This is a genomic window from Streptomyces sp. NPDC087300, from assembly GCF_044744425.1.
Taxonomy (GTDB): domain Bacteria; phylum Actinomycetota; class Actinomycetes; order Streptomycetales; family Streptomycetaceae; genus Streptomyces.
Genome location: NZ_JBIUYI010000001.1, coordinates 1,307,551 through 1,361,905, shown reverse-complemented (window position 1 = coordinate 1,361,905; position 54,355 = coordinate 1,307,551). Strand labels below are relative to the sequence as shown.

The 54,355-nt window shown below is 71.5% G+C and carries 57 protein-coding genes and 1 riboswitch (1 of these 58 cut by a window edge); of the genes, 31 read left to right on the top strand and 26 right to left on the bottom strand.

From position 1 onward, the window contains the following. Both ACIO9J_RS05585 and ACIO9J_RS05580 read left to right on the top strand, forming a co-directional pair. Positions 1-270, top strand: the end of a protein-coding gene (locus ACIO9J_RS05585; RefSeq protein ID WP_401992931.1) for a MerR family transcriptional regulator. It extends 348 nt beyond the left edge of the window; 270 of the gene's 618 nt are visible here — the last part of the coding sequence; its start codon lies beyond the left edge, outside the window; its stop codon occupies positions 268-270. A gap of 138 nt (positions 271-408) precedes the next feature. Further along, positions 409-1,881 (top strand): DNA polymerase IV, encoded by a 1,473-nt coding sequence (locus tag ACIO9J_RS05580; RefSeq protein ID WP_401992928.1) that lies wholly within the window; start codon positions 409-411, stop codon positions 1,879-1,881. An 84-nt stretch (positions 1,882-1,965) separates the two neighbouring features. Here ACIO9J_RS05580 and ACIO9J_RS05575 read toward each other — a convergent pair whose 3' ends face one another. After that, entirely contained in the window at positions 1,966-2,343 is a 378-nt protein-coding gene (locus tag ACIO9J_RS05575) for a PRC-barrel domain-containing protein (RefSeq protein WP_401992925.1), read from the bottom strand. Positions 2,344-2,487: 144 nt separating this feature from the next. Then, a riboswitch (glycine riboswitch) is annotated at positions 2,488-2,586 on the top strand. A 192-nt stretch (positions 2,587-2,778) separates the two neighbouring features. Between ACIO9J_RS05575 and gcvP the strand changes: the two genes are divergently transcribed. Further along, positions 2,779-5,667, top strand: coding sequence for an aminomethyl-transferring glycine dehydrogenase (gene gcvP / locus ACIO9J_RS05570; protein WP_401992922.1), 2,889 nt, complete (start codon positions 2,779-2,781; stop codon positions 5,665-5,667). 103 nt (positions 5,668-5,770) lie between these two features. Here the strand turns inward: gcvP and ACIO9J_RS05565 are convergent, their stop codons facing one another. Then, positions 5,771-5,977 (bottom strand): DUF5999 family protein, encoded by a 207-nt coding sequence (locus ACIO9J_RS05565; RefSeq protein ID WP_030794330.1) that lies wholly within the window; start codon positions 5,975-5,977, stop codon positions 5,771-5,773. A gap of 324 nt (positions 5,978-6,301) precedes the next feature. Continuing rightward, positions 6,302-6,892: a hypothetical protein gene (locus ACIO9J_RS05560; RefSeq protein WP_401992919.1), complete on the bottom strand. Its 591-nt coding sequence runs from the start codon at positions 6,890-6,892 to the stop codon at positions 6,302-6,304. A 483-nt stretch (positions 6,893-7,375) separates the two neighbouring features. Between ACIO9J_RS05560 and ACIO9J_RS05555 the strand changes: the two genes are divergently transcribed. After that, a complete protein-coding gene (locus ACIO9J_RS05555) occupies positions 7,376-8,896 on the top strand; it encodes a glutamate--cysteine ligase (RefSeq protein ID WP_401992916.1) in 1,521 nt (506 codons plus the stop codon). A 7-nt stretch (positions 8,897-8,903) separates the two neighbouring features. Here ACIO9J_RS05555 and ACIO9J_RS05550 read toward each other — a convergent pair whose 3' ends face one another. After that, positions 8,904-10,673, bottom strand: a complete 1,770-nt coding sequence (locus ACIO9J_RS05550; protein ID WP_401992913.1) for a substrate-binding and VWA domain-containing protein — start codon at positions 10,671-10,673, stop codon at positions 8,904-8,906. A gap of 167 nt (positions 10,674-10,840) precedes the next feature. On the opposite strand from ACIO9J_RS05550, the gene ACIO9J_RS05545 reads away from it, so the two are divergent. Further along, complete coding sequence (locus ACIO9J_RS05545) at positions 10,841-11,644, top strand: CPBP family intramembrane glutamic endopeptidase (protein ID WP_401992911.1); 804 nt, start codon at positions 10,841-10,843, stop codon at positions 11,642-11,644. A 41-nt stretch (positions 11,645-11,685) separates the two neighbouring features. Here the strand turns inward: ACIO9J_RS05545 and ACIO9J_RS05540 are convergent, their stop codons facing one another. Beyond that, positions 11,686-12,519, bottom strand: a complete 834-nt coding sequence (locus ACIO9J_RS05540) for a PhzF family phenazine biosynthesis protein (RefSeq protein ID WP_401992908.1) — start codon at positions 12,517-12,519, stop codon at positions 11,686-11,688. Between the two features lie 175 nt (positions 12,520-12,694). Beyond that, positions 12,695-13,168: a carboxymuconolactone decarboxylase family protein gene (locus ACIO9J_RS05535; protein ID WP_401992905.1), complete on the bottom strand. Its 474-nt coding sequence runs from the start codon at positions 13,166-13,168 to the stop codon at positions 12,695-12,697. A gap of 318 nt (positions 13,169-13,486) precedes the next feature. On the opposite strand from ACIO9J_RS05535, the gene ACIO9J_RS05530 reads away from it, so the two are divergent. Continuing rightward, positions 13,487-14,113: a PadR family transcriptional regulator gene (locus tag ACIO9J_RS05530; protein WP_401992902.1), complete on the top strand. Its 627-nt coding sequence runs from the start codon at positions 13,487-13,489 to the stop codon at positions 14,111-14,113. A gap of 127 nt (positions 14,114-14,240) precedes the next feature. Here the strand turns inward: ACIO9J_RS05530 and ACIO9J_RS05525 are convergent, their stop codons facing one another. Further along, on the bottom strand, positions 14,241-14,669 hold the full coding sequence (locus ACIO9J_RS05525) for an SRPBCC family protein (protein ID WP_401992899.1): 429 nt from the start codon (positions 14,667-14,669) through the stop codon (positions 14,241-14,243). A gap of 341 nt (positions 14,670-15,010) precedes the next feature. On the opposite strand from ACIO9J_RS05525, the gene ACIO9J_RS05520 reads away from it, so the two are divergent. Next, positions 15,011-15,826: a putative protein N(5)-glutamine methyltransferase gene (locus ACIO9J_RS05520; protein WP_401992896.1), complete on the top strand. Its 816-nt coding sequence runs from the start codon at positions 15,011-15,013 to the stop codon at positions 15,824-15,826. A 149-nt stretch (positions 15,827-15,975) separates the two neighbouring features. Here the strand turns inward: ACIO9J_RS05520 and ACIO9J_RS05515 are convergent, their stop codons facing one another. After that, positions 15,976-16,164 carry a hypothetical protein gene (locus ACIO9J_RS05515; RefSeq protein WP_401992893.1) on the bottom strand — a complete coding sequence of 63 codons (189 nt, stop codon included), beginning with the start codon at positions 16,162-16,164 and terminating at the stop codon, positions 15,976-15,978. A gap of 195 nt (positions 16,165-16,359) precedes the next feature. On the opposite strand from ACIO9J_RS05515, the gene ACIO9J_RS05510 reads away from it, so the two are divergent. The 3 genes from ACIO9J_RS05510 to ACIO9J_RS05500 all read left to right on the top strand — a co-directional run bounded on the left by ACIO9J_RS05510 (position 16,360) and on the right by ACIO9J_RS05500 (position 19,228). Further along, positions 16,360-16,911 (top strand): Clp protease N-terminal domain-containing protein, encoded by a 552-nt coding sequence (locus ACIO9J_RS05510; protein ID WP_401992890.1) that lies wholly within the window; start codon positions 16,360-16,362, stop codon positions 16,909-16,911. An 87-nt stretch (positions 16,912-16,998) separates the two neighbouring features. After that, positions 16,999-18,111: an EamA family transporter gene (locus ACIO9J_RS05505; protein WP_401992888.1), complete on the top strand. Its 1,113-nt coding sequence runs from the start codon at positions 16,999-17,001 to the stop codon at positions 18,109-18,111. A gap of 151 nt (positions 18,112-18,262) precedes the next feature. After that, positions 18,263-19,228: a DMT family transporter gene (locus tag ACIO9J_RS05500; RefSeq protein WP_401992885.1), complete on the top strand. Its 966-nt coding sequence runs from the start codon at positions 18,263-18,265 to the stop codon at positions 19,226-19,228. Between the two features lie 70 nt (positions 19,229-19,298). Here ACIO9J_RS05500 and ACIO9J_RS05495 read toward each other — a convergent pair whose 3' ends face one another. Beyond that, positions 19,299-20,000 (bottom strand): pyridoxamine 5'-phosphate oxidase family protein, encoded by a 702-nt coding sequence (locus tag ACIO9J_RS05495; RefSeq protein ID WP_401992882.1) that lies wholly within the window; start codon positions 19,998-20,000, stop codon positions 19,299-19,301. 125 nt (positions 20,001-20,125) lie between these two features. Between ACIO9J_RS05495 and ACIO9J_RS05490 the strand changes: the two genes are divergently transcribed. After that, entirely contained in the window at positions 20,126-21,457 is a 1,332-nt protein-coding gene (locus ACIO9J_RS05490; protein WP_401992879.1) for an aminotransferase class I/II-fold pyridoxal phosphate-dependent enzyme, read from the top strand. Positions 21,458-21,502: 45 nt separating this feature from the next. Here the strand turns inward: ACIO9J_RS05490 and ACIO9J_RS05485 are convergent, their stop codons facing one another. Further along, complete coding sequence (locus ACIO9J_RS05485; protein WP_401992876.1) at positions 21,503-22,531, bottom strand: DMT family transporter; 1,029 nt, start codon at positions 22,529-22,531, stop codon at positions 21,503-21,505. A 74-nt stretch (positions 22,532-22,605) separates the two neighbouring features. Between ACIO9J_RS05485 and ACIO9J_RS05480 the strand changes: the two genes are divergently transcribed. Beyond that, on the top strand, positions 22,606-23,508 hold the full coding sequence (locus ACIO9J_RS05480; RefSeq protein WP_401992873.1) for a LysR family transcriptional regulator: 903 nt from the start codon (positions 22,606-22,608) through the stop codon (positions 23,506-23,508). A 256-nt stretch (positions 23,509-23,764) separates the two neighbouring features. Here the strand turns inward: ACIO9J_RS05480 and ACIO9J_RS05475 are convergent, their stop codons facing one another. Next, positions 23,765-24,232, bottom strand: a complete 468-nt coding sequence (locus tag ACIO9J_RS05475) for a pyridoxamine 5'-phosphate oxidase family protein (RefSeq protein ID WP_401992870.1) — start codon at positions 24,230-24,232, stop codon at positions 23,765-23,767. Between the two features lie 190 nt (positions 24,233-24,422). On the opposite strand from ACIO9J_RS05475, the gene ACIO9J_RS05470 reads away from it, so the two are divergent. Then, positions 24,423-25,058: a cysteine hydrolase gene (locus ACIO9J_RS05470; protein ID WP_401992867.1), complete on the top strand. Its 636-nt coding sequence runs from the start codon at positions 24,423-24,425 to the stop codon at positions 25,056-25,058. A 33-nt stretch (positions 25,059-25,091) separates the two neighbouring features. On the opposite strand, the gene ACIO9J_RS05465 is transcribed toward ACIO9J_RS05470, so the two are convergent. Beyond that, a complete protein-coding gene (locus ACIO9J_RS05465; protein ID WP_401992864.1) occupies positions 25,092-25,565 on the bottom strand; it encodes a Rieske (2Fe-2S) protein in 474 nt (157 codons plus the stop codon). 32 nt (positions 25,566-25,597) lie between these two features. Further along, complete coding sequence (locus ACIO9J_RS05460; protein WP_401992861.1) at positions 25,598-27,739, bottom strand: prolyl oligopeptidase family serine peptidase; 2,142 nt, start codon at positions 27,737-27,739, stop codon at positions 25,598-25,600. A 64-nt stretch (positions 27,740-27,803) separates the two neighbouring features. Between ACIO9J_RS05460 and ACIO9J_RS05455 the strand changes: the two genes are divergently transcribed. The 6 genes from ACIO9J_RS05455 (at position 27,804) to ung (ending at position 33,247) form a co-directional block, all read left to right on the top strand. Further along, on the top strand, positions 27,804-28,592 hold the full coding sequence (locus tag ACIO9J_RS05455; protein ID WP_401992858.1) for a HipA family kinase: 789 nt from the start codon (positions 27,804-27,806) through the stop codon (positions 28,590-28,592). Continuing rightward, the gene (locus tag ACIO9J_RS05450) at positions 28,589-28,987 is read left to right on the top strand and encodes a DUF3037 domain-containing protein (protein ID WP_401992855.1); all 399 of its coding nucleotides are present in this window, start codon (positions 28,589-28,591) and stop codon (positions 28,985-28,987) included. The genes ACIO9J_RS05455 and ACIO9J_RS05450 overlap by 4 nt, the downstream gene beginning before the upstream one ends. A 158-nt stretch (positions 28,988-29,145) precedes the next feature. Continuing rightward, positions 29,146-29,907 (top strand): 3-oxoacyl-ACP reductase FabG, encoded by a 762-nt coding sequence (fabG, locus tag ACIO9J_RS05445; RefSeq protein WP_401992852.1) that lies wholly within the window; start codon positions 29,146-29,148, stop codon positions 29,905-29,907. 17 nt (positions 29,908-29,924) lie between these two features. Further along, positions 29,925-30,689: an SDR family oxidoreductase gene (locus ACIO9J_RS05440; protein WP_401992849.1), complete on the top strand. Its 765-nt coding sequence runs from the start codon at positions 29,925-29,927 to the stop codon at positions 30,687-30,689. A gap of 173 nt (positions 30,690-30,862) precedes the next feature. Then, positions 30,863-32,446 carry an ABC transporter substrate-binding protein gene (locus ACIO9J_RS05435; protein WP_401992847.1) on the top strand — a complete coding sequence of 528 codons (1,584 nt, stop codon included), beginning with the start codon at positions 30,863-30,865 and terminating at the stop codon, positions 32,444-32,446. A gap of 117 nt (positions 32,447-32,563) precedes the next feature. Further along, positions 32,564-33,247 (top strand): uracil-DNA glycosylase, encoded by a 684-nt coding sequence (ung, locus tag ACIO9J_RS05430; RefSeq protein ID WP_401992844.1) that lies wholly within the window; start codon positions 32,564-32,566, stop codon positions 33,245-33,247. A gap of 2 nt (positions 33,248-33,249) precedes the next feature. Here the strand turns inward: ung and ACIO9J_RS05425 are convergent, their stop codons facing one another. Further along, positions 33,250-33,660, bottom strand: coding sequence for a DUF3224 domain-containing protein (locus tag ACIO9J_RS05425; protein ID WP_401992841.1), 411 nt, complete (start codon positions 33,658-33,660; stop codon positions 33,250-33,252). 101 nt (positions 33,661-33,761) lie between these two features. On the opposite strand from ACIO9J_RS05425, the gene ACIO9J_RS05420 reads away from it, so the two are divergent. Together ACIO9J_RS05420 and ACIO9J_RS05415 are read left to right on the top strand one after the other, a co-directional pair. Continuing rightward, complete coding sequence (locus tag ACIO9J_RS05420) at positions 33,762-34,733, top strand: helix-turn-helix transcriptional regulator (RefSeq protein WP_401992838.1); 972 nt, start codon at positions 33,762-33,764, stop codon at positions 34,731-34,733. Positions 34,734-34,821: 88 nt separating this feature from the next. Then, a complete protein-coding gene (locus ACIO9J_RS05415; RefSeq protein ID WP_401992835.1) occupies positions 34,822-35,310 on the top strand; it encodes a hypothetical protein in 489 nt (162 codons plus the stop codon). A 110-nt stretch (positions 35,311-35,420) separates the two neighbouring features. Here the strand turns inward: ACIO9J_RS05415 and ACIO9J_RS05410 are convergent, their stop codons facing one another. Together ACIO9J_RS05410 and ACIO9J_RS05405 are read right to left on the bottom strand one after the other, a co-directional pair. Next, positions 35,421-35,909 (bottom strand): hypothetical protein, encoded by a 489-nt coding sequence (locus ACIO9J_RS05410; RefSeq protein ID WP_401992832.1) that lies wholly within the window; start codon positions 35,907-35,909, stop codon positions 35,421-35,423. Positions 35,910-36,053: 144 nt separating this feature from the next. Beyond that, positions 36,054-36,647 (bottom strand): TetR/AcrR family transcriptional regulator, encoded by a 594-nt coding sequence (locus ACIO9J_RS05405; RefSeq protein ID WP_401992829.1) that lies wholly within the window; start codon positions 36,645-36,647, stop codon positions 36,054-36,056. A 134-nt stretch (positions 36,648-36,781) separates the two neighbouring features. Here ACIO9J_RS05405 and ACIO9J_RS05400 point away from each other — a divergent pair, with 134 nt between their 5' ends. Together ACIO9J_RS05400 and ACIO9J_RS05395 are read left to right on the top strand one after the other, a co-directional pair. After that, the gene (locus ACIO9J_RS05400; protein ID WP_401992826.1) at positions 36,782-38,026 is read left to right on the top strand and encodes an FAD-dependent monooxygenase; all 1,245 of its coding nucleotides are present in this window, start codon (positions 36,782-36,784) and stop codon (positions 38,024-38,026) included. A 34-nt stretch (positions 38,027-38,060) separates the two neighbouring features. Continuing rightward, complete coding sequence (locus ACIO9J_RS05395) at positions 38,061-38,966, top strand: Gfo/Idh/MocA family protein (protein ID WP_401992823.1); 906 nt, start codon at positions 38,061-38,063, stop codon at positions 38,964-38,966. Here the strand turns inward: ACIO9J_RS05395 and lnt are convergent. From lnt to ACIO9J_RS05370, 5 genes are all read right to left on the bottom strand, one after another. Beyond that, positions 38,890-40,560: an apolipoprotein N-acyltransferase gene (gene lnt, locus ACIO9J_RS05390; protein ID WP_401992820.1), complete on the bottom strand. Its 1,671-nt coding sequence runs from the start codon at positions 40,558-40,560 to the stop codon at positions 38,890-38,892. The genes ACIO9J_RS05395 and lnt overlap by 77 nt on opposite strands. Before the next feature lie 136 nt (positions 40,561-40,696). Continuing rightward, positions 40,697-41,209 carry a nuclear transport factor 2 family protein gene (locus ACIO9J_RS05385; protein WP_401992817.1) on the bottom strand — a complete coding sequence of 171 codons (513 nt, stop codon included), beginning with the start codon at positions 41,207-41,209 and terminating at the stop codon, positions 40,697-40,699. A gap of 77 nt (positions 41,210-41,286) precedes the next feature. After that, the gene (locus ACIO9J_RS05380; RefSeq protein ID WP_401992814.1) at positions 41,287-41,787 is read right to left on the bottom strand and encodes an NUDIX hydrolase; all 501 of its coding nucleotides are present in this window, start codon (positions 41,785-41,787) and stop codon (positions 41,287-41,289) included. After that, the gene (locus ACIO9J_RS05375; protein WP_401992811.1) at positions 41,788-41,967 is read right to left on the bottom strand and encodes a hypothetical protein; all 180 of its coding nucleotides are present in this window, start codon (positions 41,965-41,967) and stop codon (positions 41,788-41,790) included. It lies immediately after the preceding gene. Between the two features lie 302 nt (positions 41,968-42,269). Next, positions 42,270-42,725, bottom strand: a complete 456-nt coding sequence (locus ACIO9J_RS05370; RefSeq protein WP_401992808.1) for a MarR family winged helix-turn-helix transcriptional regulator — start codon at positions 42,723-42,725, stop codon at positions 42,270-42,272. Positions 42,726-42,988: 263 nt separating this feature from the next. Between ACIO9J_RS05370 and ACIO9J_RS05365 the strand changes: the two genes are divergently transcribed. The 3 genes from ACIO9J_RS05365 to ACIO9J_RS05355 all read left to right on the top strand — a co-directional run bounded on the left by ACIO9J_RS05365 (position 42,989) and on the right by ACIO9J_RS05355 (position 45,901). Beyond that, positions 42,989-44,446: an MFS transporter gene (locus ACIO9J_RS05365; protein ID WP_401992805.1), complete on the top strand. Its 1,458-nt coding sequence runs from the start codon at positions 42,989-42,991 to the stop codon at positions 44,444-44,446. Between the two features lie 159 nt (positions 44,447-44,605). Continuing rightward, a complete protein-coding gene (locus ACIO9J_RS05360; protein ID WP_401992802.1) occupies positions 44,606-45,280 on the top strand; it encodes a DUF4352 domain-containing protein in 675 nt (224 codons plus the stop codon). Positions 45,281-45,349: 69 nt separating this feature from the next. Continuing rightward, positions 45,350-45,901 (top strand): HAD domain-containing protein, encoded by a 552-nt coding sequence (locus ACIO9J_RS05355; protein WP_401992799.1) that lies wholly within the window; start codon positions 45,350-45,352, stop codon positions 45,899-45,901. Between the two features lie 126 nt (positions 45,902-46,027). On the opposite strand, the gene ACIO9J_RS05350 is transcribed toward ACIO9J_RS05355, so the two are convergent. Beyond that, positions 46,028-46,219, bottom strand: coding sequence for a CsbD family protein (locus tag ACIO9J_RS05350; RefSeq protein WP_401992796.1), 192 nt, complete (start codon positions 46,217-46,219; stop codon positions 46,028-46,030). A gap of 196 nt (positions 46,220-46,415) precedes the next feature. Further along, on the bottom strand, positions 46,416-46,583 hold the full coding sequence (locus ACIO9J_RS05345) for a hypothetical protein (protein WP_401992793.1): 168 nt from the start codon (positions 46,581-46,583) through the stop codon (positions 46,416-46,418). 56 nt (positions 46,584-46,639) lie between these two features. Here ACIO9J_RS05345 and ACIO9J_RS05340 point away from each other — a divergent pair, with 56 nt between their 5' ends. Further along, complete coding sequence (locus ACIO9J_RS05340) at positions 46,640-47,236, top strand: hypothetical protein (RefSeq protein WP_401992790.1); 597 nt, start codon at positions 46,640-46,642, stop codon at positions 47,234-47,236. Between the two features lie 477 nt (positions 47,237-47,713). Here ACIO9J_RS05340 and ACIO9J_RS05335 read toward each other — a convergent pair whose 3' ends face one another. Beyond that, on the bottom strand, positions 47,714-48,586 hold the full coding sequence (locus tag ACIO9J_RS05335; protein ID WP_401992787.1) for an undecaprenyl-diphosphate phosphatase: 873 nt from the start codon (positions 48,584-48,586) through the stop codon (positions 47,714-47,716). Positions 48,587-49,067: 481 nt separating this feature from the next. Continuing rightward, positions 49,068-49,772 (bottom strand): TVP38/TMEM64 family protein, encoded by a 705-nt coding sequence (locus ACIO9J_RS05330; RefSeq protein WP_401992784.1) that lies wholly within the window; start codon positions 49,770-49,772, stop codon positions 49,068-49,070. Positions 49,773-49,821: 49 nt separating this feature from the next. Between ACIO9J_RS05330 and ACIO9J_RS05325 the strand changes: the two genes are divergently transcribed. The 4 genes from ACIO9J_RS05325 (at position 49,822) to ACIO9J_RS05310 (ending at position 53,562) form a co-directional block, all read left to right on the top strand. Further along, positions 49,822-50,532, top strand: a complete 711-nt coding sequence (locus ACIO9J_RS05325) for a DNA alkylation repair protein (RefSeq protein WP_401992781.1) — start codon at positions 49,822-49,824, stop codon at positions 50,530-50,532. Between the two features lie 340 nt (positions 50,533-50,872). Then, on the top strand, positions 50,873-52,042 hold the full coding sequence (gene tuf / locus ACIO9J_RS05320) for an elongation factor Tu (RefSeq protein WP_401992778.1): 1,170 nt from the start codon (positions 50,873-50,875) through the stop codon (positions 52,040-52,042). A gap of 231 nt (positions 52,043-52,273) precedes the next feature. Further along, positions 52,274-52,774, top strand: a complete 501-nt coding sequence (locus ACIO9J_RS05315) for a cupin domain-containing protein (RefSeq protein ID WP_401992775.1) — start codon at positions 52,274-52,276, stop codon at positions 52,772-52,774. 143 nt (positions 52,775-52,917) lie between these two features. Further along, on the top strand, positions 52,918-53,562 hold the full coding sequence (locus ACIO9J_RS05310) for a LysE family translocator (RefSeq protein ID WP_401992772.1): 645 nt from the start codon (positions 52,918-52,920) through the stop codon (positions 53,560-53,562). A gap of 6 nt (positions 53,563-53,568) precedes the next feature. Here the strand turns inward: ACIO9J_RS05310 and ACIO9J_RS05305 are convergent, their stop codons facing one another. Continuing rightward, entirely contained in the window at positions 53,569-54,318 is a 750-nt protein-coding gene (locus ACIO9J_RS05305) for a hypothetical protein (protein ID WP_401992770.1), read from the bottom strand. Positions 54,319-54,355 lie beyond the last annotated feature (37 nt).

Here is a 54,355-nt window from a genome sequence, read left to right as displayed (position 1 = left end):
CAGCACCTGCGCGAGCGCGGGTTCCGTGACCTGGAGCGGATGACGCTGATGAGCGACGGGGCGACGGTGTACGAGTGCACGTCGCCCAGTGAGGTCCACGATCTGCTCCAGGGGGGTCAGGGCGTCTTCGGGATCGCCGTGGGTGTCGTCTGGCGCGACGTCGAGTCCGCGCTGTCCCAGTTGCACGGCGAGCGCATCGACACCGGGGAGACGCTGGTCGGGCACAATCCCGCCGACGAGCTCGCCAGACGCCGCAACAGGGCCGTCTGAGGGCTTCGACAGGGCTTCCGTGGTTCTTCCCGGTCCCCTTCGGAGCTTTCCTCGGCCCCGTCGGCATCAACGCCGCTCCAGCGCCGCTTCGCATGGCGCGGGGCGGCGTTGTCAGTGGCGTAGGGCAGCATCGAGGGTGTGAGAAGCGCGCCGACGATTCTGCATCTGGACATGGATGCCTTCTACGCGTCCGCGGAGCAGGCCGCGAAGCCGAGCCTGCGCGGGAAAGCCGTGGTCGTGGGCGGACTCGGGCCGCGTGGCGTGGTGGCCACCGCGTCGTACGAGGCGCGGCGGTTCGGGGTGCACTCGGCGATGCCGATGGGGCAGGCGCGCAGGCTCGCGCCGAACGCGGCGTACCTCGTGCCGCGCTTCGGGCTGTACCGGGAGGTCAGCGAGCAGGTGATGGGGTTGCTGCGGGAGCTGTCGCCGCTGGTGGAGCCGCTCAGCCTGGACGAGGCGTTCGTGGACCTGGAGGCGGGCGGCGTCGCCGATGACGAGGCGTCGGCCAGGGCCGTCGGGGAGCGGCTGCGGTCGGACATCAGGGCGGTGACCGGGCTGACCGGGTCGGTGGGCCTCGCGGTCTCCAAGATGCTCGCGAAGATCGCCTCGGAGGAGGCCAAGCCGGACGGGCTGCGGCTGATAGCACCGGGGACGGAGCGGGCCCTGCTGGGGCCCATGTCGGTGCGTACGTTGCCCGGGGTGGGTCCCGCCACCGGGGACCATCTGCGGCGGGGCGGGATCACGACGGTCGAGGAGATCGCGGAGGCAGGCGAGGACGAGCTCGTACGGCTGCTCGGGAAGGCGCACGGGGGCTCGCTGTACGCGATGGCGCTCGCGCAGGACGAGCGGCCCGTGGTGGCGGAGCGGGACACCAAGTCGGTCAGCGTCGAGGACACCTACGACGTGGACATCCATGACCGGGTGCGGGTCCGTACGGAGGTCGCGCGGCTCGCCGAGCGGTGTGTGCAGCGCCTGCGGGCGGCGGGGCACTCGGGGCGGACCATCGTGCTGAAGGTGCGCAGGTTCGACTTCTCGACGCTGACGCGGTCCGAGACGCTGCGGGGGCCCACGGACGATCCCGGGGTGGTGCGGGAGGCCGCGGCGCGCCTTCTGGAGTCGGTGGACACCACGGGCGGGGTACGGCTGCTGGGTGTGGGGGTCACGGGGCTGGCCGACTACACGCAGGAGGACCTGTTCGCGCAGGCACAGGCGGAAGCGGTGGCGGCCGAGGTCGAAGCCGCGGCTGAGGCGGGAGTGGTGGTCGGCGCGGAGGTCTCGGCGGGGGCGGACGAGAGCGGCGCGGGTGAGCCGGAAGCGGAGGCGGTCGAGGAGGCGGTGGGGCCGGCGCCGGCCGAGCGGCGGTGGGCGGCCGGGCACGATGTGCGGCACGCCGAGTACGGGCACGGCTGGGTGCAGGGGAGCGGCCTGGGGCGGGTGACGGTGCGCTTCGAGACGCCCGGGTCCGAGCCGGGGCGGGTGCGGACGTTCAGGACCGACGACCTGGATCTTGAGCTCGCGGAGCCCTTGCCGTTGGTGGGCGTGGGGGTGCCCAGCGGGTGGGCCGAGCGGGAGGGGGCGCGGGTGGCGCCCGTGGCGCCGGGGCAGGAGTGAGGCGCTGGCGTCGATCGGGGAGGCGGGCAAGCAGGCGGGTGTGTGGCGCGTGTCGGTCGGGACCCAAGGGCGGTGTGCCGTGGGTCAGGACGCTTCTGAGCCGGCGATCTGGCCGAAGTCCTGGTCGGGCGGGGGCGACTGCGGGAGCGTGGTGTCCAGGCCGTAGTGGTGGTAGAGCTGGAGTTCCTGCTCGGGGGAGAGGTGGCGGCCCACGCCGAAGTCGGGGGCGTCCTTGATCAGGGCGCGGTCGAAGGGGATGTGCAGGGTCCCGTCGCCGATCAGCTCGCTCGGTTCCAGGGGGACGAAGGCGTCGCGGCTGAAGAGGCCGGTGCGTATGGCCGCCCACTCCGGGACGCCGGTCGCGTCGTCGAGGTACACCTCGTCGATCGTGCCGATCTTCGCCCCGTTCCGGTCGAACGCCTTGCGGCCGATCAGGTTCCGCGGATCGATGTCGGTCTGCACGGGCCCTCCAGCTGGTCGAGGGGAATCGAATATGGGCGCAACTCATCTTTAATCGTTCGTACTCACTACGAAAGAGCACTTCGGGGCAGGCGGCCACTCGAACGAACGGCCGTGGTCCTCGCTGGTAGGCTGGCGCCTGGCTGCTGACCCCGTGCGGGAGAGCTCTCCGGAGGACGATTCCGGAGGCGCCGAAGGAGCAAATCCTCCCCGGAATCTCTCAGGCACCCGTACCGCACGGACGAGGTCACTCTGGAAAGCAGGGCGGGCGTCGGGCGGGCACGTTCGGGACCCTTCCTCACCGACGGTGAAAGCAGATCTGCCGCTGGACCGGGCGGGCCTGTGAAGCTCTCAGGTTGAGATGACAGAGGGGGAGGCCGTCCGGGTACCCGCGCCGTGGTACCCCTCGCAGGTCGTGCAGACCAGGAGGCCTCCGCCATGACTGCCACCAATCGCATCCCGCTCTCCGAGCTCGAGCAGGGCATCCCCTTCGAGCAGCGGCACATCGGGCCCGATGCGGAAGCGCGGGCCAAGATGCTCGCCCAGGTCGGGTACGGCTCGCTCGACGAGCTGACGGCCGCCGCGGTGCCGGATGTGATCAAGAACGCCGAAGCGCTGAACCTGCCCGGTGCGCGCACCGAGGCCGAGGTGCTCGCCGAACTGCGTTCGCTCGCCGACCGCAACCAGGTCCTCGATTCCATGATCGGGCTCGGCTACTACGGGACCTTCACCCCGCCGGTCATCCTGCGGAACGTGATGGAGAACCCCGCCTGGTACACCGCCTACACGCCGTACCAGCCCGAGATCTCGCAGGGCCGGCTCGAGGCGCTGCTCAACTTCCAGACCATGGTCGCCGAGCTGACGGGGCTGCCCACCTCGGGCGCCTCGCTCCTGGACGAGGGCACGGCCGCCGCCGAGGCGATGGCCCTCTCGCGGCGCATGGGCAAGGTGAAGAACGGCGTGTTCGTCATCGACGCCGACACGCTGCCGCAGACCGTCGCCGTCATCCGGACCCGCGCCGAGCCGACCGGTGTCGAGGTCGTCGTCGCCGATCTGAGCGAGGGCGTACCCGCCGAGGTCGCCGAGCGCGGTGTGGTGGGCGTGCTCGTCCAGTACCCGGGCGCCTCCGGTGTCGTACGGGACATCAAGCCGCTGATCGACCAGGCGCACGAGCTCGGCGCGGTCGTCACGGTCGCCGCCGATCTGCTCGCGCTCACGCTGCTCACCTCGCCCGGTGAGCTCGGCGCCGACATCGCCGTCGGTACGACGCAGCGCTTCGGTGTGCCGATGGGCTTCGGCGGACCGCACGCCGGTTACATGGCGGTGCGCGAGAAGTTCGCGCGCAGCCTGCCGGGCCGGCTCGTCGGCGTCTCCGTCGACGCCGACGGCAACAAGGCGTACCGCCTCGCGCTCCAGACCCGTGAGCAGCACATCCGCCGTGAGAAGGCCACCAGCAACATCTGTACCGCTCAGGTGCTGCTCGCGGTCATGGCCGGAATGTACGCCGTGTACCACGGACCCGAGGGCCTCAAGTCGATCGCGCGGCGCACCCACCGGTACGCGACGCTGCTCGCCGCCGGGCTCACCGCGGGGGGCGTCGAGGTCGTGCACGGCGCGTACTTCGACACGCTGACCGTGCGCGTCGCGGGCAAGGCCGAGGCGCACGTCTCCGCCGCCCGCGAGGGTGGCGTGAACATCCACCAGATCGACGCCGACCACGTCTCCATCGCCTGCGACGAGACGACCACGCGCAAGCAACTGACCGCCGTGTGGGGCGCCTTCGGGGTCGACGCCGACATCGACGCGCTGGACGCCGAGGCCGCGGACACGCTGCCCGAGGCCCTGCTGCGCGGTGACGACTACCTGGCGCACCCGGTCTTCCACCAGCACCGCTCCGAGACGTCGATGCTGCGCTACCTGCGCAAGCTGGCCGACCGTGACTACGCGCTGGACCGCGGCATGATCCCGCTGGGCTCCTGCACCATGAAGCTCAACGCGACCACCGAGATGGAGCCGGTCACCTGGCCCGAGTTCGGGCAGCTGCACCCCTTCGCGCCCGCCCAGCAGGCGCAGGGCTACCTCACGCTCATCCGTGAGCTGGAGGAGCGGCTCGCCGAGGTCACCGGCTACGACAAGGTCTCGCTCCAGCCCAACGCCGGGTCGCAGGGTGAGCTCGCGGGCCTGCTCGCCGTGCGCGGCTACCACCGTGCCAACGGCGACGAGCAGCGCACCGTCTGCCTCATCCCGTCCTCCGCGCACGGCACGAACGCCGCGAGCGCCGTGATGGCGGGGATGAAGGTCGTCGTCGTCAAGACCGCCGACGACGGCGAGATCGACGTCGAGGACCTGCGCGCCAAGATCGAGAAGCACCGCGACGAGCTGTCCGTGCTGATGATCACCTACCCGTCGACGCACGGCGTCTTCGAGGAGCACGTCGCCGACATCTGCGCGTCGGTGCACGAGGCCGGCGGTCAGGTGTACGTCGACGGCGCCAACCTCAACGCGCTGGTGGGCCTCGCCAAGCCGGGCCACTTCGGCGGCGACGTCTCGCACCTGAACCTGCACAAGACCTTCTGCATCCCGCACGGCGGCGGCGGTCCCGGTGTCGGTCCCGTCGGTGTGCGCGAGCACCTGGCGCCGTACCTGCCCAACCACCCGCTGCAGCCCGCCGCCGGTCCCGAGACCGGGGTGGGTCCGATCTCCGCAGCGCCGTGGGGCTCGGCCGGAATCCTGCCGATCTCCTGGTCGTACGTGCGTCTGATGGGCGGCGAGGGACTCAAGCGCGCCACCCAGGTCGCGGTGCTCTCCGCCAACTACATCGCCAAGCGCCTGGAGCCGCACTTCCCGGTGCTCTACACCGGTCCCGGCGGTCTGGTGGCGCACGAGTGCATCATCGATCTGCGGCCGCTGAGCAAGGCGACCGGCGTCAGCGTCGACGACATCGCCAAGCGGCTCATCGACTACGGCTTCCACGCGCCGACCATGTCGTTCCCGGTCGCGGGGACGCTGATGATCGAGCCGACGGAGAGCGAGGACCTGGTCGAGATCGACCGGTTCTGCGAGGCGATGATCGCGATCCGCGCGGAGATCGAGAAGGTCGGTTCGGGCGAGTGGGCCGCGGACGACAACCCGCTGCGGAACGCGCCGCACACCGCGGCCGCCCTGGGCGGTGCGTGGGAGCACGCCTACAGCCGTGAGGAGGCCGTCTTCCCCGCCGGTGTCGTCGCGTCGGACAAGTACTGGCCGCCGGTGCGCCGCATCGACCAGGCGTACGGCGACCGGAACCTGGTCTGCTCCTGCCCGCCGCTGGATGCGTACGAGGACTGATGCGCGCGGCCCGCTCGGTGCGGGCATGCGTCGGGGCCGGTTCGGAGAAGTCTCTCCGGGCCGGCCCCTCGTTCGTTCTTCCGTGCGGATGTGCCGGCGGCGCTCAGGCGGCCGTCATGATCTGGTCGGTGCCCAGCGGTCGGTGCGGGGCGATGATCTGGCCGTCCGGCAGCAGCTCACCGGTGTCCTCGAAGAGCAGGACGCCGTTGCACAGCAGGCTCCAGCCCTGCTCCGGGTGGCTCGCCATGAGGAGCGCGGCTTCCCGGTCGGCGGAGTCGGCTGTCGGGCACGGTGGTTGGTGCTGGCACATGGAAGGGTTCTTTCGCTGCGATGAGATGGCTGTGACGTCTGTCCTGTGGCTCGATGCGGTGTTCATAACCGCCCCCCGTTGTAGTCGGTCCGATCCCAGTGTTGCCCTACGAGCGTCAATCCGCAGGGATTTTGCCGCAGCGGCTCCTACTGCTTAAGGACGTATCACCCGCCCGGACGGTTCAGCTCAACTCCCCTGTCTCTTCGGGTGGTTCGGGGTGGCCCGGCCGGGCTAGTCCACTTGGGTGGGCAGCGCCGTGCCCCGCGGCCGGTGGCGGCGGGGCACGTGCGGCGCGCCGGTCCCCCGGCCGGCTCCGCGGGTCGGTCAGGCGGGCGAGCCGAGCAGCGGCGCGGGCGCCGGTGCCAGTCGGTGGGTGAGCACCGGCAGCAGTTCGGCGACGCGGTGCGGGCGGTGGGCCGCGATGCCGGGCGGCGCGGGCGCGAGGGGGACGAGCAGATCGGTGGCGGCGAGCGTGCCGTCCGCGCCGTCGTCCGTGCAGTCGCGGTGCAGCCAGAGCGTGAGCATATACAGCTCGGGTACCGAGAGCAGGCGGGGCTGGCAGGTCATCGGCATGGCCTCGGCGTGCCGCAGGGCGCGTTCGGTGGCGGCTATGTAAGGGCCTTCGAAGAAATGGGAGAAGGCCCAGCCGTCCGGCGTGAGCATCGTGTCGGCGGCGGCCACCGCGCGCTCGCCGCAGCGGATGAGGAAACGCCAGCCGGCCAGCCGGGTGGGCGAGGTGCCCTCCGGTGTGATGCGGTCCAACACGTGGACGGGCAGCGGGAGTTCGGGGCTCGCCGGGCCTTGGGCCGAGCGCAGCGAGGGGGTGCGGGCCTCACGTACGGCTGTGGGGGAACCGAGTGCCGCGAGGACGCTGCGCAGGGCAGGCGCGGGGGCAGGGGGAACATGCAGCGGCATGGTGGGTCGCCTCTCTCATACGACAGGCACGGTGGAGCGGGGGGACAGATGCGGACGGCGCTGTCAGCTCTGGGCCAGAGGGGCGGGGGCAGTGGACCGCGAGCGCCAACTCTCTGTCTCGGAGCGGAGTTTATACGAGACGTGTTCGGACGGTGTTTCATCTAGACGCCGCAGATATTGCCGACAAGGCGGCAATGAGCCGTCCTTGTGCGGTATTTCTCCCGATATCGCGGGCGGCCCGCTTCCTCGACCTCCCGGTATTTCGCCCGCGCGGTCGGCTGAATTTCGCCGGTATATTTGACCAGGCGCCCGGAAGCGAATCTTCACCATGCCGCATGCCTGGTGAATGTGCCGTACGGCAACTCCGTCGAGCGTAGCGGCCCGCGGTCGTCCATGGGGCGTTATGGATCACATCGACTGGGCATCATCCCCCGTACACAGCGGCCGGATCCTTGGCTGCCCATCCGAGGGAGGGACGCTTCGATGGGGGAGAAGGTCGTGGCGGGCACGTTCGACCTGTCCGATCGGCACGTGTATCGGAAGAAGCTCCGGGAGTGTCTCAGGGGGCTGGAGCGGCTTCTGGAGGAGCAGCGGTTCGACCGCCCCAAGAATCTGATGGGCATGGAGATCGAGCTGAATCTGGCCGGGCCCGACGGGCTGCCGAGAATGTTGAACGCGCAGGTTCTCGAGCGCATCGCGAGCCGGGATTTCCAGACGGAACTCGGAATGTTCAATCTGGAAGTGAATATCGCCCCGCACCGTATGGGAGGGCGTGTTCTCGATCAGCTCGCGGAGGAGCTGCGCACGGGTCTCAACTATGCCCACAGAAAAGCGAACGAACTGAACGCCGGCATCGTGATGATCGGTATTCTCCCGACGCTCGGCCGCGCCGACCTGGTCTCCGCGAACCTCTCCGACGTCGACCGTTACGCGCTGCTCAACGACCAGATCGTGGCGGCCCGCGGCGAGCACTTCGCGCTCGACATCGAGGGCGTCGAGCGGCTGACCTGTACGTCCTCGTCGATAGCGCCCGAGGCGGCGTGTACCTCGGTGCAGCTGCACCTCCAGGTCACCCCCGGCCGGTTCGCCGACGTGTGGAACGCGGCGCAGGCGATCGCCGCGGCGCAGGTCGCCGTCGGCGCCAACGCGCCGTTCCTGTTCGGCCGCGAGCTGTGGCGCGAGTCGCGCCCGCCGCTGTTCCTCCAGTCCACCGACACGCGCCCGCCCGAGTTGCAGGTCCAGGGGGTGCGGCCGCGCACCTGGTTCGGGGAGCGCTGGATCAGCAAGCCGTACGACCTCTTCGAGGAGAACCTGCGCTACTTCCCCGCGCTGCTGCCCCTGATGGACCAGGAGGACCCGCTGGGCGTCATCGACGCGGGCGGGGTGCCGCAGCTCGGTGAACTCGTCCTGCACAACGGGACCGTGTACCGGTGGAACCGCCCGGTGTACGGCATCGCCGACGGCGTCCCGCATCTGCGCGTGGAGAACCGCGTGCTGCCCGCGGGGCCCACCGTCACCGACGTCATCGCCAACGCCGCCTTCTACTACGGGCTCGTGCGGGCGCTCGCCGAAGAGGCACGGCCCGTGTGGTCTCGGCTGCCCTTCGAGGCCGCCGAGCGGAACTTCGACGCGGCGTGTCGGCACGGCATCGAGGCGCGGTTGCAGTGGCCGCGGCGCGGCAGGCTCGGGGGCGTCGCCGAGGTGCCCGCCGTGCAGCTCGTCCGCGACGAACTGCTGCCGCTCGCCGCGGCGGGCCTCGACGCGTGGGGCGTCGAGCCCGCCGACCGCGATCTCTACCTCGGGGTGATCGAGGAGCGGTGCAGGCTGCGGGTGAACGGGGCGTCCTGGCAGACGGCGACGTACCACCGGGCGCTGGAGCGCGGGCTCGACAGGGAGGCCGCGCTCGCCGCGACCACCCGGCGCTACAGCGAGCTGATGCACGCGGGCGAGCCGGTGCACACCTGGCCCGTGGGGCTCAGGGAACCGGCCGTGCCGCTCGGCTGAGTCCGCGTCAGCCCTGCTTGCCGCCCGCCTCCATGATGGCCTTGAGGATCACCGCGTGGATCTGCGCCGGGTCGTCGACCTGGTGGCCCGAGCCGCCCGCGGCCTCGGCGATCTGCTGGACCTCGTCCTTGTCCGCGTCGGGGCCCACGGCGATCGCGATGATCGGCACCGGCTTCTCGGGATCGGAGAGCTCTTCGAGCTGGGAGACGAGGGAGCTGCGGGAGATGCTGCCGGGGTCCTGGTTGGCACCGTCCGTGAGGATCACCAGCGCGTTGAACTTGCCGCGCGCGTAGCCCGCCTGCGCGTCCTTGTAGGCGGCGAGCGTGGTGTCGTACAGGCCGGTGGCACCGCCGGGGACGGGTTGCAGGCCGCTGAACGCGGCGGACAGTCGGTCGCGGTGGGTCGCGCCGCCCTTGCGTTCGCCGAGCCGCTCGGTGGGCTGGAGCTTGCGGTAGTCGCGGGTGCCGTCCAGCTGCGTGGCGAACTCCCAGAGGCCGATCTCGTCCTCGTCCGTGAAGCCCGCGAGGGCCTGGAGCAGCGAGGACTTGGTGACCTCCATACGCGACTGGTCGCGCCCCGGCACCAGTTGGCGCATGGACTCCGACGCGTCGACGACGGTGTTGAGCCGGGCGCTCTGGACTGTGATGGTCCACATGCCCAGGGTCTCCTGGATCTCCTTGTCCGACGGCGGCTCGGTGGCGTCGGCGGCGTAGGGCTGCGGGGTGCGCCCGCCGGCCGCGGTGACCAGCCGGTCCGACGGCTGGTCGGGTTCGGTCCTGAAGCCGTGCTTCGCCAGGATCCGCTGCCCTTCCTCGTCGCTGAACATGGTCATGAAGCGCAGGGCCGCGCGGCTCAGGTCGGTGGACATGCCGGCGTCGTCGACCAGCGCGTACGGGTAGTCGAGGCGGGGTGAGCCGTCCTTGGGGTAGAAGAGGTCGAGGCCGTCCTCCTCGCCCGCCGACGCGTTGTGCGTGAACGCGGCCTGCTCGGAGACGATCAGCGCCTGATTGCTCCGGGCCTTGCCCTTCCCCGCCCCTTTCGCGGCCAGCGTGTCCAGGAGCCGGGCATCGCTCTTCGTGGTGCGGGTGGACAGCGCCTTGGCGAGTGCGGCGGCCTGCGTGTCGCCCTCCTTGCCGCCCTGCTTCTTCGCCGACGCGCCGATCTTGGAGAGGGCCAGCAGGCCGGTCGCGCTGCGGGCCGGGTCGGCGGCGCCCAGGCGCAGCTTGTCGCTCTTCATGGCCGCGGCGGTCAACTCCGGCCACGCGTACGTCTTCTTGGGCCAGCCAAGGGACTCGGCGGCGGACGGCAGCATGCCGATGCCGACGGGCGACGAGGCGATGTTGCCCGCGGGGGAGACCTTGGTCTGCTTGGTGCCGAGGCCGGCGCGCTGCACCCATATGTCGGAGTCCGGTACCCACACGTCGTACGCCGGATCGGCCTTGCCCGACCGGAGTTCCTCGGCGACCTCGTACGAATCGCGGGCGGCCACCCGCACGTCGATGCAGCGCCCGTCGGAGGTGATCTCCTTCTCGCGGGCCTCGTCGGCGGCCTCGCGCAGGGCCGGGGTCACGTCGGGTGCGGCGACCACGTCCAGGCGCACCGCGTCGTCGTCGCAGGAGCCGCCGAAGGAGAGCAGGCCGCTGCGCGCCGCCACCGCCGTGCCCCCCGCCACCACGAGAACGAGAGCCGTGGCGATGGCGACCGTGCGGCCGCGGGTGCGCGGTCGGGGGCCGGGCGTACCGGTCCCGTCCTCATCGGGCAAGCTGTGACGTCCCATGGCGGTGGTGCCCCTCCTTGAGTGATGAAGCAAGGAAAGAGGGGGCGGGACGCCCGCAGTCGGCGTCCGTCCCCCTCGGCCTGTCGCGCACGATCTTCGTAACTTCTTTCGAGACCCTAGCGGGACGAGGATGGGGATGAGGCGGGATTACTCAACTGGAGGCGTAAGTGCAAGCGGAGCCGGGGCCGATGGCCGGTTCTTTTCCCACGGGCGGGCCCTCGCGACGGATCCTCCGGGACGAGACGCTGCTCGTCCTGGCGCTCTCGCTCGGCGCGAGCGGTGTGTCCGCGCTGATCAGCTTTGTCGGATCGGTCACCAAACCGGGCGGTCTCAAGGACCAGGCGGCCACCATGAACGCCTCGGCGGCGCCGGGGCGGCCATGGCTTGATCTAGCGTGGCAACTGTTCGGCATCGCGAGCGCGTTGGTGCCGGTCGCGCTCGTCGCACACTTCCTGCTGCGCGAGGGGAGCGGCTTCCGGGCGATCGGATTCGACCGGACGCGGCCGTGGCCGGACCTGGGACGCGGCACCGCGATCGCCGCCGTGATCGGCAGCTTCGGCATCGCCTTCTACCTGGCGGCCCGGGGGCTCGGCTTCAACCTCACGGTGGTGCCGGAGGCGCTGCCCGACGTGTGGTGGAAGTACCCGGTCCTCGTGCTCTCCGCGGTGCAGAACGCGGTCCTTGAGGAAGTCATCGTGGTCGGCTATCTGCTGCGCAGGTTCGGGCAGTTGGGGTGGACGCCGATGGCCGCGCTGGTGGGCAGCTCGGTGCTGCGCGGCTCGTACCACCTGTATCAGGGCATCGGCGGGTTCATCGGGAACGTGGCGATGGGTGTGGTCTTCGCGCTGCTCTACCGCAGGTGGGGGCGGGTCGGGCCGCTGGTGGTGGCCCACTCCCTGCTCGACATCGGGGCGTTCGTCGGATACGCCCTGCTCGCGGGGAAGGTGGGGTGGCTGCCTACGCCGTCGTAGGCAGCGCCCGGGGAGCGGTGCCTGGTGAGCGGTGCCCGGTGTCAGGCGAAGAGTTCGCCCTCGATGACCGTGACCGCGCGGCCGGTCAGCAGGGTGCGGTCGCCGCGCAGGCGCGTGCGGACCAGACCGGTGCGGGGTGAGGCCTGCAAGCCCGTCAGGTCCGTACGGCCGAGGCGCTCGGACCAGAACGGGGCGAGCGCGGTGTGGGCGCTGCCCGTCACCGGGTCCTCGTCGATGCCGACGCGCGGGAAGAAGCCGCGGGAGACGAAGTCGTAGCCGCGCGAGGGGTCTTCGGCCCGCGCCGTGACGATGATGCCGCGCTCGGAGTGGGCGATGAGGGCCTTGTGGTCGGGGGTGAGCGCCCGGACCGTCTTCTCGTCGGCGACCTCGACCAGCAGATCGCCGATGAGGTGACCGGTGTCGTACGCGGAGAGCGGCTCCGCGCCGAGCGCCTCCGCGACGCCGTCGGGCGCGTCGGTCGCGACGAGCGGCGCGGTCGGGAAGTCGAGGGTGAGGGAGCCGTCCTCGTGGGGCGTCGCCGTGAGCACGCCGCTGCGGGTGGCGAAGCGGACGGGGCCGGTGGCGCCGCCGATGGCACCGGTGGTGTGCAGGACGTGTGCCGTGGCCAAAGTGGCATGGCCGCACATGTTCACCTCGGTGGCGGGCGTGAACCAGCGCAGCGCCCAGTCCGCGTCGCCGCCCTCGGGCAGGCGGTGCGCGAAGGCGGTCTCGGCGTGGTTGACCTCCCTGGCCACGTGCTGAAGCCAGGCGTCGTCGGGGAAGGCGTCGAGGAGGAGCACTCCCGCCGGGTTGCCCGCGAAGGGGCGGTCGGTGAAGGCGTCGACGATGCGGATGCGGTGCGAAGGGGTCGGCATGCTGTCGACGGTAGAGGTCCAATGAAGGCGTCGACCAAGGCCAATTCTTGGTTTGTGGACCTCCTTTTTGTGGACCTCTTTTTGGACGGGGCGGCGGCGGAAGCGGGCACGCCCCGGGTGCCGGTGAGTGGCGCCCGGGGCGTGCCCGCTTTTGCCGCCCCGCTGCTCGTGCCGGTTATCCGTGCTGGCCGACCTGGTAGCCGCCCGCGGGCTGCTGGGTCATGACGTTCAGGCGGTTGAAGGCGTTGATGAGCGCGATGACGGTGACCAGCGCGGTGAGCTCGTCCTCGTCGTAGTGCTTGGCGGCGTTCGCCCATGCCTCGTCGGTGACGCCGCCTGCCGCGTCGGCGATGCGGGTGCCCTGCTCCGCGAGCTCCAGGGCGGCGCGCTCGGCCTCGGTGAACACGGTGGCCTCACGCCACACGGCGACCAGGTTGAGGCGCAGCGCGGTCTCCCCGGCGTGCGCGGCCTCCTTGGTGTGCATGTCGATGCAGCCCGCGCAGCCGTTGATCTGGCTGGCGCGGATCTTCACCAGCTCCTGCGTGGTGGCCGACAGCGTCGATTCGGCGAGCACGCCGTGGGCGGCGATGACGTGCTTGAGGGCCTTGGCGCCGTGCGGGCTGGCGAGGGGGTTGAGGCGGGCTTCCATGGTGCGCTCCTGGGGTGTCGTCGTTGCGTATGCCCTGTAGACGGAGCGAGCGCGGGCGGTTGTGACATGGCGGAGTGTGGCGTGCGTCTCGTATGCGGTGAGGGGCGCCGCTGCCGCGACGGGGACCGCTGTCGCGACGGGCACCCCTGCCGCGAATGGGTGCCGCGCTGACCTGCGGGTGGCGTTCCTTGTCGGCCGGGGGGGTTGCCAGTCGAACAGTTCCGATATATCGTTGAGGCATCGCGACAGATACGCGACAGATCAAAGATCGAACTTCCGCCGCAGGCGGATCGAGCAGAGAATCAAGGAGTGATCGCTATGCGTTCCCACGGTTTTGAACACGAGCACGGACGCGGCCGCCACGGTGGCCCCCAGGGCCGCGAAGGTTTCGGCCGAGAAGGATTCGAAGGACGGCGCGGGGCGTTCGGCCCGTTCGGTCCCGGCTTCGGGGGCCCCGGTGGTCCTTGGGGCGGCGGCCGTGGCGGGCGTGGCGGCCCGCGCGGAAGGGCGCGGCGCGGCGACGTACGCGCGTCGATCCTGGCCCTCCTCAAGGACCGGCCCATGCACGGCTACGAGATGATCCAGGAGATCGCCGAGCGCAGCGGCGGGGCGTGGAAGCCCAGCCCCGGTTCGGTCTACCCGACCCTCCAGCTCCTGGAGGACGAGGGCCTGATCAGCAGCGCGAGCGAGGGCGGCAAGAAGCTCTTCTCGCTCACGGAGGCCGGTACCGAGGCGGCCGAGGAAGGTCCCGAGGCGCCCTGGGAGGAAGCCGGGCGCGGGGTCGACTGGGACACGCTGAACGAGATCCGGCAGGCCGGCTTCGGTCTGATGGAGGCGTTCGGCCAGGTCTGGAAGACCGGCAGCAAGGAGCAGCGCGAGAAGGCGCTCACGGTCATCAACGACGCCCGCAAGAAGCTGTACCTGATCCTCGCCGATGAGGACTGAGGTGGCCGGGGCCGACGGCCCCCACCACAGATGAGGCGCCCCCACGATGTGTGCGGGGCGCCTCGTCGTCGTACGGGATCGTGCTGTCCGCGGCGTGTCAGGTCACCAGGTCCCGCAGCGTGGCGTGTCAGGCCACCAGGCCCCGCAGCTTGCGCAGCGATTCGTCGAGCGCGGCGGTCGCCGAGTCCTTCAGCTTGCCCGCCATGAGGGAGACCGCGGCGCCGGTGAACTCGCCCTCGATGCGGACCAGGGTGGCCGTTCCCTCGGGGGCGAGCGTGTAGCGGGTGCCGACGTTGACGCCCATCGGGCCCTTGCCCCTGATGGCCAGGGTGCGAGCGGTCTCCAGTTCCTCGATGGTCCAGTTGACCTCGGCAGGGAAGCCCATCAGCTTCATGTTCTCCGCGAAGGTGCCGCCCACCTCCAGCGTGCTGGGGCCGCCCTTGGGGAAGCTGGTGTGCGTGGAGTTCCACTCGCCGTACGAGGAGAAGTCGGTGAGCTGGGCCCAGACCTTCTCGGCGGGGGCGTCGATCCGTGCTTCCGCGCTGACTTCGGCCATGCGGCCACCTCTTCCCGTCGGGCGCTGCGACGGCCGCAGCTACGGTGTCGCGGAACGTAGCGGCAGGGCCTGGAACATTCAATACTGATGAACCGTCAGATCTGGCTGAATGGGGGTTGGGGTACTGTTCCTTTGCCCCGCGACGGACGCGGGCGACGGCTCAGGGAGGTGAGACCCATTACCGCAGTGGCTGGTCGGGTGCTCTCCTTTCGCGACCGCGCGGTTCACCCGGCATAGGTGACCGAGGGAGCCCCATCGGGATCCCGGAAGGTTTTCTACTCGTGTCGGTTTCACAGTCCCCGTCTTCTCCTTCTTCACCTCCTTCTCCGTCTTCTCCGCCGTTGTCCTTCCCCTCCGTCGTCGCCGAGCTGCGCGCCGCTGGGTGCGTCTTCGCCGAGGACGAGGCGGAATTGCTGACCTCCGCCGCGCGCACCCCGGCCGAACTGGCCGACCTGGTGGCGCGCAGGGCCGGCGGACTTCCCCTCGAACACGTCCTCGGCTGGGCCGAGTTCCGCGGACTGCGGATCGCGGTGGACCCCGGCGTCTTCGTGCCACGCCGCCGTACCGAGTTCCTCGTCGAACGGGCCGTCGCGCTCGCCGGACAGGAAGGCGTGGGCCCCGGGCTCGCAGTCGTCGATCTGTGCTGCGGATCGGGCGCGCTCGGTGCCGCGCTCGCCGCCGCCCTCGGCCCGGTCGAACTGCACGCCGCCGACATCGACCCCGCCGCGGTGCGCTGTGCTCGCCGCAATGTCGCGGCCGCCGGGGGCGCGGTCTACGAGGGCGACCTCTACGAGCCGCTGCCCGCCGCGCTCCGCGGCCGCGTCGGCATTCTGCTGGCCAACGTCCCCTACGTCCCCACCGAAGAGGTCGGTCTGCTGCCCGCCGAGGCGCGCGTCCACGAGGCGCGGGTGGCGCTGGACGGTGGCAGCGACGGCCTGGACGTGCTGCGCCGGGTGACCGGGGAGGCGGCCGGGTGGCTGGCGCCCGGCGGTCATCTGCTGTTCGAGACGAGCCAGGGCCAGGTGACGGCCGCGCGCGAGGCCGTCGAGCGTGCCGGGCTCGTGGCGCGCGTGGTCGAGGACGAGGAGCTGTACGCGACGGTGGTCATCGGCACGCGGCGTTCCGGCCGGGGCGCGGATGTGCCGGGCACGGGGTGAGTACTCGTGGGGCGCGCGATGGGGCGGGACGCAGGCACGGAGTGAGTACGGGTAGGGCGGGCGCGGCACGGAGTGAGTACGGGTAGGGTGGGCGCGGCATGGAGTGAGTGCCGGCGGAGTGCGCGGTGGGACGGTGGGGCGGTGCGGGGCTAGCCGACCCGTCGTATCACCGCCGCGTCGAAGAGGTCCGACGCCCTCGGGAACGGGCCCTCGTCGTGGCAGTGCCACGCCTCCCAGAACAGGTCGGCGAGCAGTGCGTCCTCAGGTGCGTACACCCGGTACACGTACTGCCTGCCGTCGATCGCCGGCAGGGCGACCATCCAGCACCTGCTCTCCATGCTTGTGGGACGAGCGGCACCGCACGATGGTTGCGCGGCGGGCGTGAGGCAAGGCGGCACGCGCCCCTGGGGGAAGATCGGGCGGATCTCATCCGTAAGGAGGACAACCGGCGCGTGCGTGCCCAACTTGCGTGGGACGCGAAGATGCTCCCCGCCGCCGATGCATATGCCCGCCGGGGTTGATGGGGTGGGAGTGTGCAAAGCCGTACCCCGCCGGGCGCCGAGCCCGGGTCCCCCCGCGCAGAACTCGATTCCAGGCTCAGTGCTGAGCTGGCGTCGGTGGTGGCCGGCGCGCGCCGGCGCGCGGTGCGTGACGGGGACCGGCAGATCGACACCGCGCATCTCCTGCACTCCCTGCTCGAATCCGACCCCGCGGTCCGGGCCGCCTTCGAGGACGGCGGGCAGGTGGTGCGGCTCCTCGGCTATCTCGTGCAGCGCAGCATCGGCTACGGCCTCCAGTGGCAGGGCACCGTCGAGGACTCCGGAGCGGTGCCGATGGTGACGGCGGTGAAGGAGGCGGGCTGGTCGCCAGCCGCCGCGACCGCTATGGAGATGGCCCTGGACCGCGCCGAGCTGCGCGGGGATCCGCGCGTCCTCGGCATGGATCTGCTCGCGGGGCTGGCCGCCGACCCCGAGTGCCGTGCGGTCGAGGTCCTCGGGCGGGCCGGCGTGGACGTGCCGAACCTGCTGGTCCGGGTCGAGGCCGGGTGTCAGGAGTACGCCGGGGGATACGGCACGGGCTGCTGATCCGCGGCCGGGCGGTGCCCGTGTCCGCCGATCGAGACAGGCGCCATAAGGGATGACGCTCATGACGTGTCCTGTCATGATGTGCCGGTGCAAGCGGCTCAGGGGATTCAGGGGACGGACAACAACCGGGGGAGAGGCGTCGGACTGGGGCTCGCCCTGGTGGCGGCGGTCGCCTTCGGCGGTTCCGGTGTCGCGGCGAAGCCGCTGATCGAAGCGGGCCTCGACCCGCTCCACGTGGTGTGGCTGCGGGTGGCGGGCGCCGCCCTGGTGATGCTGCCCGTGGCGTGGCGCCACCGCGGACTCGTACGGAACAGGCCCGCGCTGCTCGCCGGCTTCGGTCTCCTCGCCGTCGCGGGCGTCCAGGCCTTCTACTTCGCCGCCTTGTCGCGGATCCCCGTGGGCGTCGCGCTGCTCGTCGAATACCTCGCCCCCGCGCTCGTCCTCGGCTGGGTGCGCTTCGTGCAGCGGCGGCCGGTGACGCGCGCGGCCGCGCTCGGCGTGGTGCTCGCGGTCGGCGGGCTCGCCTGCGTCGTCGAGGTGTGGTCGGGCCTGAGTTTCGACGCCGTGGGACTGCTGCTCGCGCTCGGCGCCGCCTGCTGCCAGGTCGGCTACTTCGTCCTGTCCGACCAGGGCAGTGACGCGGGCGACGACGCCCCCGACCCGCTGGGCGTCATCGCGTACGGCCTGCTCGTCGGCACCGTCGTGCTGACCGTCGTCGCGCGCCCCTGGGGCATGGACTGGTCGGTGCTCACCGGGCACGCCGACCTCGACGGCACCTCCGTCCCCGCCTGGCTGCTGCTCGGCTGGATCGTGCTCGTCGCGACGGTCGTCGCCTACGTCACCGGCGTGCTGTCCGTGCGCAGGCTCTCGCCCCAGGTCGCGGGCGTGGTCGCCTGTCTGGAGGCCGTCGTCGCGACCGCACTGGCCTGGATCGTGCTCGGTGAGCACCTCTCCGCGCCGCAGATCGTCGGCGGCGCGGTCGTGCTCGTGGGCGCGTTCATCGCCCAGTCCGCCGCGCCCAGGGAAGCGGCGCCGCCCGCCGAGGCGGTGCTGCCCGTGGTGCCGGAGCAACCCGTAGTGCCGGAGGAACCCGCGGAGCCGGAGCATCCCGCGGAGCACGACGGCTCCACGGACCCTTCGGCGGCGGGTGGAGTTCCGGCATCCGATACGGAGTTGTCCCGCAGCGGCGGCGCCTCCTAGGGTGCGAACCATGCACGCACGAGCGCTCGTTCTTCCGCCCCCCGCCGCGTAGCGCGGGGCACCTCAAGGATCACGTCCAGGCCGGTGGCCTGGCGGAACGGTGCTGCCCGCAGACGGAGCCCAGAGCCCATCTCTTCTGCGGAGAACTCTCGTGTCGAATGCCATCGCTACCCCTGGCCTGCCCGTCGGGCGTGGCCTCTTCTCTCTGATCGTCGCCGGAATCGCCTGGGGCACCGCGGGTGCCGCCGCGTCGCTGGTCTTCCGGGACAGCGACCTGGGGCCGGTGAGCCTCTCCTTCTGGCGCTGCGCGGGCGGCTTCGTGCTGCTGCTCGGCGCGCGTACGGTGCGGTCGCGCCGGACCAGGACGTACGAGGCGGCCGCTGAACCGCGAGGCCGCAGGGTCCTGCGGATCGTCGTGACCGGTGTGGCCCTTGCGGTGTTCCAGACCGCCTACTTCGCGGCCGTGCGGGAGACCGGCCTCGCGGTCGGCACGGTCGTCACCATGGGGTCGGGGCCCGTGCTCATCGCGCTCGGCGCCCGGCTCGCCATGGCGGAGCGGCTGGGGCGCGGCGGAGTGGTCGCCGTCGTGGGCGCGCTCGCCGGTCTCCTGGTGCTCGTCCTCGGTGGTGGCGAGGCGACCGTGCGGCCCGTCGGCGTCGTGTGGGGGCTCGTCTCCGGGGGTGCGTACGCGGCGATGACGCTGGTCACCCGGTGGTGGGGGCGGGACGGCGGCGCGGACTCGTCCGACACCACGGTCTGGGCGTTCGCCGTCGTCTCGCTCTGCCTGCTGCCGTTCGCGGGGGCCGAGGGCCTGGTGCCGCACACCGCGGAACCGGTGCGCGTGGGCGTCTACTTGCTGTACATCGCCGCCGTCCCGACGGCCGTCGCGTACGCGCTGTACTTCGCGGGGGCGGCCGTCGTGCGCTCCGCGACCGTCTCCGTGATCATGCTCCTCGAACCGGTGAGCGCCGCGGTCATCGCCGTCGCGCTGCTCGGCGAGGAGCTGACGGCGGCGACCGTGGCGGGCACGGTCCTGATGCTGGCCGCGGTGACGGGGCTCGCCGTCGCCGAGGCGCGGGGAGCGGTGGCCGCGCGGCGGGTGGCCGTACCCGCGTAGGCGAGGCGGCACGCGCGCGTGGGGCGCGGTCCGGGGGCAAGGGTGTGGTTCCTGCCCCCGGGGGCTGCCGTCAGAGCAGGTAGTCCGGCACCTCGATGCCGGGGGCGAGGTCCGCGGCGGGGATCAGGGGGGCGTGGCCCTGGCTCAGCGGGACCACGCCGGCCCAGTGGGCGAGGTCCATGTCCTCCGGGTCGTCGTTCGGGCCGCCGGTGCGGGCCTTCGCCGACACCTCGTCGAGGTCGAGCCGGAGCACGGCGGTGGCCGCCAGTTCCTTGGCGTTGGCGGGGCGCGAGTCGGCCGCCCGGCCCGGCACGACGTGGTCGACCAGGGCGTCGAGCGCGGCCCGCTTCTCCTCCGGGTCCGTGACCTGGTGCGCGGTCCCGTGCACCACCACGGAGCGGTAGTTGATCGAGTGGTGGAAGGCCGAGCGGGCCAGGACGAGCCCGTCGACGTGCGTCACCGTGAGGCACACCTGGAGTCCGGGGTCCGTCTGCTCCTGGCCCGTGCCCGCCATCCGCAGCGGCCGCGATCCCGTCGAACCGTGCACATAGAGGCGGTCGCCGACGCGTCCGTAGAGGGTCGGCAGGACGACGGGGGCGCCGTCGCGCACGAAACCGAGGTGGCACACGTAGGCCTCGTCGAGTATCCGGTGGACCGACTCCTTGTCGTACGAAGCGCGTTCCTTCGAGCGGGTGGGGACGGTGCGGTCGGTCGGTGCGTAGGCGGCGCTGTCCTGCGAAGTGGTGTCCGTGGTGGTCTGCGTCGTCTGCATGGCCTCTCCCTGTGCTGCTTGCTCCGCGTGCTGTGCCGCGGGTCCGACGTGGTGCGCTGCTCCGTGCCGCGCCGCTCCACTGCGTCGACTTGGCACTTTGATTGCACTAGTGCATAATGTAGTTTGTGCTAGGAGAGTATCCGATCAGAGGCCGACGCGCAGCTGAAATCGCTGCCAGCGTGGAGAGTGCCGTGGGCGACGGCGGCCTGGAACCCGGGCAACTGCTGCCGCCCATGAGGGAGTTGGCGGAGCGCCTGGGGGTCAATCCCAATACCGTGGCGGCCGCCTATCGCACCCTGCGCGAACGCGGGGTGATCGAGACCTCGGGCCGGCGCGGCAGCCGCATCCGTCCCAAGCCCGCCACGACGGCCCGTGAGGCGATCCGGGTGGACGCGCCGCCCGGGGTGCGGAACGTCTCCAAGGGCAACCCCGACCCTCGGCTGCTGCCCGCGCTCGCCGACGCGTTCGCGGCGGCCGCGGCGCAGGGCGACAAGGAACCCGTGCTCTACGGAGAGGCCGCCGTGGACGAGGACCTCGCCCGGCACGCGCGGGCGGCCTTCGATGCCGACGGCGTCCCCGACGGGCCCGTCGCCGTCACCTCCGGATCGCTCGACGCCATCGAACGGGTGCTCGCGGCCCACCTCAAGCCAGGCGACGCGGTGGCCGTGGAGGACCCCGGCTGGGGCAGCCTGCTCGACCTCGTGTCGGCCCTCGGGCTGCGCGCGGTCCCGGTCGGCGTGGACGACGAGGGGCCGCTCCCCGCCGACGTGGAACGGGCGCTGGCGGGCGCCGCCCGCGCGGCCATCGTCACGGACCGCGCCCAGAACCCCACGGGGGCCGCGGTAGGCGCCACACGCGCGCGTGCCCTGCGCAAGGTGTTCGCGGCCCACAAGGACGTGCTGCTCATCGAGGACGACCACGGCCACGGCATCGTCGACCTGCCGCTGCGTCCGCTGGCGGGCGTGACCCGCAGTTGGGCCCTGGTCCGCTCCACCGCCAAGGCGTACGGCCCCGACCTGAGGCTCGCCGTCCTCACGGGGGACCGCGTCACGGTCGACAGGCTGCAGGGGCGGCAGCGGCTCGGACCGGGCTGGGTGAGCCTGGTGCAGCAGCGTGCCGTCGTGCGGTTGTGGACCGGTGGCGCGGTGGACGCGCGCGTGGTGGCCGCCTCCTACGGGCGGCGCAGGGACGCGCTGATCGCGGCGCTCGCCGAACGCGGCATTCCCGCGTACGGGCGCAGCGGGATGAACGTGTGGATCCCGGTGCCGGACGAGACCGGGGCGGTCGCCAGGCTGCTGCACGCCGGGTGGGCGGTCGCCCCGGGGGCCCGCTTCCGGCTGAGCGCGCCGCCCGGTGTGCGCATCACCGTGGCGGCACTCGCCGACGAGGACATCCCGGTGGTGGCGGACGCCGTCGCCGCCGCGACGGGACCTGCTCCGGCGCGGCGTTACGACTGAGGGGGCGCCCCGCGGAGGGCAAGCGCGCCCCGACTCGGGGTGCTGTCACGTCCTACGGAGGGACTTGGTCGCAGTGGCGCGCGGCCGGGACTGGGTGAGGGCCGCGCCCGCCAGGACGATCACCGCGCCGACCGGCGTCGACCAGCTCAGGGACTCGCCGAGCACGGCGATGCCCGCGGCGGTCGCGATGACCGGGATGAAGTACGTGACCATCTGGGCGGTGGTCGGGCCGATCTCGGCGACCAGGGCGTACTGGAGCAGGAAGGCGACCCCCGTACCCAGGGCGCCGAGAGCCACGATCGCGAGCAGCGGGACGACGGGGAAACGCGTCGGCATCGAGGTGAACAGCGGGGTCACCACGGCCAGTTCGACGGTCGCGACGAGCAACTGGGCGCCGGACAGGGAGAGGTTCGAATGCCCCGTCCCCGCCAGGGTGCGGCGCACGTAGATCCAGCCGATCGGGTAGCTGAGCGAGGCGAGCAGCGCCATCGCCGTGCCGCGCGGATCGAGCCCGCTGAAGCCCTGCCAGACGCCGAGCACGGTCAGGACCCCGAAGAAGCCGATGCCCAGGCCCGCGACCCGGCGCCGCGTGGGCCGGTCCTCGGAGAGGGCGATCAGGGAGAGCGCCATGCCCCAGAGTGGCGACGTGGCGTTGCAGATCCCCGCGAGGGTGGACGGGATCGTCAGCTCCGCGTACGCGAAGAGCGAGAACGGCAGGGCGTTGAGCAGGAGCGCGGCGACGGCGAGATGGCCCCAGGTCCGGGCGCCGCGCGGCAGCCGCTGCCGCTTCACGACGAGCACCGCGGCGATTACCGCGGTGCCGAACACGAGCCGCCCCAACGTCACTTGGAAGGGCGCGTACCCGTCCGTGCCGACCTTGATGAGCAGGAAGCTGAAGCCCCAGATCAGCGAGAGGATGCCGAAGCGGATGCGCCAGTCGAGGGCGGAGCGCCCCGCTGCCGCGGGAGCGGCGCCGAGCGGGGAAGAGGGAGCGGTGAGGGAGGCGGTGACCTTGTGGCCGGTGGCCGGGGGAGTCGCGGTGGCCGGCCGGGACGGCGGGGTGACGGTGCTCATGCGTCTCACGATGCGCCCGGCGATCTCTTAGCACAAGCGAGATTTCTTGCCCGGTATCGCGTAGCATCGCTTACATGTTGAACCTGGAGCGGCTGCGCACCCTCGACGCCCTGGCCCGGCACGGCTCGGTGAGCGGTGCGGCCGCGGGCCTGCACGTGACGACGTCGGCGGTCTCGCAGCAGATGACCAAGCTGGAGCGCGAGGTGGGCCAGCAGCTCCTGGCGAAGAACGGCAGGGGGGTGCGCCTCACCGACGCGGGGCGCCTGCTCGCCGGGCATGCCGCGCGGATCCTCTCGCAGGTCGAGCTCGCCCAGGCCGACCTGGAGGAGCAGCGCGGCAAGGCGGTCGGCGAGCTGCGCATGTCGGCCTTCCCGACCGCCATGCGCGGACTGATGCCCGCCACGCTGTCCGCGCTGCGCGCCGACCACCCGGGGCTGCGCGTCGGCTGTCACGAGATGGAGCCGATGCTCGCGGTCGCCGCGGTGGTGCGCGGCGACGTCGACCTTGCGGTCGTCCTCGACTGGTACAACAAGCCGATGCCGATCCCGGACGGCCTCGTCAAGGCTCCCCTCCTCGACGACCCCGCCGATGTCGCGATGCCGGTGGCGCACCCGCTCGCGGACCGCGCGGAGGTGGACCTCGAGGAGTTCGCGGACGACGAGTGGATCACCTGGGGTGAGGGCGAGTTCTGCCACGAGTGGCTCATGTTCACGCTGCGCGGCAAGGGCATAGAGCCCCGTATCGCGCACCGCGCGGAGGAGCATCACACGCAGCTCGCCCTGGTCGCGGCGGGCCTCGGGGTGTGCGTGGCACCGCAGTTGGGCCGCGACCCGATGCCTCCGGGCGTCCGCACGGTGCCGGTGCGGCACCGGGTGCGGCGCCATGTGTACGTGGTGTGGCGGGCGGACGCCGACCGCCGGCCTTCGATCAGGGCGGCGGTGGGGGCGTTGCGGGCGGCGGGGGCGGGGTTGCGGTAGCCCTCCGGGTGGGGCGGGGATTGTCGTGGGTCGGAACCGGGTGGCCCCGGCTGGTCGGGTCGGGTGAGCGCTTTGTGGGGGCCGCCTTGGGTTGTTTGGCGTCTGCGGGTTTGGCGTGGTTGGCCGCGCAGTTCCCCGCGCCCCTTACGGGGCCGCCCGTCGGGTGGGGTGGTCGGGTGATTGGCGTCTGCCGGATTCGTGTGGCTGGGCGCGCAGTTCCCCGCGCCCCTTTGGGGGCCGTCCTCCGGGCCGGGAGCTAGAGGGTTGCCAGTTTTCTGAAGTCCCAGGAAGTGATCGCGTCCGGGGTCAGGCGGATCCAGGCGTGGCGGCCGTCGTGGGGCATCGCGTCGAGGCCGAAGAGTTTCCGGGCGAACTCCCGCTCGGGGGCGTCGAGTTCCGGGCAGGGCTCGCCGCGTCGCGGGGACTCGCCGACGAACTCCACCGTGCCCGACAGCTCGACGCCGCGCAGCTCGTCGTACCCCACGCCCGTGTCGACCACCACGGCGATCCGCTGGTCCTGGCGGAGATCGGACCAGCGCTTGCTGCGGGTGATCGAGTAGAGCCACAGGGACGTGCCGTCCCAGACGAACCAGAGCGTGCTGACGTGCGGCGCGCCGTCGGGGGACACCGTCGCCACCCGGCAGGTGCGCTCCACGGTGAGGAACTCGTCGCGCTCCTCCGGCGTCATCATGATGCGGCGGCCCCTGCGCTGTGTGACGGCCATGCGTCGTCCTCCCGTGCTGAGTGGGCACAGTCGTGGCCGACCGCGCGCGAGTATCCGTACGAACAAAGCGACCTGACTGTGCGTCAGGGAATCATGCGGGCTCTTCCTTCGTGGCGCAATGGCCGTTAGCCTCGCGCGGATTCCGGGCGCCGGATGTCCCGGACGTCCGCGACCTGCGACAGGGGAAGCCATGCCGTCGTACGAACAGCTCAGGGAACTCCTCGACCCGGCCTGCACGGCCCTGTTGACCGTCGAGTGCCAGCAGGGCGTCGTGGGAACGGAGAGCGCGCTGCCCGAACTCGCCGAGCAGGCACGGGTGTCCGGGGCCCTCGGCAACGTCGCGCGGCTCGTGGCGGCGGCCCACCACAGCGGCGTACAGGTGCTGCACGCGGTCGCCGAGCGGCGCCCCGACGGGCGCGGCGCCAACCACAACGCCCGGCTCTTCCGCGCCGCGGCTCGGCTTCCCGTGCAGCAGATCTCCGGGACGACCGCGGTCCGGATCGCCCCGCCGATCGAGGTGGCGGAGGAGGACTTCGTCGTACGACGACTGCACGGCCTGTCGCCGATCGCGGGCACCGACGTCGATCCGCTGCTGCGCAACCTGGGCTGCCGCACGCTCATCGTCACCGGCGTCTCGGCGAATGTCGCCATCCCGAACGCCGTGTTCGACGCGGTGAACCTGGGCTACGGCGCCGTCGTCCCCGCCGACGCCATCGCGGGCGTGCCCGCCGACTACACGCCCGCGATGGTCCGCAACACCCTCGCCCTGGTCGCCACCGTCACCACCACCGAGGACGTGCTCGGCGCGTGGAAGCGGCCCTACTGAGCCGCATGCGGGTGGCAGGGCCCGCGGTGGACGTCAGGCCAGCTTGATCGAGTCGCCGTCCACCGAGATGTCCGCGGGCGGCAGTGGACTCGGCGCGGGCGGGTTCTTCACACTGCCGTCGGCGATGCTGAACTTGCTCCCGTGGCAGGGGCAGTTGATGGTGCCGCCCTCGATGCTCGTCACCGGGCACCCTTTGTGCGTGCAGCGGTTCGAGAACGCCTTGAACTCGCCCTTGGTCGGCTGGGTGACCACGACGCCCTGGTCCTTGAAGATCTTGCCGCCGCCGACGGGAATGTCCGAGGTGCTGGCGAGTACGGCCCCACCGGCACCGCCCTTCTCGGGCGCGTTCGATCCCGTGGGCTCGGCGGAGTCCGTGGCGTCACCGCCGCCGCACGCGGTGAGTGCGGCGGCGAACCCCGCGGCGCCGAGCGTGGCCACGACGGTGCGGCGGCACGGTCCCGAGGGGGACGTGGCGTGACCGGAGGTGGGCATGTCGTGAGTCGTCATGTCCAGTGGTACGCGGCCGCGCGCCGCCTTGTTCACCCGTTCAAGGTCTTTCTCAGGAAACCCAGTTCGAGCCGCAGCAGGTTCGCCGCCACGTCCTCCTGGGTCACCAGATGGCCCGCCCCGGGCAGCGGCAGCACGGTGTGCGGCCGTCCCGCGGCCAGCAGTGCCGAGGAGAAGCGCAGCATGTGGACCGGCAGCACATTGTCGTCGGACAGGCCGTGCACCAGCATCAGCGGCCGCTCCAGGCGGTGCGCGTGCGCGACCAGTGAGCACTTCTCGTACGCGGACGCCTGGATGTCGGGGTGCCCGAGGTAGCGCTCCTTCCAGTGCGTGTCGTAGAGGCGCAGATCCGTGGGGGCCGCGCCCGCCACCGCCGTGTGGAAGACGTCAGGGCGGTGCAGCACCGCGCCCGCCGCGAGGAACCCGCCGAAGGACCAGCCGCGGATGCCGACCCGCGTCAGGTCCAGATCGTCGGGGAACCGCTCGGCCGCGGCGTGCAGGGCGTCCACCTGGTCGTCGAGCACGGGGGTCAGCTGATCGCCGTGGACGGCCCTCTCCCAGGCGTACCCGCGTCCCGGCGTGCCGCGCCCGTCCGTGATCAGCACCGCGTAGCCCTGCTCCGCGAACCACTGCGCCACGATCGTCCACCACCCGCGCGCGTGGACCACGAGTTGGATTCCTGGACCCGCGTAGGGACAGAGCAGCACGGGCAGTTTCGCGGAGCCCGGCTCGTGCCAGGACGGCAGGAACAGCATGCTGCGCAAGTCCCGTTCGCCCAGGGTGAGATGGCGGGGGCGGGGCCGTACGACCGGCTCTTCTGCCAGCACCGCGATCCGCCCCACCGGCTCGTCCCCGCGCAGCACGGTCACCGTCTGACCCTCGGGTGTCCTGCTGTCGAGGACCACGGTGTCGCCGCCGACGGCGGCCGTGTGCACGCCGGGCCCCTCGCTGATCTGGCGAGGAGTGCCGGTGCGTGCCTGAGGGCCGACCGCGTCGTCCTTGTGGTGGAACGACCAGACGTGGATCTCCGTCGGCTCGTACGACGCCGTGAACCACACCCGCTCGCCCGTGCTGCCCAGCACCTCGTGCACGTGGAGGCCGGACGGCGTCAGCGGGCTGCCCACCCGCAGGCCGCGCGTGTGGTCGCGTGGGTGCCATGGGTGTACGGGAGTGCCGCTCCCCAGGCGAAGAGGCGTGCCCGGCAGGAGATTCAGCCACGCGCGGTCCCGTTTGTGCGTAAGTATCTGCGTCTCGCCGCTCTCCGGATCGACCTCCAGGACGTACAGCGAGCGCTGGTCGCGAGTCTGAAGGGTGATCAGCGGACCGTGGGCGTCCCAGTCCGCCGTGGGGACGTACTCGAAGGCGCCGTCCGTCCATTCCTCGGCGACGTGGTACTCCTCGTCCACCCGCTCCGGAGTACGCACCTCCGTCCGCGTGCCGTCCAGACGCACCACATGCAGCGACGTCTCCGCGTTGGCGGTGCCCGCCGCCGGATAGCGGATCGCACGCGGCGGCCGCTCCGGGTGGGCCGGGTCCGAGAGCCACCAGCGCTGTACGTCGGAGGTGTCCACGCGCGCGACGAGCAGCGCGTCGCTCCCCGGTGACCACCAGAACCCCCGCTGTCTGCCCATGGACTCGGCCGCGACGTGGTCGGCGAGACCGTACGTGATCTCCGCGTGCTCCGGTTCGGCGAGCGCCCTGTCCCCCGTCCCGTCGACGCCGACCACACGCAGCGTGCCCCCGGTGACGTACGCGACGAGCGTGCCGTCGGGCGAGGGGCGCGGGTCGACCACGGGACCCGCCGTGCGGATCCGGCGCGGCGCGCCGCCCGCCGTGTCCACCACCCACAGGGCACCGCCCAGCGCGAAGGCGGCCACGCGCGCGTGGTGGTCGGTCGCGAAAGCGACCACTCCTTGTGACGCCTCCCCCGCGCGCTCCCTGCGGATGCGCTCGGCTTCGGGCAGCGGGCCCGTCTCGCCGAGGCCCAGCGGGTCCACGAGCATCCGCTCGGCCCCGTCCTCGAACACCCACAGCCTGCTGACCGGATCGTCGCCCGCCGTGGAGCGCACGAAAAGGACCCGCTCGCCGTCCGGAGAGACCGTGAACCCCCGTGGCACACCGAGCGAGAAGCGCCGGGTGCGGGCGAACTGGCGAGGAAGATCGGCGGAGTCCATGGCGGGCACTGTAGGCAGCGGGGCGGGTGATCGAACAGCGTGTCCCCGGCAGTAATCTGAGCCAATGCTCACCGAAGTCACCGCGGTCCGCTATGCCACCCCCCTGCGGGAGGGCGGATCGCTGCCCGGCGTCGTCGAGGTCGACGACCACGGCACGTACGCGACGTACGTCATGAAGTTCACCGGCGCGGGACAGGGGCGCAAGACGCTCGTCGCCGAGGTGGTCTGCGGGGAGCTGGCGCGCGGGCTCGGGCTGCGGATGCCGCGGCTCGTGCAGATCCGGCTCGACCCGGTGATCGGCCTCGGCGAGCCCGACCAGCAGGTGCAGGAGCTGCTCAAGTCCAGCGGCGGGCTCAACCTGGGCATGGAGTTCCTGTCGGGCGCGCTCGGCTTCGACCCGCTCGCCTTCGACGTGGACCCCGCCGAGGCGGGCCTGATCGTCTGGTTCGACGCCCTGATCAACAACGTGGACCGGTCCTGGCGCAACCCCAACCTGCTGCGCAGCCGGGGCGACCTCTGGCTCATCGACCACGGCGCGAGCCTGATCTGGCACCACAACTGGCGTACCGCGGAGACCGCGGCCGCCAAGCCGTACGACGCGTCCGACCACGTCCTCGCCCCCTTCGCGCCCGATGTGGCGGCGGCCGCCGAGCGGCTCGCGCCGCTGGTCACCGAGGAGCTGCTCGCCGAGGTCACCGCTCAGGTGCCCGACGCGTGGCTGGTGGACGAGCCCGGCTTCGCGACGCCCGACGAGGTGCGGCGCGCCTACACGGCGACGCTGCTGCCGCGCGCCAAGACCATCCACGAGCGGATCACCCTGCCGGGGACCGACCGGAAGGACGCCACGAAGTGAGCGAGCAGAGCGCGCCCGAGCGGCACGTCTTCGAGTACGCGCTGGTGCGCGTGGTGCCGCGGGTCGAGCGCGGCGAGCAGTTCAACGCGGGCGTGGTGGTGTACTGCCGCGCCAAGACCTACGTCGGCGCCCGCACGCACCTGGACGAGGCCAAGCTGCGGGCCCTGGACCCCGACGCGGACGTGCCCGGCATCCGGGCCGCGCTCGGCGCCGTCGAGCGGATCTGCGCGGGCGGCGAAGCGGCCGGTCAGGCCGAGCGCGACGAGGCGGGCCGGCGCTTCCGCTGGCTGATCGCGCCGCGCTCCACCGTGGTCCAGCCGGGCCCGGTGCACACCGGCCTCACGGCGGACCCCGCGGCCGAGACGGACCGCCTCCTCGACCTGCTCGTCAAGTGAGCGATGACCCGCGCGGCGGGTAATGAATCACAGCGTCCTGTGTGCCGTTGACACCCGGTGCCAGGGCTTCTAGCGTCTCGTCCAGCTGAAGGTACTAAGCGGTCGCTCACCATCGGGGCGTACCGTGGAGCCGCATCCCAAGGGCGAGGAGAACCAGCATGTCCACCACTGAGCAGCGCGTCGCGGTCGTGACCGGCGCCGCACGAGGCATCGGCGCGGCGACCGCCGTACGGCTCGCCGCCGAGGGCCGTGCCGTGGCCGTCATCGACCTCGACGAGGCCGCCTGCAAGGACACCGTCGAGCGGATCACCGCGGCCGGTGGCAAGGCGCTCGCCGTCGGCTGCGACGTGTCCGACGAGGCCCAGGTCGAGGCCGCCATCGCCCGGGTCGCCGCGGAGCTCGGCGCGCCGACGATCCTCGTCAACAACGCCGGTGTCCTGCGCGACAACCTCCTCTTCAAGATGAGCGCGGGTGACTGGGACACGGTCATGAACGTGCATCTGCGCGGGGCGTTCCTGATGTCCCGCGCCATCCAGAAGCACATGGTGGACGCCACGTTCGGCCGGATCGTCAACCTCTCCTCGTCCTCGGCGCTCGGCAACCGCGGCCAGGTCAACTACGCCGCGGCCAAGGCCGGTCTCCAGGGCTTCACCAAGACCCTCGCCAAGGAGCTCGGCAAGTTCGGCGTCACCGCCAACTCCGTCGCCCCCGGCTTCATCGTCACCGAGATGACCAAGGCGACCGCCGACCGCGTCGGCATGGACTTCGAGGAGTTCCAGACCGCGGCCGCCACCCAGATCCCGGTGCAGCGCGTCGGCCGCCCCGAGGACATCGCCAACGCCATCGCCTTCTTCACGGGCGATGACGCGGGCTTCGTCTCGGGTCAGGTCATGTACGTCGCCGGTGGCCCGCTCAACTGATCTGGAAGGCAGCGATCATGGCAGTACAGCCAGTGCAGGACAGCGGGAAGGCCGCGCTCGTCACGGGCGCGAGCCGGGGCATCGGATACGGCATCGCGGAGGCCCTGGTCGCCCGCGGCGACCGGGTCTGCATCACGGGACGCAACGAGGACGCCTTGAAGGAGGCCGTCGAGAGGCTCGGTTCCGACCGGGTCATCGGCGTCGCGGGCAAGGCCCACGACGAGGCGCACCAGGGGGTCGCCGTCGAACGCGCGATGGAGGCGTTCGGCCGGGTCGACTTCCTCATCAACAACGCCGGTACGAATCCGGTGTTCGGGCCCATGGCCGACATGGACCTCAACGTGGCGCGCAAGGTCTTCGAGACCAATGTGATCTCGGCGCTCGGCTTCGCGCAGCAGACCTGGCGCGCGTGGCAGAGCGAGCACGGCGGCGCGATCGTGAACATCGCCTCCGTGGCCGGTGTCTCCCCCTCGCCCTTCATCGGGGCGTACGGGATGAGCAAGGCCGCCATGGTCAACCTCACCCTTCAGCTCGCGCACGAGTTCGCGCCGAAGGTGCGCGTGAACTCCATCGCGCCCGCGGTCGTCAAGACCAAGTTCGCCCAGGCGCTCTACGAGGGCCGCGAGGAGGAGGCGGCCGCCGCGTATCCGCTGGGCAGGCTCGGCGTGCCCGAGGACATCGGGGGCGCCGCCGCGTTCCTCACCTCCGCGCAGTCCGACTGGATCACGGGTCAGACACTCGTGGTCGATGGCGGCATTTTCCTCAACGCGGGCGTCGGCTGACGAAGCCCGCGCAAGGGTGCGGTAGGCCGCCAAAAGCGACGTACACGCGCATCAAGTGCCCCGTCGGCGCCAGGAGTTGGCCCGGCGGGGCACTGCGATATTGTCTCCCGACCCCCTGACATGGCCGATCGAGGAGCGTGCGCGTGTTCAGTGAAATTCCCCTTGCGAAGAGGATGAGGGGTCGGCGCCCGGTGGTGGCGCTCGTGTCGACGTCCCTGCTGACGAGCTGTGGGGTGCTGTCCTCGGACGGGCCCGACGAGGCGGAACAGATCACCGTCGGCACGATGAGCGCGCCCAGCACGCTGGACCCCGCGAAGGCGTGGGACAGCTCCTGGGAGCTCTACAGAAACGTTTTTCAAACTCTCCTCAGCTTCCCTTCGGGAGCCACCGAACCGGAACCGGACGCGGCCGAGTCCTGTGGCTTCAAGGACTCCGGAAGTACGGTCTTCACCTGCGAACTCCGTGACGGACTGACGTTCTCCGACGGCGACGAACTGGACGCGGCAGCCGTCAAGTACTCCTTCGACCGCATGCGCGTCCTCGACGAGAGGAAGATCGTCAAGGGCGGCCCCATGGGACTGCTCGGTTCGCTCGACCGGGTCGAGACCAAGGGGAAGCGGACCATCACCTTCCGCCTCAAGAAACCGGACGCCACGTTCCCCTTCGTGCTCGCCACTCCGGCCATGTCGATCGTCGATCCGCACGAGTATCCGGCGGACCGACTTCGCGAGGGCAACGAAGTAACCGGTTCCGGTCCGTACACGCTCCAGGCGTACGCGCGCAACGAGAAGGCCGAGCTGGTCAGGAACGACAGCTACAAGGGCGCGGCCGACATCAAGAACGACGCCGTCACCATCCGCTACTTCCAGAAGTCCGCCGCGATGGTCGACGCCCTGAAGTCGAAGCAGATCGACGTGACGTTCCGCGGGCTCGACTCGCAGGACATCGTCACCATGCAGGGCAGGGGCCGGCGCGAGCAGGACATCGAGCTCGTCGAGGGCTCGGGCACCGAGATCCGCTACCTGGTGTTCAACACCAAGGACCCGTGGGCCAGGAAGCTGCCCGTACGGCGGGCCGTCGCCCAGATCGTCGACCGCGGGGCGATCGCCCACAACGTCTACAAGGACACCGTCGAGCCGCTGTACTCCATGGTCCCCAGGGGCCTCACCGGACACGCCACCGGCTTCTTCGACGAATACGGGAACCCCAGCAACGCCAGGGCCAAGCGCATCCTCACCCAGGCCGGCATCAACCAGACCGTCCCGCTCACCCTCTGGTACACCTCCGACCGCTACGGCTCCGCGACCGCCAAGGAGTTCGCCGAGCTCAAGCGGCAGCTGGAGGCGTCGGGACTCTTCAAGGTCACGCTCAAGAACCGCCCCTGGACCGAGTTCCAGGAGGGCTACAGCAAGGGCGAGTACCCCGTCTTCGGCCGCGGCTGGTTCCCCGACTTCCCCGACGCGGACAACTTCATCGCGCCCTTCGTCGGCCCCAAGAACGTGCTCAACACGCCCTACCCCTCCAGGGAGATCACCGACGAACTGCTGCCGCGCGAGCGCAGGGAGGACGACCGCGGCGCCGTGATCGGCGACTTCGAGCGGGCCCAGGAGATCCTCGTCGACGACGTGCGGCTGCTCCCGCTCTGGCAGGGCAAGCAATACATCATGTCCAGCGAGGAGATCGCGGGCGGCGAACGCGCCCTCGACCCCTCGGCGATCATGATGATGTGGGAGCTGCAGCGGAAGACCAGCTGGTAGCCGCCCGCCCGGCGGCGCGTGCGCGACCTGCCGGGGCGTCCGGGGCAGCGGGCCGATTGTCAGTGGTCGCCGGTAGGTTCTGTGGTGAGAAGTGACCGCACACCGGAGGTTGTTGACGTGACCGACATCGCCATGCTGCCCGCGTCCTGGCGCGGAGTCCTCGGCGAGGAGCTCCAGAAGCCCTATTTCAAGGAGCTCACCGAGTTCGTCGAGGAGGAGCGGGCGAAGGGCCCCGTCTTCCCTCCGCGTGACGAGGTCTTCGCCGCTCTCGACGCGACGCCGTACGACGGGGTGAAGGTCCTGGTCCTCGGCCAGGACCCGTACCACGGCGAGGGCCAGGGGCACGGTCTCTGCTTCTCCGTGCGCCCCGGTGTGAAGACCCCGCCCTCCCTGCGCAACATCTACAAGGAGATGAAGGAGGAGCTCGGCCACCCCGTGCCGGACAACGGCTATCTGATGCCGTGGGCCCAGCAGGGCGTCCTCCTGCTGAACGCGGTGCTCACGGTCCGCTCCGGAGAGGCCAACTCGCACAAAGGCAAGGGCTGGGAGAAGTTCACGGACGCGGTCATCCGCGCGGTGGCCGACCGCCCCGACCCGGCCGTCTTCGTGCTCTGGGGGAACTACGCCCAGAAGAAGCTCCCCCTCATCGACGAGGACAAGCACGTGGTCGTGAAGGGCGCGCACCCCTCGCCGCTGTCCGCGAAGAAGTTCTTCGGCTCGCACCCCTTCACGCAGATCGACGCGGCGGTGGCCGCGCAGGGGCACGAGCCGATCGACTGGCGGATCCCGGACATCGGCTGAGGTCACCCCTCCAGGGCGTAGTCGAAGGTGTACGGGGAGGTGGGCCGCCCGCCCTGCGCGGTGTACGAACCGGTGCCGGTGAGCCCCGTCAGCTCGCCGGTCGCCGAGTCCGGAAGGACGGTGCAGGCGCAGTCGATGCCGCCGTCCGCACGGAAGGCGCCGCGCTGCTCCATGACGAAGGAGCCCGCGCGGCCGTCGAGCGTGCCCTCGATGAACTCGTAGCCGACGAAGGTGCCGGTCGTCTCGCTCGTGTACGCGATGGTGTACTCGCACGAGGTGCCCTTGGCCTCGATGCCGCCCGCGTAGTCGTTGGTGACGGAGGCGTGCGCGATGCGGGCGCCTCCGTCCGCTCCCGCGACCGGCTTCTCGTCCCACCGGGCGAAGGTGAACGTGCCGGTGATCTGCTGGTGCATGGGATCCCTTCGGTACAGAGAGCCCCTGGTGGGCCGCTCCGGAGAAGACCCTCGCAGCGGTACCTGACATCTTCTGTCAGGTACCGAGGCAGACTTGGCGCATGCGCGCCGACCGGCTCCTCGCCCTGCTCCTGCTGCTCCAGAACCGCGGGCGCATGAGCGCACCCGAACTCGCCGCGGAGCTGGAGGTCTCGGTCCGGACCGTCTACCGGGACGCCGAGGCGCTCGCCGCCGCCGGGGTGCCCGTCTACGCGGAGCGCGGTCCTGCCGGTGGCTTCCGGCTCCTGGACGGCTACCGCACCCGGCTGACCGGGCTCACGGACGACGAGGCCGACTCCCTCGCCCTCGCCGGTCTGCCGACGGCCGCCGCGGAGCTGGGCCTCGGCGCGGAACTGGCCACCGCCCAACTGAAGTTGACCGCCGCGCTGCCCGCCGGCCTCGGCGAGCGCTCCCGGCGCATCCAGGAGCGCTTCCACCTCGACGCGACCGCGTGGTTCCGCACCGCGGAACCGGCACCGCTGCTGGCCGAGGTCGCCGACGCCGTGTGGCGCAGGCGGGTGCTGCGGGGGCACTACCGGCGCTGGGGCGGCGACGTGCGGCGCGTGCTGCATCCCCTGGGCCTCGTCCTCAAGGCGGGCACCTGGTACCTGGCGGCGACCGCGTCCGCTGACGGCGTCGTACGGACGTACCGGGTGTCGCGGTTCCTGGAACTGACCGTGACGGAGGAGGAGTCCGCCGAGGGCCCCGAAGGCTTCGACCTCGCGGCGTACTGGGCGCGGGCGTCGAGCGGTCTGGAGGCGCGGGTGCTGCGCGGCACGGCGCGGCTCAGGCTCTCGCCCGCGGGCCTGCGGCTGCTGCCCGCGCTGTTCGGGGCGGCGGGGGACAGGGCCGTGGCCGGGGCGGGCGGCGCCGACCACGACGGCTGGGCCGAGGTGGACCTCGACGTGGAGGAGCTGCGGGTCGCGGTCGCCGACATCCTCCGGCTCGGCCTCGACGCCGAGGTGCTCGGGCCGCCGGAACTCCGGGCGGAAGTCGCCAGGTGCGTCACCGGGCTGGCCCAGCGCTACGCGTGAGCGCCCCGTCCCCGAACGTGCCTGACCGCGATTGTCAGTGGCTGCGGCTAGCGTCGTGGGCGACGGGCGGACGAGTGCGGAGGACACCGTGACGGAACAGCGGGAGCAGACGGCGGAGGACGCCATGATGACGCGGATCGGACAGGCGGTCATGCTGCATCACGCCGGTGACCGTGAGGAGGCGCGGGACCGCTTCCTCGTTCTGTGGGGAGAGATCGGCCAGGACGGCGACCCGCTGCACCGCTGCACGCTCGCGCACTACATGGCGGACACGCAGGAGGACCCCGCGGACGAACTGGCGTGGGACCTCAGGGCGTTGTCGGCGGCGGACGAGCTGACCGACGAGCGGCTCAACGCCCACCACCAGTCCCTCGCCGTGCGCGGCTTCTACCCATCCCTGCACCTCAACCTGGCCGCGGACTACGTGAAGCTCCATCGCCCCGGGCCGGCCCGCACCCATCTGCGCCGGGCACGCGGAGGGGTCGGCGCGCTGGGGGACGACGAGTACGGGAACGGGATCAAGGCGGCCATCGCGCGTTTGGAGCGGGAGGTGGGGGAGGGGAGCGAGGAGGAGTGACGTGACTCGGCCCTGGGGGGCAGTGGTGGCGGGTTATCCGTGACGCCCACTGCTTGCGTATCGCGTAACGGGTGTCATGTGACGCGTGTCGCGTAACGAGTGACGGTCCCTCAACGACCGTACGTCTCACGGCAGATGACCGCCTGAGGACTGTCCGGCGCCCAGCCGCCGTACGCCTCGCCGAGCGCGCACGCGTCCGCTCCGGGTGCGGCGGGCTTGGCCGCGGGAGTGGGGCGGGTGGCGCCCGCGTCGGGCCGGGTGGCGGCGGGCCTGCGCACCGGGGGCTTGGCGGGGCGTGCGGGGCGGGGAGCGTGGGCCGGGGTTCCGGCGGGGGCTTCGGTCCGGACGGCCTCCTTCGCCGGACGAGGGTGCGGGTGCGCGGAGGAGGACGGGGGAGGGTCCATGCGCTCCAGCGCCTCTCTGGCCGGCGCCTGCACGATCTGCGGACGGCTCCTGCCGTCGGTCCGCGCCGCGCTCGGTGTCGCACTCGCCCCGGCCGGTCCCGCGGGTCCGGGCCGCTCGACGCTCACGCACCCCGTGACGGTGGCTGAAACGGCCACGGAGAGCAGGAGCGCGGCGGCGGTCGTCGATCGATGCATCCGCCCAACTCTGCGGTCCGCGCGGCCGACGAGGGCGTGAACGGGGGCAGGTTGCCCCGCACGGGTGACGGGCTGAGCGTGCGCAGGACCTGAGGGGGCGCAGGACCTGCGGGGGCGCGCCCGCCCGCAAGGTGCCCTCCTCCCTCACCCCTCCAGCATCCCCCGCAACAACTCGTCGAGGCCCGCCCGCAGCTCCTCCTCGGTCGGGACCGTCGCGTGGAACGAGCCCGCCACGCACGAGAACATCAGGCCGTCGCACCACGCCACCAGGGAGAGCGTGTGGCGTTCCGGTGCGGTGGAGCCCGCCGCGCGGAGCAGGGCTTCCAGCGGCTCCCTGAACTGCCGGCCCGCCGCGTCGTAGTACGCGCGCAGCTCCGGCCTGCGGGTCGCCTCAAGGGCCAACTCGTAGCGGGACACGAGCAGTTCGCGCGAGTCGCCGGTCAAGTAGCGGTGCAGGGCCAGGGCGAGGGCGCCGGTCAGGGCGGCGCGGCCGTGGGTGGGGTCCGGCATCTCGGTGGGGGTCAGGATCACCGCCTCGCGCTCGGCCTGGCGGCGCACCGCCGCTTCCAGGAGGGCGAGCCGGGTGCGCGCGTGGTTCGACGTGGAGCCCTGCGGGAGCCCCGCCGCCTCGTCGACGGCCCGATGGGTGAGGCCGCGCATGCCGCGTTCGGCGAGCAGGGCGAGCGCCGCGTCGGCGATCAGTTCGGTGCGGGACGCCCCCGCGCTGCGTACGGACATGAGGGGACTCTATCGCCCTCGACTACACCTGTAGTACGTTCTCCGTGTCGCTCACTACAGGTGTAGTGAGCGGGCGCACGGCAAGGCACGACAGAGCACGACAAGGCACGGCGGAGCACCACGGAGGAGTAGCCATGAAGCAGCAGCCCCACGCGGTCGTCATCGGCGGCGGCATCGGTGGACTCGCGGCCGCCATCGGCCTGCACAGCACGGGCTGGCGCGTCACCGTCCTGGAGCGCGCGGCCTCCCTGGAACCCGTCGGCGCGGGCATCGGCCTCGCGCCGAACGCCCAGCGCGCGCTCGACGTCCTGGGCCTCGGCGACCGGGTGCGCGAGCTCGCCGCCTGGCAGGGCCTCGGCGGCATGCGCGCGCAGAGCGGCCGCTGGCTGGTGCGCACGAGTGCCGCCGAGGCCGAAGGGGCGTACGGCGGCAGCCTGGTGATGCTGCACCGCGCGACCCTCGTCGACCTGCTGGTCTCCGCCCTGCCCGAGGGTGCGCTGCGCACCGGCACGAGCGCCCGTCTCAGCGATCGGGGCGGCACCGACCGCCCGGCCGTCGTCGCCACCGACGACGGTGACATCGAGGCGGACCTCGTCGTCGGCGCGGACGGCATCAACTCGGCCGTGCGCGACGTCCTCTTCCCCGGCCACCCCCGGCCCGTCTACGCCGGGTTCACCGCCTGGCGCTTCGTGATCACCGCACCGGACGAGCCCTTCGCGCCGCACGAGACCTGGGGGCGCGGCGGGGTCTGGGGCACCCAGCCGCTGAAGGACGGCAGGGTGTACGTCTACGCCACGGCCCGCGTGCCCGAGGGTGGCGCGGCGCCCGACGACGAGAAGGCCGAACTGACCCGCCGCTTCGCCGACTGGCACGACCCGATCCCCGCGATCGTCGCCGCCGTGCGGCCCGGGGACATCCTGCGCAACGACGTCCACCACCTGGTCACCCCGCTAGCCACCCACCACCGCGGCCGCGTCGTCCTGGTCGGTGACGCCGCGCACGCGATGACGCCGAGCCTCGGCCAGGGCGGCAACCAGGCCATCGAGGACGGAGTCGTCCTGGCCCACCACGCGGCGGCGGGCGGTGACCTCTTCGCCGGACTCGCCGCCCACAGCGCGGCACGCGTCCCGCGCACCACCGCGATCGTCCGGCGGGCCGCGCGCGCCTCCCGCGTCACCCACCCGACCAGCGCCCCGCTCGTCGCCGTCCGCGACACCCTGGTCGCGGCGGCATCGCGGCTCGGCCCGAACTTCATCCTGCGCAGTTTCGCCGCCATCGCCGACTGGTGCCCTCCGCAGGCCCCGTATGCTGCGGGAACGGCGACCGGAGGGCCCGCGCGCACCGCGCGGGCGACGGGGCGCGAGTCAGCACAGCGGTAGCCCGCGGTGGTACGGCGGTAGTAGGGAGACAGTGGTGAAGGTCGGCTGCATCGGACTCGGTGACATCGCACAGAAGGCGTACCTGCCCGTCCTCACCACCCAGCCCGGGGTCGAACTGCACCTGCAGACGCGTACGCCCGCCACCCTCGCCCGGGTCGCGGGCGTCCACCACATCCCGGACGCGCGGCTCCACACCGACCTGGACGCGCTGCTCGCCCAGGACCTCGACGCCGCGTTCGTGCACGCGCCGACCGCCGTGCACCCCCAGATCGTGGCGCGGCTGCTCGAAGCGGGCGTGCCGACGTACGTGGACAAGCCCATCGCCTACGAACTCGCCGACTCCGAGCGGCTCGTGCGGCTCGCGGAGGAGCGCGGCGTCAGCCTCGCCGTCGGCTTCAACCGTCGCTTCGCGCCCGGTTACGCCCAGTGCGCCGAGCACCCGCGCGAGCTGATCGTGATGCAGAAGAACCGTGTCGGGCTGCCCGAGGACCCGCGCACGCTGGTCCTGGACGACTTCATCCACGTCGTCGACACCCTGCGCTTCCTCGTCCCCGGGCCCATCGACCACGTCGGGGTGCGCGCCCGCGTCCAGGACGGGCTCATGGAGCACGTCGTGCTGCAGCTCGCGGGCGACGGGTTCACGGCGCTCGGCATGATGAACCGGCTGAGCGGTTCGACCGAGGAGGTCCTGGAGGTCTCCGGGCAGGACACCAAGCGGCAGGTGCTCAACCTCGCCGAGGTCGTCGACCACAAGGGCCAGCCGACGGTGCGGCGGCGCGGCGACTGGGTGCCGGTGGCCCGTCAGCGCGGCATCGAGCAGGTCGTGCTCGCCTTCCTCGACGCCGTGCGCGCGGGCAAGGTGCTCAGTGCCCGTGATGCGCTGGCAACTCACGAGCTGTGCGAGCGGGTGGTGCGGGCCGCTCAGGAGCAGACCGCCTGAGCAGCCGCGCCCCCTCGGCGGCGCACAGCAGCGCGAGGACGACGAGGGCGGCGTGCACGGTCCAGTCGCCCCAGCGCACGTACGCCGTCACGCCCTCGGCCAGCGGAACCTCGTACACCGCGGTGGCGCTCGCCGACGTGCCGAGCGGCGATCCGATGCGTGAGCCGTCCGGGCCGTAGACCGCGGAGACGCCGGTGAGCGTCGCGTGCACCATGGGGCGGCCGGTCTCCGCCGCCCGTATCGCGGCGAGCGAGGCGTGCTGGGGAGGTGCCCAGCTGTGCTGGAACGACGAGGTGGCGGACTGGGCGAGCAGCAGCTGCGCGCCGTCCCGGGTGAGGTGGCGGCTCATGTCGGGGAACGCCGACTCGAAGCAGACCAGCGGGCCGACCCGCAGACCGTGCCCGACGTCCATCACCACCTGCCGGTCGCCGCGCCTGCGGTCCTCGCCCGCCGCCTTGCCGACCGACGTCGCCCAGCCGAGCAGGGAGCGGGCGGGGACGTACTCGCCGAAGGGCACGAGCCGCATCTTGTCGTAGCGGTCGCCGGTCGGGCCCTGCGGGCCCACCAGGACGGAACTCTTGAAGATGCCGGGCCGGTCGGAGCGGCGCGCGTCCACGTTCACCAGGATGTCCGCGCCGACCTCCCGGGAGAGCGCGGCGATCCGGCGCGCGACATCGGGCCGGTCGGCGAGGTCGAAGCCGACGCTGCTCTCGCCCCACACGACGAGGTCGACGTCCCGGCCCACCAGGGTGCGGGTCAGCGCCTCCTCACGGGCGAGCCGTTTCTCAGGGCCCGCGATGCCGTCTATGACACCGGGCTGTACGACGGCGACGCGGGTGCCGCCCGCGGGCTCCGGGCGAGGGGCCCAGGCCCAGGCCGCGGTGGTCACGGCGGCGACGGCGACGATGCCGGCGACGGCGGGGGCGCCGGGGGAGGCCACGAACGTGCCGGTGCGCGCACCGCTGTCGGGTTTTGCGCGTCGGCCACCCGGCGCGGTGGCCAGCACGACCACCAGCAGCGCGACCGCCGTGTTCAGCGCCACGACCAGGGCGCTGACCAGCCACACGCCGCCCACGGACGCGACCCGCAGCGCGGGCCCGACCTGCCACTGGCTCGACCCGAGCAGACCCCACGGGCCGCCCAAGCCCTCCCAGGACCTGACCAGTTCGACCATCAGCCAGGCCGAGGGCAGTACGAGGAGGGCGACCGCGGCACGTCGGCGCGACGGCGCCCGGCCGAGCAGCCGCCGCACCAGCCAGCCCCACGGCGCCCACAGCAGGCCGAGCAGCGCGGCGATGAGGACCGTGAAGACATGCAGGCTCGGCAGCAGCCAGTGGTGGACGGCCACCATGAAACCGAGGCCGCCGAGCCAGCCGTCGAGCGCGGCGCGGCGCCCGGTCGGGGCCGAGCGGGCCAACAGCATCCAGGGCACGAGGGCGACGTACGCGAACCACCAAAGCGACGGGGCGGGGAACGCCAGCGCGGGCAGTGCCCCCGCCAGGACGGCCGCGCCACCCCGCCACCAGCGCGAGGCGAGCATCCGGCGGCCGCGCCGCCCGGCCCGCTCCCACCGGCCGTCGCCGATCAGCTCCATCCAGCGCCTCCCTCGGTCCCCGACGCCCGGTCGTGCCTCCAGTGTGCGCGCCCGGGACGATCTACGACAGTGGGTGTACGCCGTGGTGTGAGGGGCGGGGGACGCGCATGGCCGGAACGCGTTCAGGCCGGGGTGGCTACCCCGGGTGCGGGGTGATCCTGCGCCACTTCTCCGTGACGACGACCTCGCTGAGCCGCCAGCCGCCGTGCGTGCGGAGCAGCCCGAAGGAGTAGCGGCCGCCGCAGACGAAGTCCGGCTCGGGGGTCCCCTGCGCTGCCCCGTCGGGGCCGTCGGCGCCTGCGGCCGCGTGCGTCCCGTCCGCCGCGAACGCCATGGGGTTCACATAGTCGGCGAGCACGCGCGCGGTGTCCCCGGTGTCCTGGTCGAGCGTTCCGAACTCCAGCCGCCGGTTCACGATCAGATGCTGGCGCATCGAGAACATCCGCAGGGTCTCGGTCAGCCAGGCGGCGACATCGGCGGCCGCGCCCTCGATGCCGCCCGCGGAGCGGTAGTCGGCGCGCCCTCCTGGGGCGAACAGCCGACGGTAGGCGTCCCAGTCACCGTCGTCGACGGTCACGGCGTAGTCGGTGATGAGGGCGTCGATGGCCAACCGGTCCATCACTGCGGCGAGTTCCACGCGCTGCGTCATCGGCTCAGTGTTGGGCACGGGAGGTGGGGAGCCAAGAGGCGTGCACGGGACAAGAGTTGCCGGGGCCAGGGCCAGGGCTAGGCCCACGGGCCGTGCCCTTTCCCGTGCCGGGGGAGCGCGCGGCTGATCAGGTCGTGGACCAGGCACTCGCCGGGCGCGCGGTTCTCCTTGAGCAGGGGGAGATCGGCGGGGCCGAACCAGGCGTACGTGCTGTGCCGGGACCACTCGACGGCCGGGTGGGCCAGGTCGCCGGTGACCTCCACCACGAAGTCGGCCTCGTGCCGCACGCCGTCTCCGTCGTCGCTCCGCCGGACGGCGACGCCGAGGAATCTTCGTACGCGCCGCAGCTGCCAGCCCGTCTCCTCCTCGATCTCGCGGGCCAGGGCGTCGAGCAGCCCTTCGCCGGGTGCGACTTGGCCGCCCACGACGTCCCAGCAGTCGGGGAAGGGGTGCTCGGGCCCGCGCTTCTGTGCGAACGCCTCGCCCAGGTCGTTGAGGATCACCGCGCCGACCGCCCAGGTCTCCCCTTCGGCGGGCACGGGCACCTCGACGTCACGGTCGATGCCGAACGGCCTCATCTAGGCAGCTTTCACGATCTCCTCGCGGACCGCGGCGGCCCATTCCGTCACCAACTGCTCGTACTCCCTGCGCTGTTCGGCGGAGAGGCGGCCGCCCGCGCGCAGCCACAGGCCGCGGATCCGCTCGTTCAGTTCGCCGGAAGACCGCGCGGAACCATGGGGTGGTGGGGTTAAGGGCATGGAGTCAACCCTAGGGGATGGCTACGACAATCGGAACTGTCAGCTACCGCACACCTGCGCCATGTGATCGTCGTGTCGGTCGATGACCTCACATAAGACGCCGGGGCGCCGGGCTCGGATCGGCGGAAACCGGTCGGGTCGCCGGGCTCGGAACGGTATGGAACCGTAGAAGGCGGTCAAGCTGGGAGAAATAACCCGAAAGAGGTGGCTCGATGTCCTCGAAGCGACGCCGTAAGAAGAAGGCACGCCGCAAGCACGCGGCCAATCACGGCAGCCGCCCGCAGTCCTGAGGGATCTCTGTCTCAGGGCCGGGGCCAGGGGCGGCCCTCGACGCGTTCGATGTCCGTGTTGAAGCGCTTGAGATAGCCGGCGAACGCCTCGATGTCCTCGTCGGCCCACTCGCTCATGATGCGGTCCAGGCTGCGGGTGATCCCCTCGCGCTCCGCGTCGAGGCGCCGCTCGCCCTCGGCGGTGATGCGGAACTTGCGCGCCATGCCGCCGTCCGGGTCCGGAATGCGCTCGATGAGCCCGCCGCGGACGGCGGCGGCGGTCTGCCGGTTGAGCGTCGACGTGTCGAGCCCGAAGGCGTCGCCGAGCTGTCCGATGGTCATCGGGCCCTGCATGCGGATGCGGCTGAGCAGGATGTACGCGCTGCGGTCCAGGGTGCTGTCGGCCCGCCGCCCCTTCGACTTGTGCAGGTGCAGGTAGCGGCCCAGGAGCATCTGCTCGTACTCGACCCGGTGCGTCGCCCTGCCCATGTGTTTCTTCCTCCGCCGTCCTGTTCGTCCCCGTCGCTGGTCCCGGCCATCTCTACCACACGGCATGTATGGGCCATGCGCTATGTAGGGGCCATGCGATGTGCACGCACCATTCAATGTGCTTGATGCATGGAATGTGTACGATGCACATCCATTGTGCCCGCCGATACCGCGGCGCCCGGTGTCCCGGTGTCGTACGCGAGGCCGCCCCCGGCGCGGCCCCCGACGGGCTCGCACAGTCGAACCCGTAGAGGAGCCCCGTCATGGACGGCCCCCAGCCGACACCCAGCAGCCCGCGCGGCGTCGTCGCCACGCTCGCGCTGGCCGGCACCGTCGCCGCGGTCATGCAGACCCTGGTGACCCCGCTCATCGGCGAGCTGCCGAGGATCCTGGACACCAGTTCGTCCAACGCGTCCTGGGTGATCACCGCGACGCTGCTCTCGGCGGCGGTCTTCACTCCGGTCAGCGGCCGGCTCGGCGACCTCTACGGCAAGCGCCGCATGCTGCTCGTGTCCTGCGTGCCGCTGCTGATCGGCTCCGTCGTCTGCGCCCTCACCTCCTCGGTCGGCCCGATGATCGTGGGCCGCGGGCTCCAGGGCATGGGCATGGGCGTGGTGCCGCTCGGCATCAGCCTGCTGCGGGACGTGGTCCCGCCGGAGAAGCTCAGCTCGTCCATCGCGCTGGTCAGCGCGTCGATGGGCATCGGCGGCGGTCTCGGTCTGCCGATATCGGCGGGCATCGCCGAGTACGCGAGCTGGCGGGTGCTCTTCTGGGGCGCGGCCGCGCTCGCGCTGCTCATCGGCGCGATGATCTGGTTCCTGGTGCCCGCAACGCCGGCGGGCGCGCAGGGGCAGCGCTTCGACTTCGTGGGTGCCTTCGGCCTGGGCGCCGGGCTCATCTGTCTGTTGCTCGGCGTCTCCAAGGGCGCGGACTGGGGCTGGGGTTCGGGCACCACGCTCGGCCTGCTCGGCGCGGCCGTGCTGGCGCTGCTCGTCTGGGGCTGGTGGGAACTGCGCTCCCGCGACCCACTGGTGGACCTGCGCACCACGGCCCGCCCCCGCGTCCTGCTGACCAACGTGGCCTCGGTCCTCGTCGGATTCGGCATGTACGCACAGGCGCTGATCCTCCCTCAGCTCTTGCAGTTGCCTGAGGCCACTGGTTACGGGCTCGGGCAGTCGATGTTCGCCATGGGCATGTGGATGGCGCCCGCGGGTCTGATGATGATGGTGGTGTCGCCCGTCGGCGGAAAGCTGACCGTCGCGCGGGGCCCCAAGTTCACCCTGGTCACCGGCGCTCTGGTGATCTCGGTCGGCTACGGGCTCGCGATGCCGCTGATGGGCTCCACGTGGGGCCTGCTCGTGGTGTCCCTGGTCGCCAACAGCGGTGTGGGCCTGGCGTACGGGGCGATGCCCGCGCTCATCATGAGCGCGGTGCCCAAGTCCGAGACGGCGGCGGCCAACAGCTTCAACACGCTGATGCGTTCGCTCGGCACCTCGTTCTCCGCCGCGGTCGTCGGCGTGGTCCTCGCCCAGCTCACCATCACGATGGGCGGCCACGTGCTGCCCTCCGAGAACGGCTTCCGCGTCGGCCTGCTGATCGGCTGCGGTGTCGCGCTGGTCGCGGCGGCGGTGGCGGCGATGATTCCGGCGGTGCGGGGGGTTGCGGCGGCGCAGGGGGAGGGAGACGGCGCGGGGCGGCTGGTGGCGGGGGGCCGGAACTAGGTGGGCGGAACTGGGCGGGCGGAAGTGGGTTGCCGGAACTAGGTGGGCGGAACTGGGTTCCGGAATCGGGCAGCCGCCGGAATCGCGTGAAGGTCCCGTACAACCCCACGGGACCTTCACGAGTCCTCCACGTGTTGGTCATTCACCCTGGGGGAGAACATGCGCACCGCTCGTACTGCTGGTACCGCTCGTACGGCTCGTACCACCCGTGTCAGAACCGTCGCCGCCGCCGTCCTCGCGCTCGGCGCGCTCACCGGTCTCACCGCCTGCGTGGGCGGCGACGACGAGGTGAGCACCAAGCCCAAGCCGACCGCCTCGTCCGACGAGAACAAGGCCGACGGCGCGAAGGCCGACGAGAAGAAGGCCGACGAGGACGGGACGACGGAGAAGCCCGTCGTGGACGCCGAGAAGCAGGAGGTGGCGAAGGTCGGCGACACCATCGAGCTCACGGGCATGGACAAGGGCAGCAAGCTCGACGTCACCGTCGTGAAGGTCGCCGACAACGCCAAGTCCAGCGACGAGTTCACCGCCCCCGAGTCCGGCAAGCGCTGGCTGGCCGTCCAGTTCCAGCTGGTCAACACCGGCACCAAGCCGTACGCGGACAGCCCACAGAACGGCGCCCAGCTCGCCGACTCCCAGGGCCAGCAGTTCCAGACGACGTTCGCGGACATCACCGCGGGCCCGTCGATGTCGTCCGACGTCAAGCTCCGCCCCGGCGCGAAGGCGCTCGGCTGGATCACTTTCGAACTCCCCAAGGCGTCCAAGGCGGATGTCGTCCAGTTCGCGATGGACTCGGGGTTCTCCGACAAGACGGGGGAGTGGAAGTTGAAGTAGGGGCGGCTGCGGCTGCGGCTGTGGCTGTTGCAGGGGCAGGGGCTGCCCGTTACTGACTACCGTTCGATCGTGACCGGTAACGCGCTGCCTCTCCTCTTCCTCGACGTCGACGGCCCGTTGATCCCCTTCGGGGCGACGCGGCAACAGCTCCCCGACGGATATCCGACGTACGGGACTGGCCGGGGCGCCACACGTGCGGCCGATGCCAACCCGCTGATCACGAGGCTCGACCCGTCGCTCGGGGCGAGGCTGCTCGCGCTGCCGTGCACGCTCGTCTGGGCCACGACGTGGATGTCCGATGCGAACGAGTACCTCGCGCCGTGGCTGGGCCTGCCCGAACTGCCCTTGGTGGACTGGCCGGACCCCGCCACGGAGGCCGAGACGCCCGACGGCCTCCACTGGAAGACCCGCGTCCTCCGCGACACGGCCGCGGGACGTCCCTTCGTCTGGGTCGACGACGAGATCACCGACAGGGACAGGGCCTGGATGACGGCGCACCACCCGGGACGCGCCCTCCTCCACCGGGTCGACCCCGCGCTCGGCCTCAGGGACGGGGACTTCGCGATGCTCGACGCGTGGCTGCGTGGTGCGCGGGCTGCCGGGATGACCTGCGGTGCCTGATTGCCCACCGCCTTGTCGGCCCGCCGAACGGTCCTGAGAATCCCGGGGCCGCATGCCGAAGCCCCACCTCTGTCGTCGGCGGGGCTTCAGCATGTGGAACGTGACGTGTTGCTCCTGCGGAAGGCGTCAGGAGTCGTCGCGCTTCAGCGAGTCCTTCATGCCCTCGGCGCGTTCCTTCATGGAGTCCATCGTGTCCTTGACGCCCCCCTTGGCCTGATCGGTCTTGCCCTCGGCTTCCTTGCGCTCGTCGCCGGTGGCCTTGCCGAGCATCTCCTTGGCCTTGCCCTTGAGCTTGTCCATGTTGCCGTCGTCGCCCATGACTACTCCCTACGGTGCGGGTCAGGTACCTGATCAACGTAGGTCGGGTACCCAGTTCTCGCCCGCTGGAAGGTAGCGCTGCGTGATGTGGCGCATTCGACGAACACCGCCGAGGCTGGATACGCATGAGCCGGCGGTGGGGGAAGCGGCTGGTCGAGGCAGACACCCGCCGACGAAGACGTTCACTTACGGCGGTTCACTTACGGCGGCGTAGGAACAGCCACAGGCGGGTGGCCACGAGGCCGAGAACCACGACGCCGACCGCGATCTGCGCCCAGCGAGGGAGGGCGCCCGAGCCGGGCAGGTACAGGGAGAGCGGGATCACGTGGTGCTCCTTGGCGGTGCGGGTGGCAACCAGTCTCACCTCTGGACCGGCTCAAGTCGCCTGCCGGCGGTGTGGAGCGAGAGCACGATGGGGGCATGGAGACGTGGATTCCCGTGGTCGCCTCGTGCGTCGCTGCCACCGCGGCCCTTTTCGCCGCACTGATGACACGCCGGACGCAGCTCGACATCCACCGGCGCACCCGCGCGTCCGACCTGGAGGACCGGGCGAGGGAAGAGCGTGCCGAAGCGCGAAAGGAGTGGGTGCCGTTCCTCTCCAAAGCCGATGCCCTGGCACTGGCGGTACGGGAGTACGCGGAGACGGGGCGGCGCGTCAGCGCGAGTCGGCCCCTCGGCACCGGCACCAATCTGCCGGATCCCCTCGGCAAGGCGATGGCGGAGTTCGTCGAGGCACGCGCCCGCGGTGAGCTCGCCGGGCCGGCGGGCCTGGCGTCCCGGGCGGAAGAGCTGAGCGCCCGCTGCGTGGAAGCGGCTGACGCGGCGGTGGGCCTTGCGTTCTACCAGGACGGAACGCCGCGCGACGCGGAGGACTACTTCCCACCGGAAGAGCTGGACGAATTCGAGCGGGCCCGGGGCGAGTTCCGGGCCGCGCACCAGCGACTGCGGGACGCCAGGCAGAGGTTCGTCGAGGAGGCGAACCGGTCGGTCGGCATTGGTCGGGCCGTACGCGACTGACCCGTGTGGCGCGGGCGGGGCTCTGGGAGGGGTCGCCCGTGGCTCAGGCAGGCGGCAGGCGGACTAGCCTCCAGCCGGACACTCCGTTTCCATGAACGCCGACACCATGCGGCAACTGCGCCGGTGGGGCAGATCACTGTCGTCGGCGTCGACGGGAACGAGACCGCCGAGCAATGCGCCGCACGATAGCTGCGCCGCCCGGGAAGGGCAGGGCCCCAAGGCCCCGCCCTCAGATGGTTCAGCCGTCGGCAGCCGCGCGCGCCAGCCTCCGCAACTCGGCCTGGAACTCCGCCACGCGATCCGCCGTCACAGTCGCCCTGCGTCATCTCCCCTACTTTGCGGGCGCACACGTCCTGGTGGGGTGTATCCCGCCTCCCCAGTGGGAGAGAAGTGGGAGATGATCATGGCGCGGTGCTGCAATCAGGTGCTGGAAAATGCTGGATCTCGCTACCTGTGTGGCCCGGTTCAAGCCCACTTTCAGCCTGCTGATTCGCCCGCGTGAGGACTCAATGCACCCGCTCCCACCAGGGCAAAGAGCACGATGCCGAGCAGCACCCGGTAGTAGACGAACGGCATGAAGGATTTGGTCGTGATGAACTTCATGAACCACGCGATCACCGCGTAGCCGACCACGAAGGCGACGATCGTGGCGAAGATCGTGGGGCCCCAGGAGACGTGGCCCTCGCCCGCGTCCTTGAGTTCGAAGACGCCCGAGGCAAGCACGGCCGGGATGGCCAGGAGGAACGAGTAGCGGGCCGCCGCCTCGCGGGTGTAGCCCATCAGGAGGCCGCCGCTGATCGTGGCGCCCGAGCGGGAGACGCCCGGGATCAGGGCCATCGCCTGGCAGAAGCCGAAGATCAGGCCGTCCTTGACGCCGAGTTCCTTGAGGTCCTTGCGGTGCCGTATGGCGCGGTGCTTGCCGCCCACCTCGTCGCGGGCCGCCAGGCGGTCGGCGATGCCGAGGACGATGCCCATCACGATGAGCGTCGTGGCGATCAGGCGCAGGTCGCGGAAGGGGCCCTCGATCTGGTCCTTGAACGTCACGCCGAGGACGCCGATCGGGATCGAGCCGACGATGACCAGCCAGCCCATCTGCGCGTCGTGGTCGGAGCGCGGCACCTTGCCGAACAGCGAGCCGAACCACGCCGACAGGATGCGGGCGATGTCCTTGCGGAAGTAGATCAGCACGGCGGCTTCCGTGCCGATCTGCGTGATCGCCGTGAACGCCGCTCCGGGGTCGTGCCAGCCCGCGAACGCCGCGGTGAGGCGCAGGTGCGCGCTGGAGGAGATCGGGAGGAACTCGGTCAGCCCCTGGACGAGCCCGAGGATGAAGGATTCAAGCCAAGACATGAAAACTGCGCCGTCCAAGTACTGATCATCAGGCCGCGAAGGGATGCGGGTGCGGTGATAGCGGTCAACGAGAGGCGGTGCTGCGGCGCGAACGCCGGGGCGGCGAGGGGCGGTCACGTCCCCTCGTCGGGGGCAGCGTAACCGGCTCGGGTGAACGGGAGGCTCGGAGGGCCTTTGTGCGGCGTGTGGGTGGGGTGGGGTGAGGTGGGGGAGGACGAGGTGGGGGAGCGTGTGTTTCGTGCGGCATTCGGACGGCTGGCGTGAGCCGTGAGAGCTGTGTAAGCCGTGAGGGCCGCGAGAGCTGTGTGAGCCGTGAGGCGCGAGCGCTCGCTGCGGGTTGCCGTCTCCCGGGCACCGGCTCCCACCAGGCGGCAAAGCCGCGTCGCGGAGGGGCGTCGATCTTGCGCACCAGCTGGTGGTCGACGTGCCGGCCCCGGCAGACAGAGGAGGCACAACAAGCGCCCCCGCAGAACCAACCGCCTCAGTGCCCACGCAAATGGTGCCGCTTGAACCACGCCACCGCCGCCCCGCCGAGCCCGGTCACCGCGATGAACCCCATCGCGATCAGGAACACGGGCGACGTCGGCGTCGACGCGCGGGCGCCCGCGATCACGTACGCCGCGGTGTTGGGGATGGAGCCGATGCCCGTGGCGAGGAGGAAGGGGAGCCAGCCCATCCGGGAGACCGCCGCGCAGTAGTTCGCCGCCGCGAACGGCACGCCCGGGAAGAGGCGGACCGCCAGCATCGAGCGGAAGCCGTGCCTGCTGAGCTGGCCGTCCGCCGCCTTCAGCCACTTGCCCCGCAGCAGCGGCCGCAGCGCGTCCTGGCCCAGCATCCGGCCGAGGCCGAAGGCGATCCCGGCGCCGAACACGGTGCCGGCCAGCGCCGCGCCCAGCCCGGCCGTCGTACCGAAGAGGGCGCCCGCCGCGAGGTTCAGGAGCGGCCGCGGCACGAACGCCGCGGTGCACGCCCCGTACGCGACCGCGAACAGGGCCACCGCCGTCGCGCCGCCCAGCTGGGCCGGGAAGCCGTCCGAGATGAGTCGCTGCGGCTCGAAGAGCAGGACGCACGTACCGGCCGCGGCGAGCAGCACCACCAGCAGGGACAGCCGCGACCACGGCGAGAGCAGCGCCCTGGTGCAGCGCACGGCGAAGCCCTGCGGACGGGTGGTGGCGGTCTCGAACATCCGGGAAGAGTAACCGGCCCATGCGTCTGATCGCCGTATGGTGCGTCTCATGAGCGTCACAGTCCCGATGCCCGTTCCGCAGAGCGATCTCGCCGATACGGTGCTCGAACGGCTCGTCGGTGCCTACTCCGCGGCGGCCGATCCGGCGCGGGCCGAGCAGATGCGCGCGTACATGAAGGACATCGCGCCCTTCCTCGGGCTCACCTCGCCGGTGCGCCACGAGCTGTCCCGGGCCGTGCTCGCGGGGACCCCGCGCCCCGACGAGAGGGACTGCGCGGCGATCGCCCTGCGCTGCTGGGAACTGCCCGAGCGCGAGTACGCCTACTTCGCGGCGGACTATCTGCGCCGCCACGTGAAGCGGTGCTCGTCGGAGTTCCTGCCCGTCGCCCGGCACCTCGTGGCGACACGCTCCTGGTGGGACACCGTCGACGCGCTCGCCGCGCACGTCGTGGGCGGTCTCGTCGAGGCCGATCCCGCGCTGCGGAGCGCCATGGACGCGTGGATCGAGGACGACGACCTGTGGGTGGCCCGCACCGCCCTCCTCCACCAGCTCCGCTACAAGTCGGCGACCGACAGCGAGCGGCTCTTCGCCTACTGCGTGCGGCAGGCGGGCCACCCCGACTTCTTCATCCGCAAGGCCATCGGCTGGTGCCTGCGCGAGTACGCCAAGACCGACCCCGACGCCGTACGCGCCTTCGTCGAGCGGGAGCGGGGCAGGCTCGCGCCGCTGTCGGTGCGGGAAGCGTTGAAGAACCTCTGAGTCGGCGGGCCCCCGCGAGAGCCGGACGACAGGGGCGGGACAACTCGGGGTGCGGAACGTGTCGTTCGGGATAAAACCATTCGACGTGGGCGCTTCCTTCGGTGAGGATCAGTGCCATGTTCCGGTACGCCTTCCTCGCAGCGACGCCCGCACTCGCGGGCGCTGCGAAGGCTGCCTTCCTCGCACCCGACGCCTTTGACGGCGCCCGAAGCTGACCCTCCCCGGACACTCCGGCGGACCCCTCAGGGGGAGGGTCGGTTCCGCCCCGGGGTCCCCGTCCCGCACCGCGCGCAGCCGCCGGTCCGGGACAACAGCTTCGAGTTCCGGAGAAGGAACAGCCATGTCCAAGACGGCATACGTGCGCACCAAGCCCCACCTCAACATCGGCACCATGGGCCACGTCGACCACGGCAAGACCACCCTGACCGCCGCCATCACCAAGGTCCTCAGCGAGCGCGGCACCGGCACGTTCGTGCCCTTCGACCGCATCGACCGGGCCCCGGAGGAGGCGCAGCGCGGCATCACCATCAACATCGCGCACGTCGAGTACGAGACCGACACCCGGCACTACGCGCACGTCGACATGCCAGGACACGCCGACTACGTCAAGAACATGGTCACCGGAGCCGCGCAGCTCGACGGGGCGATCCTCGTCGTCTCCGCGCTCGACGGGATCATGCCGCAGACCGCGGAGCACGTGCTGCTCGCCCGGCAGGTCGGCGTCGACCACATCGTCGTCGCCCTCAACAAGGCCGACGCGGGCGACGAGGAGCTCACCGACCTCGTCGAGCTGGAGGTCCGCGACCTGCTCTCCGCACACGGGTACGGCGGGGACTCCGTCCCTGTCGTACGGGTGTCGGGGCTCAAGGCCCTGGAGGGCGACCCGCGGTGGACGGCCGCCGTCGAGGCGCTGCTCGACGCCGTCGACACGTACGTGCCGATGCCCGAGCGGTATCTCGACGCGCCCTTTCTGCTGTCCGTCGAGAACGTGCTCACCATCACCGGGCGCGGCACCGTCGTCACCGGCGCCGTCGAGCGCGGCACGGTGCGCGTCGGCGACCGCGTGGAGGTGCTCGGCGCCGACACGGAGACGGTGGTCACCGGCCTGGAGACGTTCGGCAAGCCGATGGAGGAGGCGCAGGCGGGGGACAACGTGGCGTTGCTGCTGCGCGGGCTGCCACGCGACGCCGTACGACGCGGTCATGTCGTGGCGGCGCCCGGCAGCGTCACTCCGAGCCGGCGCTTCACCGCACAGGTGTACGTCCTCTCGGCGCGGGAGGGCGGCCGCAGGACACCGGTCGCCACGGGCTACCGGCCGCAGTTCTACATCCGCACCGCGGACGTGGTCGGCGACGTCGACCTCGGCGATGCGGCCGTCGCCCGGCCCGGCGACACGGTCACGATGACGGTCGAGCTCGGCCGTGACGTGCCGCTGGAGACGGGCCTCGGCTTCGCGATCCGCGAGGGCGGACGCACGGTGGGCGCGGGCACGGTGACGGAGGTCGTCTGACGGGGCCACGCGCCCGCCCGGCACGGGCCGTCGACCCGCCCGGCACGGACCGTTCCGCGGTCCGTGCCGGGCGGGCGTCCGTCGTCTCCGCGCGGGGTGGACGCCGACGGAATTGACCCATGAATCGGACAGCAAAATGCACCTGACCACGGGTCTATCGGTTCCATAGAGTTGTTCTCACAAGGCGCCGGGAGGGACCGGAGCCGCAGCTCAGAGACAGGAACGATCGTGATGAACGCGCAGCCCGCACCCAAGGCCGTCCTCACCCGCGCCGCCACCGCCGAGACCACCGCGGACCCCAGCAGCGTGATGACCCTGCTCGCCGACCACGGCACGGCGGGAAGCGAACTGACCAGCTACCGCTCGACCTTCGCGGAGGGCGCGATCGGCGCTCCCGCGCACTTCCACACCAAGGCGTCCGAGCTGTTCTTCGTCATCGACGGCGCCTTGCAGGTGCTGATCGACGACGAGGTGAAGGTCCTGGAGAAGGGCGACTTCCTCCTGGTGCCGCCGCACACCCCGCACGCCTTCGCCGCGGCCCCGGGCCGCGTGGCGGACGTGCTGTTCGTCTTCAGCCCCGGCATGCCGCGCTTCGACTACCTGCGCCTGCTCGGCCGGGTGATGCGCGGCGAGGCCGGCTTCGAGGAGATCAAGAAGTCCTCGGAGCTGTACGACAACCACTACGTCGACAGCCCCGTCTGGCAGGCCGCGCTGGAGGCCGCCAAGAAGTAAGCCGCAAGGAATTAGGCCGCCAGGAAGCAACTCGCGAGGCGCGGCCGCCCGTTGGGGCGGCCGACTCGTGTGCTTCGGTGTGGGGTATCTGTTTGTATGGTCCCGGCTGTCCGGCCTCGGCCGAGGTTCAGGAGGTGGCGGAAGTGGTGTCCACGGACAGGATTCTCGCGTTCGCGGCGATGTCGCTGCTGGTGATCGTGATCCCGGGTCCGAGCGTGCTGTTCGTGATCGGCAGGGCCCTCGCGCACGGCCGCCGCACGGCGCTCGCGACGGTCCTCGGCAATCTGATCGGTTCGTACCTCCTGGTGGTCGCCGTGGCCTGGGGCCTCGGCGCGCTGGTGGCGGGCTCGGCGGCGGTGTTCGTGGGCGTCAAGCTGGCCGGTGCGGTCTACCTCGTCTTCCTGGGTGTCCAGGCCTTCCGTCACCGCAAGGAGATGCGCGCGGCCGACATGCAGGCCCCGGCGGGGGAGCGGCGCGGCGATCTGCGCACAATCCTGGACGGCATCTTCGTCGGCGTCACCAACCCGAAGGGCATCGTCTTCTTCGCGGCGGTACTGCCCCAGTTCGTGGACCACTCCGCGGGCCGTCTGCCCCTACAGATGATGGTGCTCGGCCTGGTGCCGGTCACCATCGGCCTGGTCACGGACACCCTCTGGGGGCTCGGCGCCTCCGCGGCCCGCTCCTGGTTCGCCCGCTCGGAGCGCCGCCTCTCGATGGTCGGCGGGGCCGGCGGCTTCGCGATGATCGGCCTGGGCGTGACGGTGGCGGCGACGGGGCGCGCCGACTGACGCGCGTCACCAGACCGTGTCCTCGTCCCGCGTACGCGCTCCCGACACGAGGTGGGTTCGGCAGCGGGGGCAGCGGTCCCCCCGCATCTTGAAGGGGTGTACGAGCAGGTCGCATGTGGCGCAGATATAGGCGTTGGCCTCGAAGGAGGTCCGTCCGCGGGACGAGTCCATGAGGACCACCGTGCGGCTCGCGTCCCATCTGCTGACTCCTCCGCAGCCGTCGCAGGCCCAGACCTCCGCGAAATCCTTCAGCGCCGGAAGGCGGCACACCGGGCATTGCGGAGTGTCTTCTACCGGGCCGTTCTTCTTCTCGGCATCGCGGGGGACTTCCGCCTTGTGTCCTTCGGGTACGTCGGCAGGCGCGGAACTCCCCGTGGACGCGGACGGTTTCCCGTTCTGAGAGCGGAGCTTGAGTGCGCGCCGTGCCGGTGCGGCCTTCTGTTCGGCGCGCTTGACCGAGCGCCAGCGCTCGCGCCATTCGTCGAGCAGATCCGCGTCCCCCGGACGCAGTTGGCGTACGAGCTCGACGGTGAAGTCGAGCTTGGGCAGGCGTCGTCCTTGGAACACCTCGGTGAGTGACGAAGCCGGCAGGGGACAGCGGCCCGCGGCTTTCGCCCCCTTGGTGAGCGCGGAGCGCGGCGGCGCGTCGCAGTCGATGTGCAGCAGGACGAGTGCCTCGGCGAACCCGCTCAGAGCGCGCTCGTGAGCCGCGATCAGTTCAGCGGCGTCCGGCTGCTCGAAAGAATCGTCGCGCAAGGTCGCGTTCCCTCCCCTGAGTAGGAGAAGCCTAGAG

Coding starts and splice junctions, on each gene's coding strand:
- ACIO9J_RS05380 (WP_401992814.1), bottom strand. CDS start 41,787: ATGAGGCCGTTCGGCATCGACCGTGACGTCGAGGTGCCCGTGCCCGCC.
- ACIO9J_RS05465 (WP_401992864.1), bottom strand. CDS start 25,565: ATGACGACTCACGACATGCCCACCTCCGGTCACGCCACGTCCCCCTCG.
- ACIO9J_RS05485 (WP_401992876.1), bottom strand. CDS start 22,531: ATGAGCACCGTCACCCCGCCGTCCCGGCCGGCCACCGCGACTCCCCCG.
- ACIO9J_RS05335 (WP_401992787.1), bottom strand. CDS start 48,586: ATGTCTTGGCTTGAATCCTTCATCCTCGGGCTCGTCCAGGGGCTGACC.
- ACIO9J_RS05535 (WP_401992905.1), bottom strand. CDS start 13,168: ATGGAAGCCCGCCTCAACCCCCTCGCCAGCCCGCACGGCGCCAAGGCC.
- ACIO9J_RS05555 (WP_401992916.1), top strand. CDS start 7,376: ATGGGGGAGAAGGTCGTGGCGGGCACGTTCGACCTGTCCGATCGGCAC.
- ACIO9J_RS05330 (WP_401992784.1), bottom strand. CDS start 49,772: ATGTTCGAGACCGCCACCACCCGTCCGCAGGGCTTCGCCGTGCGCTGC.
- ACIO9J_RS05375 (WP_401992811.1), bottom strand. CDS start 41,967: ATGCCCTTAACCCCACCACCCCATGGTTCCGCGCGGTCTTCCGGCGAA.
- ACIO9J_RS05455 (WP_401992858.1), top strand. CDS start 27,804: ATGCTCACCGAAGTCACCGCGGTCCGCTATGCCACCCCCCTGCGGGAG.
- ACIO9J_RS05480 (WP_401992873.1), top strand. CDS start 22,606: ATGTTGAACCTGGAGCGGCTGCGCACCCTCGACGCCCTGGCCCGGCAC.
- ACIO9J_RS05410 (WP_401992832.1), bottom strand. CDS start 35,909: ATGCATCGATCGACGACCGCCGCCGCGCTCCTGCTCTCCGTGGCCGTT.
- ACIO9J_RS05560 (WP_401992919.1), bottom strand. CDS start 6,892: ATGCCGCTGCATGTTCCCCCTGCCCCCGCGCCTGCCCTGCGCAGCGTC.
- ACIO9J_RS05405 (WP_401992829.1), bottom strand. CDS start 36,647: ATGTCCGTACGCAGCGCGGGGGCGTCCCGCACCGAACTGATCGCCGAC.
- fabG (WP_401992852.1), top strand. CDS start 29,146: ATGTCCACCACTGAGCAGCGCGTCGCGGTCGTGACCGGCGCCGCACGA.
- ACIO9J_RS05515 (WP_401992893.1), bottom strand. CDS start 16,164: ATGGAGAGCAGGTGCTGGATGGTCGCCCTGCCGGCGATCGACGGCAGG.
- ACIO9J_RS05425 (WP_401992841.1), bottom strand. CDS start 33,660: ATGCACCAGCAGATCACCGGCACGTTCACCTTCGCCCGGTGGGACGAG.
- ACIO9J_RS05315 (WP_401992775.1), top strand. CDS start 52,274: ATGAACGCGCAGCCCGCACCCAAGGCCGTCCTCACCCGCGCCGCCACC.
- ACIO9J_RS05540 (WP_401992908.1), bottom strand. CDS start 12,519: ATGCCGACCCCTTCGCACCGCATCCGCATCGTCGACGCCTTCACCGAC.
- ACIO9J_RS05530 (WP_401992902.1), top strand. CDS start 13,487: ATGCGTTCCCACGGTTTTGAACACGAGCACGGACGCGGCCGCCACGGT.
- ACIO9J_RS05470 (WP_401992867.1), top strand. CDS start 24,423: ATGCCGTCGTACGAACAGCTCAGGGAACTCCTCGACCCGGCCTGCACG.
- ACIO9J_RS05340 (WP_401992790.1), top strand. CDS start 46,640: ATGGAGACGTGGATTCCCGTGGTCGCCTCGTGCGTCGCTGCCACCGCG.
- ACIO9J_RS05360 (WP_401992802.1), top strand. CDS start 44,606: ATGCGCACCGCTCGTACTGCTGGTACCGCTCGTACGGCTCGTACCACC.
- ACIO9J_RS05495 (WP_401992882.1), bottom strand. CDS start 20,000: ATGCAGACGACGCAGACCACCACGGACACCACTTCGCAGGACAGCGCC.
- tuf (WP_401992778.1), top strand. CDS start 50,873: ATGTCCAAGACGGCATACGTGCGCACCAAGCCCCACCTCAACATCGGC.
- ACIO9J_RS05365 (WP_401992805.1), top strand. CDS start 42,989: ATGGACGGCCCCCAGCCGACACCCAGCAGCCCGCGCGGCGTCGTCGCC.
- ACIO9J_RS05435 (WP_401992847.1), top strand. CDS start 30,863: ATGAGGGGTCGGCGCCCGGTGGTGGCGCTCGTGTCGACGTCCCTGCTG.
- ACIO9J_RS05460 (WP_401992861.1), bottom strand. CDS start 27,739: ATGGACTCCGCCGATCTTCCTCGCCAGTTCGCCCGCACCCGGCGCTTC.
- ACIO9J_RS05325 (WP_401992781.1), top strand. CDS start 49,822: ATGAGCGTCACAGTCCCGATGCCCGTTCCGCAGAGCGATCTCGCCGAT.
- gcvP (WP_401992922.1), top strand. CDS start 2,779: ATGACTGCCACCAATCGCATCCCGCTCTCCGAGCTCGAGCAGGGCATC.
- ACIO9J_RS05385 (WP_401992817.1), bottom strand. CDS start 41,209: ATGACGCAGCGCGTGGAACTCGCCGCAGTGATGGACCGGTTGGCCATC.
- ACIO9J_RS05420 (WP_401992838.1), top strand. CDS start 33,762: ATGCGCGCCGACCGGCTCCTCGCCCTGCTCCTGCTGCTCCAGAACCGC.
- ACIO9J_RS05565 (WP_030794330.1), bottom strand. CDS start 5,977: ATGTGCCAGCACCAACCACCGTGCCCGACAGCCGACTCCGCCGACCGG.
- ACIO9J_RS05525 (WP_401992899.1), bottom strand. CDS start 14,669: ATGGCCGAAGTCAGCGCGGAAGCACGGATCGACGCCCCCGCCGAGAAG.
- lnt (WP_401992820.1), bottom strand. CDS start 40,560: ATGGAGCTGATCGGCGACGGCCGGTGGGAGCGGGCCGGGCGGCGCGGC.
- ACIO9J_RS05475 (WP_401992870.1), bottom strand. CDS start 24,232: ATGGCCGTCACACAGCGCAGGGGCCGCCGCATCATGATGACGCCGGAG.
- ACIO9J_RS05350 (WP_401992796.1), bottom strand. CDS start 46,219: ATGGGCGACGACGGCAACATGGACAAGCTCAAGGGCAAGGCCAAGGAG.
- ACIO9J_RS05400 (WP_401992826.1), top strand. CDS start 36,782: ATGAAGCAGCAGCCCCACGCGGTCGTCATCGGCGGCGGCATCGGTGGA.
- ACIO9J_RS05440 (WP_401992849.1), top strand. CDS start 29,925: ATGGCAGTACAGCCAGTGCAGGACAGCGGGAAGGCCGCGCTCGTCACG.
- ACIO9J_RS05370 (WP_401992808.1), bottom strand. CDS start 42,725: ATGGGCAGGGCGACGCACCGGGTCGAGTACGAGCAGATGCTCCTGGGC.
- ACIO9J_RS05550 (WP_401992913.1), bottom strand. CDS start 10,673: ATGGGACGTCACAGCTTGCCCGATGAGGACGGGACCGGTACGCCCGGC.